Origin of the sequence: Flavobacterium denitrificans DSM 15936, assembly GCF_000425445.1 — a bacterium.
Classification (GTDB): Bacteria; Bacteroidota; Bacteroidia; order Flavobacteriales; family Flavobacteriaceae; genus Flavobacterium; species Flavobacterium denitrificans.
Genome location: NZ_AUDL01000012.1, coordinates 1 through 57,671, shown reverse-complemented (window position 1 = coordinate 57,671; position 57,671 = coordinate 1). Strand labels below are relative to the sequence as shown.

The following is a 57,671-nucleotide window of genomic DNA, read 5'->3' as shown; positions in this document are numbered from 1 at the left end:
AGAAACCAGTTTATCGATCTCACCATCAAACTCGGAACCAATTTCTTTTCCTTTGTATTCTTCTGCCTGTGCCGTTCCTGAAACATCAGATTTTGCATCATTTTTACAAGAACCAAATAATACAAAAGCCAGTGCTGCCGACAAGAATATCATTTTGTTTTTCATAGATAGTTAGTTGTTTTTTTGGATTTAAAGAATTTTCTTCCTCACATCAAAATCTTTAAATGCAGTTAATATTTATTGTTTTTGTGGTTTTATTGTTTGATTAAATTCAGCATCACAACATCATTTTCATTGATTTTGAATTCTCTCCTGAAAGTTCCTTTCCCGTCAATTGTAATTTTTTCTGTCGAAATTGGCGCTCCGTTATTTTTCTCTTTTATTGAATTGACTTGTTCACGTGTTAATTGATTTGGCTTATTCATCGCCAGATAATCTGCGTAAGCATCATTCACTTTATAGCCAACTTTGTAAATTTCCAACACATAATTTCCTTTCTGTATTCCGTCTACTTCAATTTTGACTTTTCCTTTTTCTTTAGAAGGCAAATCCTGAACATAATACGTCTGATTCCATACTTTATCGCCCGGATGTGTGTTCGTAAAATCCCACAATAAAACCTGAACATCGCCTTTAGCATTTTTAGAAGTCCAAGAAGCTTTATCTGAGTTTTGAAGTTCTGTTTCTCCCAATTTATTCAATAAATAATAAGAGAAATAAGCCGGCTTTTTAATTCCCTGCGTATTCAACAATCCGAAACCGCCGTGAAAAGGCGTAAATCTTGGGCCTGCTTCTTCAAAAATATCGGTAAAAACCCAATAGGACATTGAGTTTGCGGCGTTACCAACTTGTTTTAATTTCTGCAAAATATACGCTGCCGAATGATAACTATCATGAATTGGATCTGCTGGCGTATAGGAAGAACTCCATTCGGTGTAATGCAATTCCAGATTTGGTTTTGCAGAATTAGCAATCAATTTTCGAGAGTTTATAATCTCCCCACTGACACTCCATTCATCCTGATTTAAAACCGTACCCGAAGTTCCAAATTCATCCAGATATCCTTGTTTTACGCCATAAGTATGTGTTGAAACAAAATCGATTGGTACATTTTTTTTGGCACAAAAATCAATCGTTTCAGACACCCAAGCAGAACCTGCCGTTGCCGGACCGCCAACTCTATAATCTGGATTTACTGCTTTTACGCCGCGAGCTGCATATTCATATAATTTATAATATTCGTCTTGCGTGCTGCTCCAAAATCCAGGTGATAGATTTGGTTCGTTCCAAACTTCAAAATACCATGTTTTTACTTCTTCATCCCCGTAGCGTTCTTTAAAATGAGTCGTTAGATTTTTAACCAAATCTTCCCATTTTTTATAATCTTTTGGAGGCGTTACGTTTCCTTTCCACCAAAAAATCGTTTCTTTTCCACTTGCCAAAGCATTCGGCATAAAACCTAATTCGACGAAAGGCTTCATTTTCAGACTCACAATATAATCGAACAAAACATCAACATATTGGTAATTGTATTCGGGATTTCCTTTTGAATCTTCTCTATAAACAGCCATATCATCAGACAATAAACCATGAAAGCGGATGTATTTAAAATCGCATTCTTTTTTAACCAATGCCAATTGTTGCTGCCAATCTGCACGAAGACCTTCATTTGCTCTTCCTGCGCCGATGCATTCCTTAAACATGGTGTTTAATTTTCCAGCAGTTTTATTGAAATCTACTTTTATGGTTCGGTTTTCAGCATTATTGTTTTGTCCAATGATTTGGATGGAATGAATTAAAACCAGTACTATTAAAATTCTTTTCATCTGAAAATTGTTTTTGTTATCCTAACAGGTTTTAGAAACCTGTTAGGTATCTTTTACGATCCTAATATTTAGCAACTAATTATAAGTTCTTTTAAATTAAATACCTAACAGGTTTTGGAAACCTGTTAGGATACTTAATAATTATAATTTTTTAAATCTTATGGCACCACCGCCAGCACCTCCTAATTTCAATTGTAACTTATCTGAAGCTTTTACCGTTTTCTTAGAAATGGCTACTGATTCTGGGTTATGTGTTTGATCTGTTCCTTCAGCATCCACATAAATCTGTGCTTCGTAAGTTGCATTCGGATCTAAGAATGACAATGAAACCTCTACATTTCTTGGTTTTTCATTTGTCAAAGTTCCTAAATACCAATCAGCGCTATTTCTGTCTTTTCTTGCTGTTGTAATGTATTCACCAATTTTTCCTTCTAAGATTTTTGTGTCTTCCCAATCAGTCGGAACATCTTTTAAGAATTGTAAAGCTGGTTTTCCTTCGTAGTTTTCAGGAAGATCGGCTAACATTTGAATTGGAGAATAAATCGTAACGTACAATGCCAATTGCTGACCAACCGTTCCCTGAATTCTTTTTCCAGGGTAACCCTGTTTTACTTCAACATCAAAAATTCCAGGCGTAAAATCCATCGGACCAGAAAGCAATCTAGTAAACGGAATAATGCTCAAGTGATTTGGCGGATTTCCTTCGCTCCAAGCGTTATATTCTTGTCCGCGCGCTGCTTCTCTCGAAACCATGTTTGGGAAAGTTCTTCTTTCTCCCGTATCTTTTATCGATTCGTGGTACAAAACGGCTAAATCGTATTGTGCTGCTTTTTCTAAAATGTATCTGAAATAATTCACTCCAAATTGTCCAAAGTGCATTTGTTTCATATTCAATTTAGAACCTACGTGACCAATTTTTACGGTATGAATTCCAAGTTTTTTGTATAAAGCAAAACCTTCATCAACTTCTTTTAAGTAGTTAATTAAGTTGGAGCCTGTTTCGTGGTATCCAATTAATTCGATGTTCTTTTTCTTTCCATACTCCACTACTTTTTCTAAATCGAAATTGTCAGCACTTTTTGTGAAACTGAACATGTGCATACGGTTTTCGTACCAGCCCGGCGTCCAACCTTTATTCCATCCTTCAATCAATAAATGATTAAAACCTTCTTTTGCAGTAAAATCGATATATTCTTCTGCGTGCTTTGTCGTAGCGCCTTGTTTGTCGCTTTCCCAAAAAGTATATTTCCCTATATGCATTCCCCACCAAATTCCTAAATATTTGTAAGGTTTGAAGTAGCTGTTTGTGTTCTTTAATTTGTTTGGTTCGTTTAGGTTTAAAACCAAATAAGAAGTAATCAATTCTCCTGGATTTTCTCCAATTTGAATCGTTCTCCAAGAAGAAGTAAATGTATCTTTTACACGAACTTTTACTCCATCAGGCCAAGGCACCAAATCTGATTTCAATTCTGTTCCTTTATTATTAACCAAAGTCATACTTGCAAAATCGTACAAGTTTGCTTCGTGAAAACTCAAAGCCAATCCGCTTTTGCTTTCGATTGTTAGCGGCGTCAAAACTGTATCAAGTTTGCTTACGGCATCATCTTTAAACAAATATTCGTCGCGGTTTTCTCTGTTTGCAGGAATCCACCACGCTTTTCCATCTTCCTTTAAATTGAAAGTCGTTTTTTCATCCATGATGAAAATACTGTCTTTTACATTTTGTTTTGGATAAACATATCTAAAAGCAACTCCGTCATCAAAAGCACGAAACTGGATTTGTAATTTTCTTTTGTTTCCGGTTTTTTGTTGTAAATCAACTACCAATTGATTGTAGTTATTTCTGATGTTTTTCTTTTCTCCCCAAACTTGTTCCCAAGTTTCATCAAACGTAGATGTTTTTGCTCCTTTGATTTCGAAGTTGGTACTTAAATCTTCATTTCCTTTTAGTAAAAATCCCATATCAGATGGAGAAATTACTTCTGTCTTTCCGTGAGAAACGGCATATTTTGGAGCGTTTTTTATCAGCTCAAATTTGATTTTGTTTTTTCCGTTTGGCGATGCCAATTCGTAAGTATTCTTAGTTTTCTGGCTATATCCAATCGAAACTGAAAGTAATAAAGCAGGAAGAATCAGGTGTTTTTTCATTTTCATTTTTCTTAATTCATTTTTTAATAAATCGGGCAAAAAAGAGGCTTTCACCCGATTTAAAAACTCAACAAAAACTTATTTTTATCCTAAGCGGATTATTTTTCTCTCTCGCAGATTTGGCAGATTGTGCAGATTTAATCTTTTTAATCTGTGTTATATTTTTTCACAAATTGAAAAAATATAAAAAATCAGCTTGATCTGCTAAATCTGCGAGAGCATTAATTCTTTTAATCTATAGTTAACTTTTTTATTTTGCCCACTCCGTTTTAAAAGTGGTTTTTCCGTTTAATAGATTTGTAACTACATCAAAATTATTTCCGGTTTTTGTAACCTTTATTTCTTGAACGTTGGTGTCGTTTGGCAAAAATACTTTGGCTGTTGCTGAAGTGGTTTTATCACTCGCGTAAACTTTTAAAGTCAATTTGCTCCAATCCATATCTTTTGTTGACTGCGCTAAACCAATGTGCGGAATTGCAGTTCCGTCTTTTACCAAAACTACAATTGGCACTTCACCGGCTTTGATTTTATGCCAGCCTGATTGGTATACTTTTTTAGTTTGATAATCAATCCAAGTTCCTTCTGGAAGATAAACATCTCTTTCTGTCACTTCTTCAAAAAGCGGTGCAACCAACATACTTGACCCAAATAAATATTCATTATCAACCAGCCAAGCTCCCGGATCATTTGGATATTCTACAAATAAAGCACGCATCATTGGCAAACCTTTTTGTGAACTTTCCTTCGCCTGAGCATAGATATATGGCATTAATTCGTAACGCATATTATCTGCTTTTCTAAATCCTTCCAAGAAATCTTTGCTATACAACCACGGTTCGCGAGGCGGTTCTCCGTGACTTCTTACGTGTGAAGTAAACATTCCGAAAGGCGCCCATCTTCTGTATAAATTCTCTGGTGATTTTGTTGCGAATCCTCCAACGTCATGACTCCAGAAACTGAATCCGCTAAGACCTAATGAAAGTCCGCCACGTAATTCTGCCGACATTGCTCCGTTTGAAGTTTCAGCATCTCCGCCCCAATGGAGAGGATAGCGCTGACTTCCTGCCCAAGTACTTCTTGCCCAAATTAAAGTGTAGCCTTTCTCTTTTTGAGTGATTTCAGCAACTGCTTTATTATATCTAAGTGGATATAAATTGTGCTCATAAAATCCCGTTCTTCCCGAATGATAAATTCCGTCTGGTGGAGCCGCTTCTCCAAAATCAACTTTGAAAACCGAAACGCCTTCGTCAAATAATTTTTTCAATTTTCCTTGGTACCAAGAAATAGTTTCTGGGTTTGAAAAATCTAAAACCGCATCTTCATAAGGAAGATTTCCTTTTCTGTCTCTTACAGCCAAATTTTTGTCCATAATTTCCGGAAACAAAGTGTTCTTTGGAGTGAAATAAGGCAACTGCCAAAGACATACGTGAAAACCATCTTCTTTCAAATCAGACATCATTTTTGTGGCGTCCGGGAAACGAGATTTTGCAAACTCGTAGTTGTTTCTCCAATCTACATCAAACCAACCTGTGTCGAAGTGAATTACGTCTGTTGGGATTTTGTATTTACGCAAATCTCTGGCAACATCGCGTCCTTCTTTTTCTGAGAAATAGGTAATACGGCTCATCCAGAAACCAAATGACCAAAGTGGCGGCATAGCAGCTTTTCCTGTCAAATTCGTGTATTGATCTAAAATGTCTTTTGGTTCACCAATGAAGAAAAACAAATCGGCTTCGTCGTCTCCAATGTACATTTCGTTAGCACTCGAGAAATATTTTCCGAAGTCAACCGTAATAGGCGTTGAATGGTGCATGAAAACTCCATAACCACGGCTACTCATATAAAACGGAATTGGTTTGTACATCGTTTCATTTTGGATTCCGTTTGCATCATCTGTCCATAAAACTACTTTTGAACCGCGTTTGTTGAATTGGGTAAATGATTCACCGCAACCAAATATTTTTTCGTCTGGTTCTAAACTAAACGCCGCACCCATACTTCTTGAATAATCGCTGTTTCTTCGAACATACGAAAATGGAAGTGTCGGCGTATACGTATTTTTAAAATCAGTATCGTGAAGCGTGCTTGTCAGCAATTTTCCTTTTTCATCGTAGATTTTTACGTGCCAAGGTTTAGTCAAAATTTCAACTTTTCCATGTTTGCTTGTGTAACTATGACCGTCTTCGATTTTAGCATATTTCCATAATTCAGGATGATTTGGTGCAACACCATCAACAAGCATTAAAGATTCCTTTTGTGGATGAAACTGTGGCCCTGAAGTTGTTTTGATTCGGATAGTTCTGTCTGAAACAAACTGAATTTCGAACGGCAAAACTGGCGATTCTGCATATTCTGTCGTCGGGAATTCGTTTGCTTTTTCCACATCTGGTTTCATCATCATGTTGTTGAAAGCCTGACGTGTTTTATAATTGTATCTCAAATATTTTATAGTTCCTTTTCCCGTTGCAGGATCAAAAGATGCTAGTTCATCGGCAAAATAAAATGTATTTAGATAGTTCTGAAAATCTTTGCTGATGTCAATTGGTGCGTTCAGCACATCTGCATTTTGAATTTGTGCTGACACTTTTGGCGAAAGCAGCAAACTTGCAAATAAAGACAAGGACGCTATTTGTATTTTTTTCATTGTGTGTTTTTATTTATTAGCTCGTCCTGCAAGGTTTTTCAAACCTTGTAGGTTTAATTTTTTAACTATTGAACCTATATACCTACAAGATTTGAAAAACCTTGCAGGACGAAACTTATTATTCTGTTGTAATTACAATTGTTGCGGATTTTAATCCGTTTGCTTTTGCAGTCAATTCTAATCTTCCTGATTTCGTACTCGATTGAACAATTACTAAACATTTTCCGTTTAGCGCCGTATGTTTTGAACCTTTGTACGATTCATGACTTACTGGATCTCCACTGCAAACGCCTACAATTTTTCCATTTCCTTTTAAAGAGAAATTAATTTCGTTATTGGCATTTGGGACCAAAGTTCCGTTGGCATCCAAAATATCAACTGTAACGAATGACAAATCATTTCCGTCCGCTTTTATAGTACTTCTGTCAGCAGTTAATTTTAAGTTTTCAGGATTTCCGGCTGTTTTGATTTCTTTTTCTAAAACTACTTTTCCGTCTTTACGAGAAATGGCTTTTAATGCTCCTGCTTCAAACGGAATTCTCCACATTACGTGTAAATCGTCTCCTTTTTTGCTTCTTTTTCCAACCGATTTTCCGTTTACAAAAAGCTCAACCTCATCAGCTTTATTATAATAGGCCCAAACATCAACGGTTTGTCCCGCTTTCCAGTTCCAATGCGGAAAAATGTGTAGCACCGTTTTATCTGTCCATTCGCTTTGGTACATATAATATACGTCTTTTGGGAAACCGGCCAAATCTACAATTCCGAAATATGAACTTACCGATGGCCATTCATAAGGAGTTGGTTCTCCGATATAATCAAAACCTGTCCAAACATATATTCCGGCTAAGAAATCGTGTTTTTTGATGATTTTCCAAGTGGCTTCGTGCGTAGAACCCCAAGGTGTCTGCACCTGATCATAGGCAGAAACCGTATTTCCTGGATTTCCTTCGGTAAATTTAAGATCCCAACGTACTGGCCATTTTTTGATTTCCTCTGAATTAGTATCGTAATAACCTCTTGTCTGTAATCCTGAAGTAGTTTCCGTTGCAATGAAAGGTTTATTTGGGAAGTTTTTTTGATGATGCTCATACGTTTGATGTGCATAATTATAACCAATCAAATCCAAAACCCCTGATCCAGCAAGCGGATTTATAGAAACATTCTTTTTCTCAAATTGTAAAGTTACTTCGTCAATATTCATATTTACCGGCGGATTCATTCCTGCCGTAATTGGGCGCGTTTTGTCATTTAAACGAACAATTTCTGCTAATTCTTTTGCAATTTTAATTCCTTCGTCGTTCCATTGTTCTGGAATTTCATTTCCAATGCTCCACATAAAAATACTTGGATGATTACGGTCACGACGAAGCTGATCACTCAAATCCTGTCGATGCCATTTATCCCAATCATTTGCATAATCGTATTTGGTTTTGTTTTGTTTCCACATGTCAAAAGCTTCATCCATGACAATGAAACCCATTTTATCACATAAATCAAGAAGCTCTGGAGCGGGTGGATTGTGTGACGTTCTAATTCCGTTCACGCCCATTTCTTTCAGAATTTCTAACTGACGTTCAATAGCTCGCGTATTGATTGCAGATCCTAACGGTCCTAAATCGTGGTGCATACAAACGCCCTTGATTTTGACTTGTTTTCCATTCAGAATAAACCCCTTATTCAGATCAAATTTAAAATCTCTGATTCCAAAGTTGGTTTTGTATTGATCGACAACTTTATCGTCAACTAAAACTTCCGTAACTGCTGTATACAATTCTGGCTTTTCATCTGACCATAAAATTGGATTTTCAACCTCAACCTTATCATTGAATAATAAGCCGCTTTTTGCAGCAAGTGTTATTTTCGAAGTAAACGAAGTTACTTTTGAATCGTCTTTATAAATAGTAGTTACAATTGTTGCTTTTTTCGAATCTGAATGATCATTCTGAATTCGAGTTTCAATATTTACCAAAGCTTTTTCAGCAGTAACTTTTGGAGTTGTAACATAAGTTCCCCAATTTTCAACATGTAATTTGTCTGTGGTTTCTAACCAGACATTTCTAAAAATTCCCGAACCTGAATACCAACGAGAATTCGGTTGTTTTGAATTGTCAACTTTTACAATAATTTCATTTTCTTTTTCTCCATAATTCAAATAAGGAGAAATTTGATATTGAAAACCAATATATCCGTTTGGACGTTTCCCTAAATAATGTCCGTTTATCCAAACTTCGCTATTTTTATAAACACCATCAAAAGTGATTGAAGTAAGTTTTGTACTGTCTTCTGCAGCAACTTTGAATGTTTTTTTGTACCAACCTAAACCACCATTCAGAGAACCTCCTCCATATCCGGCCGGGCTTTTTTCATCAAATTTCCCTTCGATGCTCCAATCATGTGGCACATTTAAAGTACGCCATTTTGTTGCAACACCAATGGTATCTTTATCAATAATACTGTCATTAAGATGAAAACTCCAATCTGAATTAAAAGAAACTTTTCGGTTTTTAAAGACCTCTTCGTTTTTGCTGCAGGAACTAAACAATGAAGCTACTGCCAGTAATACAACTACCAGACTGCCAATTAAATACTTTCTTTTATTTTTCATTTTTGATATCATTTATAGTTTTGAAAAACAAATATAAACATACCGATAAGTGACTGTTTCAATCACCTACCGGTTAGTTTATCTATCTAAGTATTAAGTTTTAGAAGGTTTTACTATTAAATGATAAATTAAATAATCGTTGTCGGCTCTAATGGCAATGAAAGCCATTGTTGTTTCGGTAAGTTCTACAATTTGAATATTTGTAAAGCTGAAAGAAGAGCTAAAATAAGAAGGACTATTAGGGTGCAACATTTCTGTTCCTCCATTAAAAACTAATTTGTCTTTTGTCTGACCTGCAGTTAACGTTAAATTATACGTTCCTGTTTTAGTAGTTTGCTTAGTACTACCTGCTGTAGGATCTGTTTGTATTACTTTTACGTTGTAACCTCCATCAAGGTCAAAAGTGATTTCTCCCCAATCCTTATCCTCAAGTCCTGCCCAAGAAATATCAGAAAGATTTGGCCACCATCCCACACCATGTTCTGTAGTATTATGGTATTCGTAATCTGGTTTTCCAATAAATGAAAGCGGTTTTACCATATCTAAAACCCAAGTTTTTCCTTTTGCTCCATTGGTCAGCAAATTCCATCTTGGGTCAGCAAATTGCGCTTCGTCATTTTTAGGTACATCAACAATTACAGGTGCTGCTTCGACTGATCCTCCTCTTGCATAACCTGTGTAATAAATCGTGTATTTTCCAGCAAAAGGAAAATTAAGCACATCTTCACTTTTATTTGAATGTCCAATCTCATTTCCGTTTTTGTCCACATATTTCCAATACGGAATTACTGTTGGATCTTCACTTTTTAAAGTAACTTGGTTTTTGTTTGTTGCACCTTGTGTTACCGAAAACTTAAGTGTTGACGGTGTCAAAGTTACCGCTGGCAAAGTCTCACGATCTTCAATAGCTTCGCATGAAAACAAAAGTGAACTTACGGTTACTGCCGCTACTACTATATATAATATACGTTTCATAATCAATGTTTTTAAGTTTATTACCAACCTGGATTTTGAGTTATTGTACCATTTGAAAGTACGATCTGAGATTGTGGAAGCGGGAACCAGCCCAAAGTCTCGCTTCTAAAAGTCACTGCAAACTGAGAACCTCCCGTTGTATTGTCAATCGCTTTTTTAGTCTCAACCATTCCTTGTCTCAATAAATCGAAGTAACGTTGTCCCTCAAGTGCTAATTCTAACTGACGTTCTTCCATAATAACAGCTTTGCTTACCGTTTTACGATTTGTCGTGTTTTTAAAAGCACGATCACGCACTCTGTCTAAATTAGCTTGTGCAACTGCTGGATTTGAATCTAAATTCAATTCAGCTGCCATAAGCAATACATCTGCAAAACGGATAATTGCATAATCTTGGTAATTATCAATTTGGAAATTTCCTCCATTTGCTTCAACAATACTAGTTCCTGCAGCATTTGTAATAGGACAATATTTTTTCCAAGAATATCCTGTGTATTGACGTTGTTCCCTAGCTTCGGCATTAAAATTTAGATTTTCTCCAACAAAATCAATAAATGATGCTTTTTTTCGAGTATCTGCATTATTGTATGCTGCAACTAATTTTGGATTAACCGTCGCACCACCCCATCCTGAAGCATATCTTCCGATAGCTCCTCCACGTGGCGCAATATTTACTTGAAAACGGTTTCCTTCATGCAAATTCCAATCTCCTTTTCCTGAACCGTTAAAACGAACAGCCCAAACCATTTCGGTATTATCTTCACCTACGAAATTTTCTAAAGATGCCGCAAGCCAAAGATTAGCAAAATCAGGAACCAAATTGTGTCCACTGTTGTTTACTGCATCATTAATATAAGTTACGGCTTGTGCTTTTGTTACAACACCAGCTAAATCTGGTTTGCTGTAAACTCCTGTGTAGAATAAAAATGTTCTTGCTATGTATGCTTCAGCCGCCCATTTGGTGATACGTCCAAAGTTTGTATTTCCTTTTTGAGAATAATTTTCTGATCCAAGATTATCAGCTGCAAATTTCAAATCATTTGCAATTAAAGCATAAGTTACTTCTGGAGCTTGTCTTGGCAAAGTAAATTCACTTGACGTGATAGTGTGATCTAATGGAATAATATCCCCAAACATTTTAGCGGCTGTGAAATGAAAGTGAGCTCTTAAAAAACGAGCTTCTGCTTCGTATCTTGTTTTCAAAGCAGTATCAGTTCCCCAATTGATTTTATCTAAATTTTCTAATAAAATATTAGCTCTATATATTCCTAAATACGCATTTGACCAAACATCTTTGTTCATGTCTTTATCCGAAACGTATAAAAAGCGATCCCACTCAATATCAGCTTGACCATCGGCAATACCGTATCCTCCAAAACAGTCGTCAGAAGCTTGTTCACTAATTAACAAAGGTCCGCCATAAGCTTCGCGCTGCAATACATCATAAACTGCAACTAATCCTTGGAAAGCATCAGCTGGTGTTTTATAAAAATTCTCGGTTACTTTTTGTGTATAAGGTTCCGTTTCTAAAAATTCCTCCGAACAAGCACCTAAAACAAATAAGCTTGATAGGGCAAATAATTTTATATATGTTTTCATCGTTTTCATAAATTAAAAGTTAACATTAAGACCCATCATATATGTTCTTGGCTGTGGATAATATCCAACATCGATTCCTTTAGCCCAAGACTGGTTTACGTTTCCAAAACCAATTTCTGGATCCATTCCTTTGTATTTTGTAAAGGTGTAAATGTTGTTTCCAGCTACATATAATCTGAATTTGCTGAAGAAATGCAGTTTGTTCGTCAGTTTTGTCAAATCACATCCAATTGTTGCATTTTTAATTCTGAAGAAATCAGCATTTTGAACATATAAATCGGAGAATCTCGTGTAGTTTCCGTTTGGATCAGTTCCATAAGTCACTCTCGGAATTTTGTTTGAAGTTCCTTCAGTAGTCCATCTGTTTAATGTTTCTGTTGTATTATTTGTGTACGCACGAGTGGCATCATGAATTCCAAAGACATTTTGGCTTCCCGAAACACCATAAGTATTGATAGTGAAATCAAATGCTTTATAAGAAAGATCCATATTTACACCATAAGAAAAATCAGGATTAGGATTTCCAATTTTTGTTTTATCATTTGCATCAATTTTTCCATCACCATTCAAATCCACAAAACGAACATCTCCAGGAGAAGCATTTGGCTGAACGCCTGCAGAAACTTCAGCTACATTTTGGAAAATTCCGTCTGTTTTTAATCCGTAGAAATAACCCATCGGCTGACCAACCTCAACACGGTTCATTTCGTCTAAACCTTGGAACAATACATTTGATTCTCCGTGAATGATTCCCTCACTGTTTGCAATTCGAAGAACTTTATTCTCATTATGCGAAAGGTTTGCATTAATACCAAAGTTCCAATCTTTAGCAAAAGTCTTGCGGTAACCCATAGTAATTTCAAAACCTTTATTGCTCACATCTCCACCATTAATATAAGGTGCAGTTGCGCCCGCGTACGTTGGTATAGAAGCTAAAACCAACCAATCTTTTGTTTTCTTGTCGTAGTAATCAAAACTCAAACTGAAATTTGTAAATAATACAGCATCAAAACCTAAATCCAACTGCTCTGAAGTTTCCCATTTCAAATCGCGGTTTGCTAATTGATCTGGGCTTGAACCCACTAATAAAGTTTCGTCTCCAGTTCCAAAATGATAACTTTTATCAGTAGAATTTACTGTTGACATATAAGCAAATTTTCTAGCAAACTGATCGTTACCGTTTTGTCCCCAGCTACCTCTAATTTTTAAAGTATTCAAGACTTTATTTTCTGCTGGGAAAAAGCTTTCTTTATCCACATTCCATCCAGCGGAGAATGATGGAAAAATTGCATATTTGTTGTTTGGGCCAAATTCAGAAGATCCGTCCCGACGAACTGTCGCTGAGAACAAATATTTATTATTGTAGTCGTATAATAAACGTCCGAAGTAAGACTGAATCGCATAATCTGTACGATTTCCTCCAACTGTATTTGAAGTCTGATCTTTTGCATTATCTAAATAAGCATGCTCAAAATCATCAAAAATTAAATTTTTGCCTGTTGCAGTCATATAATCAGAAGTGTTTTTCTTTGCAGAAGTACCCACTAAAACATCAAAATTATGCGCATTGCTTAATACAAACTTATATTGTAATGTATTTTCAAAAATCCACCCTTGTGATTTTGTACCGCTTTGTGTTACACTTGAAACCGTATTATTGTCATTTGAAGAAAGCGAATAAACGGGTCTGAAAGAACGGTAGTTGCTGTCTGTCATATCGATACCAAAGCTCGTTCTGAAAGTAAAGTTTTTCAAGAATTTCAATTCAGCAAAAATATTCCCAACATAACGATTTGACTTACTTTCGTTGAAATTATTATAATACAATGATCCAAGGGGATTGCTAACGTCAGCCGAAATAATAGAATGCGCAAAATCGCCATTCTCATCATAAGCTGCATCAACCGGAGCTGCGTTTAAAAAGCTTCTGATAGCGTTGCTGTAGATGCCGTCATCAGCAACTCCACTGCTTTTGATATTTGACAAAGTGAAGTTTTCTCCAATTTTCAAATGATCTTCAATAATTTCAGAAGTTGAATTTACACTAAAAGTAACACGATTGTATTGTGATTGATTTGTTGTTCCGCCAATCATACCGTCTTGTCCGTAATAAGACAATCCCGTTGCGATTGTTGATTTTTTGTCACCTCCAGTAATTAAAAGGGAATGATTTTGTTTGATTGCACCCTCATTAAACAAATCATCTTGCCAATCATGATTTGGCAAAGTAGCCACTTGAGCCTGTGTATACAAAGGCGTGTAACCAGAATTAACGCGAGCCTCGTTAATAATAGTCGTATATTCCTGTGTATTCATCAAGTCTAACTTTTTAGCAACTTGCTGAAAACCAGTATAAGAATTTAAGGAAACATTCATTTTTCCCTCTTTTCCTTTTTTGGTTGTCACCAAAATAACACCGTTTGCTGCTCTTGCTCCATAGATAGAAGAGGCTGCAGCATCTTTCAAAACATCCACCCTTTCAATAACCGAAGGATCAAGATATCCAATTCCGTTATCAACAACAACACCATCAACAACATAAAGCGGATCACTGTTTCCTGCAGTTCCTGCTCCACGAATGTTTACCACCATGTTTGCGCCCGGCTGTCCAGAAGATGACATTACATTCACCCCAGATGCCTGACCTTGCAAAGCATTTACAACATCTAAGCTCGCCACCTGCTGAATATCTTTTCCTGATACTAATGAAGTTGCTGCTGTATTTACTTTTTTCTTCTGAGTTCCGTATCCTATAACAACAATTTCTTTAAGTTCTGCTGTTTCGGCCTGCATTGCAACATTTAAAGTTTTTTGTGTTCCTACTGTAACTTTTTGTGTTTTATATCCCATAAAGCTTACTACAAGTACATCTCCGGCTTTTGCCTCGATTTTGTAGTTTCCGTCAAAATCAGTTGCTGTACTGACTTTTGTCCCTTGTACCAAAATAGTAGCACCCGGAACTCCCATTCCATCCTCTGCCGAGGATACATTTCCACTTATTGATCTTGACTGGTCCTGAGCAAAACCAGACTGCAGTGTAAATACGCTAAGCAACAGCGCCATACAAAACGGAAGCATTGTCGTTTTAATACAATTTTTGCTTTTCATAATAATTAAGAATTGGTTAAATTAAGTTAGTTGTAATATGTAATTAAAGTGTAAGTTTTCGAATTAGAATGAATACATAAAATCTGATTTTATGAATTTTTTGGTTTATCAATTTCCTTGAGAAAGAGGTTCATTTAAAAACTTATAGTCAAATTGAACTTATCTTATGGTAAATTTGACTACAAGTGTAAAACTTTTTTTCTATATTAGCAAAATATTAAGTCTATTTTTTTTCATTTCTGATTTATATCAGCTCATTTTTGCCGATACAACAAGCAATTAGCTTAAAAACGAAATATTAAATGATAAAAAAATAGAGAAGTGCAATTTTAGTAGTCAACTATTTAAAATGTTTTTGTTTCGGTATGCACTTTAATAATAAACTCGCATTTTTTTGACTTACAGAAAATTGCGACCTAAAAAACATTCAGTAATCAACAAAGACAATTATGCATTTTATTTGTTTAATTTGTCCTAATTAATTTAGCACATGGTTAAAAAATTAGATATCGGTACCGCCACAAACAATGAGCAAAATGCAATGAACGCCATCACTATTGACTGTGTGATTTTTGGTTTTGACAAAGGAAGCCTCGAAGTGCTTTTAGTACAGCACGGGGAAGGCATCAGTAAAGGAAAATGGGGACTTCCAGGAGGTTGGATTTACAAAAAAGAAAGCACCGACAATGCTGCGCACCGTTTATTAAATGAACTTACAGGATTGGACAATATCTACCTTGAGCAACTAAAAGCTTTTGGTGATCCTGATCGTTTTCCGCTTCGACGCGTTATTACTATTGGTTATTATGCATTAGTAAAAAGAGAAGATTACAATATTAAGGCAGGTTTTACAGCTTCTGACGCAAAATGGTATCGAATCAATAGTATTCCGGATCTTATTTATGATCATAACGAAATTCTTTCTTATAGTTTAAAACATCTTCAAAACAGAGTACGCCAAGCGCCCATTGGATTTAATTTATTGCCAGAAAAATTTACATTGCTACAGCTTATGCATTTATATGAAGAGATCTTGGGCATCGAAATGGACAAATCGAATTTCAGGCGAAAAATTCTGCATATGAAATTATTAGTTGCTTTAGACGAAAAACAGCAAGATGTTTCGCATCGAGCAGCAAAATTGTATAAATTTGACCCCGAGATTTATAATAAGCTCACTCAAAAAGGATTTAATTTTGAATTTTAATCCACTTTGTATAAACGATTTATGCTAAAAAATTACAACAATGAATAACAGCACAGCTGTAGATGGCATCACAATTGACTGCGCAATTTTCGGATTCAACAAAGCAAGCCTAGAAGTGCTTTTGGTGCAACATGCCGAAGGAGAAAGTATTGGAAAATGGGGTTTGTTAGGTGGTTATCTTAGAAAAGACGAAAGCGCCGATGAAGCCGCCCAGCGAATCGTTTATGAACTTACTACGCTAGACAACATTTATTTGGAACAGCTGAAAGCCTTTACTGACCCAAAGCGTGTCAGCGAAAGACGTGTTGTGACCATTGGTTATTATACTTTGGTAAATCGGGAAGATTATAATATCAAAGCCAGTCAAACCGTTATCGAAGCAAAATGGTACAAAATCAATGAAATTCCAGATTTGATTTTTGATCATAACGAAATTTTTGATTTCAGTTTGATGCAATTGCAAAACAGAGTGCGTCAGGCTCCAATTGGCTTCAATCTTTTGCCTGAAAAATTCACTTTGTTGCAGTTGATGCATCTTTATGAAGAAATTCTCGGAATTGAATTGGACAAATCAAATTTCAGACGAAAAATTCTACATATGAAACTCCTTGTTGCGCTCGATGAAAAACAACAAGATGTCTCGCATCGAGCAGCAAAACTCTATAAATTTGACCCAGATATTTACAAAAAACTGACTGAAAAAGGATTTAATTTTGAATTTTAGCGTTTCTTTTGAATCTCAGTTGCCAACTATCGGTCAACTCCATTTCAGAATCCAAAACTTTGCGCTATCTTTGCGCCTTAATAACATGCTCTAAAGCAATTGCTGCAGTGCAATTTATACCCAAAAAAAAGACTTAAACTCGATTAGAGAACTGATATATACAAATGAAGAAGATACGTAATTTTTGCATTATTGCACACATTGACCACGGTAAAAGTACATTAGCAGACCGATTACTAAGTGCTACACAAACCGTTACAGCCCGTGAAGAAAAAGCACAATTGCTTGACAACATGGACTTGGAACGCGAGCGTGGAATTACCATTAAGAGTCATGCCATTCAGATGGAATACAAATACAAAGGCGAAGAATATATCTTAAACTTAATTGACACTCCTGGTCACGTTGACTTTTCATATGAAGTTTCACGATCTATTGCTGCCTGCGAAGGTGCGCTTTTGATTGTTGATGCTGCACAAAGTATTCAAGCACAAACGATTTCAAACTTATATTTAGCTCTTGAAAACGACTTGGAAATTATTCCGGTTTTAAACAAAGTCGATTTGCCAAGTGCTAATCCAGAAGAAGTTAGTGATGATATTATCGATTTACTGGGATGTAAATTAGAAGATATTATTCATGCTTCTGGAAAAACTGGTTTTGGTGTTGAGAACATTCTTGCTGCCATTATCGAAAAAATTCCAGCTCCAAAAGGAGATCCAGAAGAGCCATTGCAAGCTTTAATTTTTGACTCAGTTTACAATCCGTTCCGCGGAATTGAAGTAATCTTCAGAGTTGTAAATGGAGAAATCAAAAAAGGTCAGAAAATCAAATTCATGGCTACGGACAATGAATATTTTGCAGATGAAATTGGAACTTTAAAACTAAATCAAGTTCCTAAAAATGTAGTTTCGGCGGGAGATGTTGGATATTTGATTTCTGGAATTAAAGAAGCTCGTGAAGTAAAAGTTGGTGATACCATTACAGATGCAAAAGTTCCGACAACGAATATGGTTGCTGGTTTTGAGGATGTAAAACCAATGGTATTTGCCGGAATCTATCCTGTTGACACTGAAGATTACGAAGATTTACGTTCTTCAATGGAAAAATTACAATTGAATGACGCTTCATTAGTTTTTACTCCTGAAAGTTCTGCTGCATTAGGATTTGGTTTCCGTTGCGGATTCTTGGGAATGCTTCACATGGAAATCATTCAGGAACGTTTAGAGCGTGAGTTCGATATGACGGTAATCACAACAGTTCCTAACGTTTCGTATTTGGCTTACACCAAGAAACATCCAGAAACACCAATCGTTGTAAACAACCCATCAGATTTACCAGAGCCTTCAAAATTAGACAGAGTTGAAGAGCCATTTATTAAAGCTACTATCATCACAAAAGCTGATTTCGTTGGAAACGTAATGAGTTTATGTATTGAAAAACGTGGTTTGATTACTAATCAAACTTATTTGACGACTGAAAGAGTTGAATTAAATTTTGACATGCCTTTAGCGGAAATTGTATTCGATTTTTACGATCGTTTAAAAACAGTTTCTAAAGGTTATGCTTCTTTCGATTATTCTCCAATTGGAATGAGAACTTCGAAATTAGTTAAACTTGACGTTCTTTTGAATGCTCAAACAGTTGATGCACTTTCTGCCTTGATCCACGAAGACAATGCATACAACATCGGTAAAAAAATGACCGAGAAATTACGCGAACTAATCCCAAGACAGCAATTTGACATTCCGATTCAGGCGGCAATTGGAGCTAAAATTATTGCTCGTGAAACGATTAAAGCACTTCGTAAAGACGTTACCGCAAAATGTTATGGTGGAGATATTTCGCGTAAGCGTAAATTGCTTGAAAAACAGAAAAAAGGTAAAAAACGTATGCGTCAAGTAGGAAATGTTGAAATCCCGCAAGAAGCATTTATGGCTGTTTTGAAATTGAACGACTAGATTTTTTATTTAGAAAAAAGAATAAAGAAACCAGATTATAGATTAATCCCGATGACGAAAGTTGTCGGGTTTTTTGTTTTATATTAGCAATCAATTGACTATTAAATAGTTAAAAATAAGGCAATTTTAAGTAATCCTAATCTTACTTAATGAGCCAAAAAACAATAAATATCTGATTTTTAACGCAGTTCATCGAACTTAAAGTTAATTTCATACTAAAAAATTGTATTTTTAATCCTACAACTTTAAACTGTAAGATTATGAAAACCAAATTTTCAATTATTTTAGGCTTATTTACATTTTGCTTTGCCAATGCACAACAAGAAGATCAAGTTAATTCTGAAATGAATAGTGCAAAAGGAATTACCTTTGCGCATGGCGATATGTTTGTCGAAGGCGCATTGCAAATTGCTACTGGCGGTGATCGCGATTATTATGCTTTTAATCCCAAATTTGGATATTTCCTTAATGACAAATTTGCCGTTGGTGGACAAATTAGTTTTTCAAGTGACAAATATGAATCTACTGACACAAAAACCAACATCTTTGGTATTGGAGGATTTGCAAGATATTATGTATTAGAATTAGACAAAAAACGTTTCAAAGCCTATGGCGAAGCAGGATTAGGTTATGGCCGAAACAAAATAGAAGACAATACTGGCTCCGATGACAGCAATAGTCTTACCGCCAATATTAATGTTGGTTTAAACTATTTTGTAACCAAAAATATCGCAGTAACTTTTGTTTTGGCAAACTTACTATCTTATAATAGCGTTTCTCCAGAAAATGGCCCATCTTCAAATACATTCGAATTAAACATAAATTTGTTCAACAATATCTTTGATCAGCCTAAGTTTGGGCTATTGTACAAATTTTAATTCATTCGAGAATTTATTTACAAAGCTGTTCTAATTTGGGACAGCTTTTTTATTTCTTAAAACCTTTAACCTTTGTAACTTTGAATCTCTGAACCTTTGAACCTTTGAACCAAAAAAAAAAATGGACGAAACCCCAAAACGATTTGACCGAATTGTAGCTATTCTTATTCAATTACAATCTAAGAAAATTGTAAAAGCGCAAGAATTAGCGGATCGTTTTGACTGCAGTTTACGAACCATTTACAGAGACATTCGAACACTTGAAGCTTCGGGAGTTCCTATTTATAGTGAAGCCGGTGTTGGTTATGCTTTGATGGAAGGTTACAGATTGCCACCGGTAATGTTCACCCGCGAAGAAGTAAGCAGTTTTATTGCCGCCGAAAAATTGATGCAGAAATTTACTGATCCATCGCTTGGGAGTCATTATGCTTCAGCAATGTACAAACTGAAATCAGTTTTAAGAAGTACAGATAAAGATTATCTTTCTAATATTGAATCGCGCGTTGTGATGCAAACCGCAGAACCAATGTTCAACAATAATTCTCCAAATACTTTAGAAGTTCTTTTTGAAGGCATTGCAGAGAAAAAACAAATTCTGCTCACTTATAAAACTTATGAAAGAGACGAAACAACACAGCGAAATCTAGAACCTGTTGGTGTTTTTCATGATAACAATAATTGGTATTTCCTAGGATATTGCCATTTGCGAAAAGATTATCGCCAATTTCGAACGGACCGAATCGAGGGAATTAAAAAAACAGATCTTGATTTTACAATCGAACACAATTCACTGGAAACTTATTTGACCAAAACAGATACTTGCCCTACGACAAAAGTCCGTATCCTTATTGATAAAAAAATTGCGAGATACTTGGCAACCGAAAGAAAATACCACGGTTTCATTTCTGAAAAAGAGATCGACGGAAAAATTGAGATGACTTTTATGTGCCGAGATATTGAAAGTGGTTTCCCAAGATGGTTTTTAATGTTTGGTGATTACGCCACAATTTTAGAACCCGAAAGACTCAAAACAAGAGCTTTAGAATTGCTTGAAATCAACAGACAAAGACTTTTATAGAAAAAAAAACTCCTAATGCAACATAGTTACATTAGGAGTTTTTTTTTTATTTCTGATTTTTCACCACATTATAAAAATTATAATCGGTATTTGAAGCATCGGTTATTCCGATATTTCGACCAATGGTTACAATTTGTCCGCGATGGTAAGTTCCGTGATTTATCACTTGAAGCAAGTAATCTGAAATTGGCAATTCGCATTCAAACCAAGGATTAGTAATTTTAACTTCTTTAATTAAATCTTCTTCAGACATAGAGTGAATAAGATCTCTCAATTTTGCAGATGAACTTAGAAGCCCAGCAAAAATTTGATCTTCTGATAATTCACCTATTTCTTTCTTTTGTATCATCGGAGTTTCAGAAATAACCGAAAACCAATATTCTTCGGTAGCCCAAATATGATCCAATGTTTTTATAATACTAGGATAACTTGAAGCCACTTCGGCATAAAGCAATTCTTCTGATTTCGGCGAAAGCCAATTCACAAATTGTTGATTTACCCATAGATTATAATCGGCAAAATTGGACATTATTCTTTTCAAACTCATAGTCATTAATTTTAGGTTTTAAATAAATCAAGATATACCTGAAGTCTGTCGGTTTAATCAGCAGACTCAATCCTGAGACTTCGGAAGCACAATCCTAAAGCTTAATTTAACCACAAATTACACAAATTTTCGCAAATTAATTTGTGTAATTTGTGCAATTTGCGGTTAAAAAACTTTTTAGAAGGTGAAAGCCAAATGCACTAAAGCACATCGTTTTAAAATTTTTCTGAGACCAATAAAGTTTCAAAGAATTGCTGATTATCTTTCCCAGAAAAAGGGTGGTTCAATGTTCAAGGCTCTCAAATATACGTAAGCTTGCCCACGGTGATGCACTTCATTATCAATAAAATACAATATATTTTGAATAATTGGAAATTCATATTGCCCAAAAAGATTAAAGTTTTCGCTAAAATCTTCAATTGATAATTGTTCCCAATATTTATTGATTTCTTCAGTTGCTTGATCCCATTTTTCAAGATATTGCGCTTTAAAAATCAGTTTTTCTCCACCTTCTTCATTATAAGGCTCACTGGTTCTGTTTACGATTCCTTTTAATGCAGGAACTGCAATTGCCAAAAGTTCATCAACTAATTTTGAAAAAGGACGCATGCCACCAATTGAAAATTCGAAGAAATCTTTCTCTGGAAAAAGTTCAATCAAACGACGAGTCAATGCTCTGTGTCCTTGCCAATGTTTCAATAAATCTTCTGATGTAATAACTTGTGCTTCTAAAGTTTTCATGGTTTTAAAGTTTTAAAATTTTAATACTTCAAAATTAAAATGGGCCGGTGACAACAGTTTGTCAGCAGGAAAAAAAACTTTCTGTTTTTTTCTTTTAAATTTTAATTAAAAACAAAAAAATATTTTAAAATGTTGATTTTCACTAAATTAAACAAAAATCATTCGTACCTTTACTCCCCCCTCAGCTAATAAAATCAGAACTATGAGAACATCTCTACTTCTATTTTTATTATTCTATTCGACTATATCTTTGTCACAGGGGATCATAGTGGACACAACCTCTTTGTCCATACCTCAACTTGTTCGGGAAGAATTAATGCAAAATGCCTGTGCAAATGAAAGCAACTTCAAATTTTCGTCCCATCAAGGAATTGGCAAATTCACTAATACAAACCCAAATTTTCCCATTTCTGAAGGTATTATTATTCGAAATGGAATTGCAAAATATACCGAAGGAACGTATACTGGAAATAATGAAAGCAGTCAGTTGAATAATGCTGGCGATAGCGATTTGCAAACTATCAGCGACGGTAATGGACAAATAGTTCCAATTACAGATGTAAGCTACCTTCAGTTTGAATTTACTCCATTGTCAAGCAATTTTAGTTTTGATTTTCTTTTTGCTTCGAATGAATATGGCGAATTTCAATGCGGTTTCAGCGATGTTTTTGCTTTTATTTTAACCGATTTAACGACCGGAATTTCCACAAATCTGGCAGTACTTCCGGGCACATCAACACCCGTTTCGGTCAAAAATATAAGGGACGGACAATATAATTCTTCTTGCTTATCAGCCAATGCTAATTTATTTGACCATTATAACGTAAACAGCCCTACAGAATCGGCCATAAATATGAGAGGAGAAACCAAAGTATTGACGGCATCTTCAACTGTAATTCCAAACCGAACGTATAGCATAAAATTGGCCATTGGCGATTATAATGACAGTAGTTACGATTCGGCTGTTTTTATAAAAGGAGGAAGTTTCATGACATCAATGGATTTAGGTCCAGATCGAACGATCTGTGAAGGCGAAAAAATCACACTTCAATCTGGACTAGTGGGAAATTATAATTATGTCTGGACTTTAGATGGAAACCCAATTTCTGGTCAAACAAGCAATTCATTGACCGTTGATCAATCAGGAATTTATGGCGTAACGGCAACACTTTCCGGCTGTGTGATAAAAGATGAAGTCGTGATTAGCAATTTGATTGTTAAACCGGCCAAAAATTTAATCGCCTGTTATACCACGAATGGCATTTATAATTATGATTTAACCCAAAACAATGCTGCTACATTAGGCATCAATACAGCAGAATATTCACTTTTGTATTTTCGCTCTTTGGCTGATGCCAATGCAAACGGACCTGTCATACCACAAAATCAATTGAATTCTTTTACAAGTGTCGGCAATCAAACCATATACATAAAAGCCGTATCAATCAATAACAACAATACATATTGCAATAATCTCATTTCGTTTCAATTGCAAGTAACCGCTCCAATCAATATTGTAAAACCTCCCGATATGAGTTTTTGCGATACCAATTCAGGAAGAGTACGAGTTGATTTGACTGTACAGGAAAGCATTATTCTGAACGGGTTAAATCCCTCAGAATACAAAATTAGCTATCATACGAGCCAGACAGAAGCAAACAATGGTTCAAATCCCATTTCAAATCCCGATGTTTTTATTACTTCTTTGTCACAGTCACCGCAAACAATCTGGGTTAGAGTCGAAAGTCTTCAAAACTCTTTTTGCTATCGTACCGTAAATTTTAATATCATTATTTATTCCCTTCCAGCAGTAAATGATATCCCTGATGTCATCGCCTGCAATAGCTATACTTTGCCTCCTATAACTTTTGGTTTTTATTATACTGGCCCAAATGGCACAGGAACAAGGCTGAATGCAGGAGACGTCATTACAAAATCGGGAGCTTATTATATTTACAGCGGGCCAACTGCCAACAATTGCACCAATGAAAATACTTTTAGTGTAACTCTCATTTATGAAATAGAATTTCCAAAAGAAGCCTGTGGAAAATACATAGTTCCAAATGTAATTGCTGGCGGATTCTTTACTGAAGCAGGAGGAAAAGGAAATCTTATTCCGCAAGGAACATCATTCACAACAAGCCAAACTATATATTATTATGCAATAATCGACGGCGCAGTTTGCAGCGACATTGCCGTGCCTTTTATTGTTCATCCCTTACCATTGGTAGATCAACCCAGCAATGTGGTTACTTGCAATTCTTATACATTGCCCCCTTTGATAAATGGAAATTACTTTTCGTTGTCCGGCGGTCTAGGAAATCGTCTTAATGCAGGAGCACAAATAACTTCCAGTCAAATGGTGTATATCTTTGCTGATGATGGAACATGTACAAATGAGCATTCTTTCAAAATCGACATTATTGATTCGCAACGCTATATTCCGATATCACAATGTGGAAGTTATACGTTGCCCCCAATTGAAATAGGTGGTTATTTTGATAGTCCGCGAGGCCAAGGCAAAAGTATTCCGGCCGGCACAATCATTACCACATCCCAAACAATATATTACTATGCTACAACAACTAGTTCTCCAAATTGTACTGATGATCTAAAATACCAGATCACCATAAAACCTTTGCCTTTGGTCGACACCCCAATCAATAGATTAGAATGTGATCGTTATATATTGCCTCCATTGCTAAACGGCAATTATTATACAGAAACAAATGGTGGCGGAACTCCATTAAAAGCTGGAGATATCATTACTGCAACACAAACAATTTATGTTTTTTCGGTGGGGACGGAATGCAACAACGAATCGAGTTTTGTAGTTGAAATTAGAGCATTACCACCTGTAGATAATTTTACAGATGTTGTTACTTGCACAAACTTTAAACTTCCCAAATTAAAGGACGGAAAATATTACACGGCGACTGGCGGCCCTAGTGGTTCTGGAAATCAACTTGCTGAAGGCACTGTAATAAGCACATCGCAAACCGTTTACATTTATAATGTATGGCCAGATTTTGCAAAATGCAGCAATGAAACTTTTTTTAAAATCAATGTCAACGGAATCGATGTGGGAAATTTTGATAATATCAATGTTTGTGACAACTATACTTTACCTCCATTAAAACTAGGCAATTATTATTCACAGTCCGGAGGAAAGGGCTCTGTTATTCCTGCTGGAACAGTATTAACAGCCTCACAAACCATTTATGTTTATGCCATAGTTGGAACTAGACTAACTTGTTCCAGCGAAAAGAGCTTCACCGTTACTATTTCTTCAGCACCAGTATTGACTCCATTTCCAGATATTGCAGTCTGCAAAAGTTACTCATTACCTGCCCTCGCTTCTGGAACTTATTACAGCGGACCAAATGCAACTGGAGTGCATTATTCACCTGGAGACTTGATTACAAGCACGCAACGAATGTATATTTATGCCACTACACCAACAAATTTCAGCTGTATTTCGCAAGATGATTTCAATATTACGATTTATCCTCTGAAAGATTTTATTATAAAAAATGCTGTAATCTGTGTCGATTATCAAACAGGGACATTACTTCGGTCAGCTCAACTAAATTCGGGACTTAACGCAAATGAATATACGGTTGACTGGTTTTTAGACGGTAATAAAATAAGCACAGGGACATCTTATACCGCAACTCAAGAAGGAATTTATACCGCAGTCCCTACAAAAAAAGGCAATATTGTTGGTTCTGATTGTGGTTATAATCCCACCACTGTTACTGTCGACAAATCTAGTCCAGCAATTGCGACCGTAACTGTAACTGATGCTTTTGAAGACAACATAGACATTATTGTAACGATAACTAATGGTTTCGGAATTTATGAATATCAATTAAATGACGGCGATTTTCAGACAAATACTGTTTTTTCCAATGTAGATTCAGGTGAACACGCTATTACGATAAGAGACACCAAAGGCAACTGCGACAATTTAATTCTATTTGCCAAAGTACTTAAATACCCTAAATTTTTTACTCCAAACAACGACGGCTACAATGACACTTGGAACATCAAAGATCTTGCTGTCCAACCAGATGCCGTTATCAATATTTTTGACCGTTATGGTAAGTTCTTAAAACAGCTTTCTCCAGCAGGTCCAGGATGGGATGGCAATTACAATGGAAGTCCGCTGCCTTCTTCAGATTATTGGTTTCAAGTTTTTTACAAGCAAGACCAACTGACTCAAGTCTTCAAATCCCATTTTAGCTTAAAACGATAATAGACAACTTTGCCTCTTTGAACCTTTGTGCCTTTGTACCTCAAAAAGAAAAAACCTTTGTACCTTTGCACCTAAATAACTTTGGAACTTTAAAAAAATGATTGAAGATAAAAATCCGCAACGTACCAGTATAGCGCAATTAGGAGAATTTGGGCTAATTGACCATTTAACGCGAAATTTTGATGTTACTCAAGAATCGACTTTAAAAAGTATTGGCGACGATGCAGCAGTTTTAGATTTTAAGGATAAAAAAACAGTTGTTTCTACAGATTTATTGATCGAAGGCGTACATTTTGATTTGGCTTATATGCCTTTAAAGCATTTAGGCTATAAGTCAGTGGTTGTAAATCTTTCTGATATTTGCGCTATGAATGCGAAGCCAACACAAATTACGGTTTCTGTTGCTGTTTCGAATCGTTTTCCGCTAGAAGCTTTAGAAGAATTATTTAAAGGAATTACGCGTGCTGCGAAAGAATATAAAGTAGATGTTATTGGCGGCGATACTACCTCATCTCAAAAAGGATTAATTATCAGTATTACTGCAATTGGTCAAGCCGATGAAAATGAAATCGCTTATAGAAATGGAGCCAAACAAACCGATTTATTAGTTGTAACCGGAGATATTGGCGCAGCATACATGGGATTGCAGGTTTTGGAACGTGAAAAACAGGTTTTTCAGGTAAACCCAAACAGCCAACCCGATTTAGATCCTTATACTTATTTGGTCGAAAGACAATTGAAGCCTGAGGCGCGCACAGATGTCCGCACACTTTTGCATGCTTTAGAAATAAAACCTACTTCAATGATTGATATTTCAGACGGATTATCATCTGAAATTATTCATATCTGCAAACAATCAAAAGTGGGCTGTAATTTATACGAAGACAAACTGCCTTTGGATCCGCAATTTATTTCGACTTGTGAAGAATTCAATATTGACAGCACAACTGTAGCCATTAACGGTGGAGAAGATTATGAACTTTTGTTTACAATTGACATTAATGACTTTGACAAAATAAAAGGTAATCCGAATTTCTCTGTTATCGGACATATGACAGAAGAGAACGAAGGAATTCATCTTGTAACCCGTGCTAACACAAAAATTGCTTTAAAAGCACGCGGATGGGATGCTTTAAGTGAATAATTTTTAGAAATCTCAATAAAAAAATTCCAAATTCCAACAACTGAGCAACAGTTTGGAATTTGGAATTTCTTTTTTGCATTTTTTTTTAGAAGAGCCCTTTGCTTTTGGCTTCTCTAACAAGCTCTTCATCAGAGCCGCTTCTTATTTTAAGTAACTCTTTTAGATTGAGTTTTCGTTTTTCAATTGCGGCAAAAGAAATTGGTATATAATGCGATATTTCTTCTGTTCGTGTACCTTTTGACAAATGAAATAAAATCTGCTTATCAAATTCATCAATTTCAATTGAATTATGAGGCGATTGATTCAGCATTTTAACTACTGATTGACTGTAGTATTTTTCATTTTTCATTACTTTATCAAACGCAAAAAGAAGTTCATCAAAAGTCAAATCATTTTTGATAATAAGTCCATTTGGGTTGATTGTTCTGATAATCGTCTTGATTTTCAAAAGCTCGGTGTACATAGTAAGCAAAATTACTTTACAATGTGGCATCTTTCTCAAAATCAGCATCGCCAAATCTTCGCCAGAATAAAGCTCTTTCTCTTCATAAGCTGGCATGCTAATATCTAGAAAAGCGATATCAAAGTTTGGAGTTGCTTCATGTTCCAACAAATCATAAGCCGATCTGCAGTCATAAGCCTGGGCAATATGAAAATCATATTCTTTTGGATTATAACGCGTAATAGCATTTTTATACCCCTCAATAATAAAGGGATGATCGTCGACAATTAAAATGTTTCGCGTGATTAAGTGCGAAATTGGAGCAGTTAAATCAAATGTCATTATTGTGCAGGTTAATTTTTTGATCGATTGGGACTTTCACAATGAGAAGCGTTCCTTCTCCTTTGGCAGATTTTATAGTAACTGTACCCTTACATTCTGTGGCTCTATATTGAATATTATGTAATCCTATGCCGTTTTTCGTTCGCTTTGCATTTAAACCAATTCCATCGTCGGCGATGGACAAAACTAAATAATTTATTTCACTTTTAAATTCAACTGTAATATTATCAGCATCTGCATATTTATTACAATTTTGAAGTGCTTCTTGAATAATGCGGTATAAATTAATTTTTACAGCATTGCTTACAAGATCCCATTTTATATGAGAATCAAATGTCGTACTTAATTTTGACTCATACGTGTTCCTCTGATTTTCAAATAGTTTCATCAAAATTGCGACAAAATTATTAATTAATTCTGATTTTTCTCGATTTAAGTCATGCGAAATTTCGCGTATATCTTCTTCAATATGCTTAAGCTCAGTAAGATATTTTTTTCGTTTTGGTGCTGCTTGCGCTTCATCTACTTTATCCAGACTGTCTAAACTGATTCGAACACCAAACATTCGACCCAAAACACCATCATGCAATTCTTGTGCAACCTTTTTCTTTTCCCTGATTCGCGTTGACTCAATCTCATTTTGCTGCGAAATCATCAAGTTGTAAATATCTTCATTTGCAATTTGTTGCTGTTGTTTAAAAAGCAATTCTCTGTTTTTAGCTTGTTGCGTTTTATACACATAAAAAAACAATCCCATTAAGGTACAAATACTGAAAACATAAATTAAAGTTCTGTTCTTTTCCTGAAGATTTGAATTTTGATCTTTTATTTCATTGGTTTCATATTCAATTCGGGAGAATTTTTCACCCATTTTTCGCTCCGCCTTGAGCATTTTATCATTCAATTGAATATACTCGACAGAATATATCGCCGCATTTTTTGGATCAATAGTAGCTATTTGTTTCAATGCCTCCAAAGTATTAACCAATTTACTTGATGTACGTGACAATGCTAAGGCTTGCTTTGAAAACTGAACCGCCTTGAAAGTATCTTTTTTAAATGCAAAATATTCAGACAGATGTATTTTACACGAAACTACGCCAGAAGAAAGGCCGAGACTATCCCTAATCTTTAATGATTCGTAAAACAAATCAGGCAATTTGTCTGATTCTCTAAGCTTAAATTTCGCATAACCTAAATTATCCAACAGAATGGCATATAAACCGGCCCTATCTTCAAAAAGATCTTTTTCTTTTAACCCACGTTCAAAAAAGACTTTGGCCTTGCTATAATTCTTCATATTCATATAAATGAAGCCAATATTATTCAATGAAGCTGCTCTATATTGAAAAACTGACAATATTGATTTATCGTCTAAAATTTTTAGCGCCTTATTTTGAAACTCTAATGCTTTTGCAAACTCTTCTCTTTCATTATATAAAATTCCTAAAAGATTATAGCTTTCATAATAAAGGTCATTTACTTTTTTCTGTTTTTTCAAGCTGCTCAACGCCTTAAAAACTGCAATTTCACTTTCAAAAAAATCACCTTCATTGTATTGCAGACTAGCTTTGTTTAAAAATGTCTTTGCCAAATTGAATTGATCATTCATTTTTAGATAAAACTTTTCGGCTTTAAAATAATTCAAAAAGGCACTGTCAGACACAGATTGAGCATCATAATAATCTCCCAAATAGGTGTAGGCTTTTGCCATGTGTACAGAATCTTTAGACTTTCTCGCTCTTTCTAAAATTAAGTTAGTCGTTTCTAGATATCCTTTCCAATCGCTCATATTATAGTAACGATTCGCGATTTTAAAAAGATTCACTTTATTAAGAGAGTCATCTTCCTGATCCAAAATTACACGAAGTGCTTTTTGATTGTAATTCTGTTTTACATTCAAAGGAAGATTATTTTCATTAGCCAACGAAAGATAAATAGGAAGACTATCCTTGGGAGAACTTAAATCTTGTTCTGATTTTGCATTTTTGTTGCATGCAAATAAGGCAAAAAATAAAAGTAATAGTATTTTACACTTTTTTTTCAATTGTTCTTTTTGAGTTTTACCAAAAATACTAAAACTAAAGACACAAAAAAAGGCTGTCAAAAAATTGACAGCCTTTCTGTATATTCAAAACTATGTTTAGTCTATTTTTTTATCTGAACCAAAAGCTTGATTCACATTAGAAAAGTTTGATTGGTTATTGCTTAATTGATCGTTTGAGCCATGAAAATCAACCTTTTTTGTTCTTCCTGTCGCACCACCATCAATTGGCAAAACTTTTATTGTATCTGAAGCTGCTAAATAAGTTGTATTTTCTGGCGCTGCAAAAGAAGTTGCTACTACTACTAAAGAAAATAATCCGAATGTTAAAGCTGTTTTTTTCATGACCTGAGGTATTAAGTGTTTTTGATTTTTTTGTTTTTGGGGCTGACCGCTCTCTGCGAATCGATGGTGTAAAATTATACCCAAGCACAAAAAAAAATTGCATGAAAAAGGGAGTTTATGGTAAATCATGCCCAAATGATAGTCATTGGGCGTCAAATTCGTGTAAATATCTAATATTTAGACTTCTATATAATTTCCTGCAGTGAAATTAGCGATAATTAAATCGACATTTCCTTTGTAAGTTTTGGAAAAAGGAATCTTTTTAGGAGAGTTTTTGATGTAACAAACTGAGTTTCCGTTATGAATGCGCGAAATGTAATTTTGATTGATAATGTAACTATTATGAATCCTTACAAACGGATGTACTAAAATACTTTCAAAATGTTTTAAGGTTTTAAAAGCCGTTACCATTTCGCCCGAACTTAAATAAATATCAGTCGAATTATTATCAGCTTGGAAATAACAAATATCTGCCGCATTCATATAGCGATAATCGCCATATGATTTGATGCAAATTACAAGTGGCTTTTCGACAATTTGTGGCACTTGTACTTCCTTTACAACAACCGAAGCTTCTTCATTTTCAACAATTTGATTTTGATCTTCATTTAAGGGCTCTATTTCGACAGCTGTGGCACTTTCTTTTACAATGCCGACTTGTGGAGCAGTTTCGATAAATTTTTGCTCTCTTGAGCCTAAAAACGTTTTTTCGAGCTTCAAAAGTGTTTTTACAAGATCCACATGCGTCAACGGTTTAATGATATAATCAAAAACGCCATACTGAATCGCGTCAAAAGCAAAATCTTTTTTTGTTGTGGTGATAATGATTTTTGGAATAACCGTTAAATAACGATACAACTCGCCAATAAAAGCAAGTGATAAATTACCCTGTGAGTTCTCAGAATCAATTTCTAAAAAAACGAAATACGGTTTGTGCTCTAAAACCAAATTCAGCCCGTGCTGATAATTCGTAGCCGATGCTATAAAAGTTAATTCTGAAAAACCTTCTGCAACAATTCTGGTTTTCAAAACACTCTCTGCGTCATTGTCAATTATAATGTACGAATATTTTTTCAATTTGGTTTTAATCAATTTTTAAAAGGAATCAACGCAGCGATTAGCAATCAGTTCATTTTCAATTTTGTGTATGATGCGCAATTAAATTTACGCAATTCATTTATGCAAACATTTCATTGTTAACACATTAAGTCAAAATGTTAATACATAAAGACAAAATGCATAAATATTCGACGAAATGCACTTTTCAAAAGTAAAAAAATCCCAAACTCCAGCTAGGAATTTGGGATTTATATAGTGTTAATTAACAAAAATTACATTTTCATCAACCAGTTTTTCATTGAAACTTCGTTTTCAATAATATCTCTTAATTCAGATATTTTTACACGATCTTGTTTCATTGTATCTCGATGACGAATTGTTACCGTTTCGTCTTCAAGAGTTTGGTGATCCACTGTGATACAGAAAGGCGTTCCTAATGCATCTTGTCTTCTGTAACGACGACCTACAGCATCTTTTTCATCATACGCCACATTGAAATCCCATTTCAAATCTTCAATGATTTTTCTTGAAACTTCTGGCAATCCATCTTTTTTAACTAATGGAAGTACAGCTGCTTTTGTTGGTGCTAAAACTGATGGCAACTTCAATACCGTTCTAGTCGAACCATCTTCTAAAGCTTCTTCTTGCAACGATGTTGCAAAAACCGCCAAAAACATACGATCAAGACCTACAGACGTTTCAACTACGTATGGCACATAGTTTTCATTCAATTCAGGATCAAAATATTGAAGCTTTCTTCCTGAATATTCTTCGTGAGCTTTTAAGTCGAAATCGGTACGAGAGTGAATTCCTTCTAATTCTTTGAAACCGAAAGGAAAATTGAACTCAATATCTGCAGCCGCATTAGCGTAGTGTGCTAATTTTTCGTGATCGTGAAAACGGTAATTTTCTTTTCCTAACCCTAAAGATAAATGCCATTTCAAACGAGTTTCTTTCCAGTATTCGTATGATTTCATTTCTTCTCCAGGGCGAACGAAAAATTGCATTTCCATTTGTTCGAATTCACGCATACGGAAAATGAATTGCCTTGCAACAATTTCATTTCTGAACGCTTTTCCGGTTTGAGCAATTCCAAAAGGAACTTTCATACGACCCGATTTCTGAACATTTAGAAAGTTCACAAAAATACCTTGAGCCGTTTCCGGACGCAAATAAAGATCCATTGCATTTTCTGCAGAAGCACCCAATTTTGTTCCAAACATCAAGTTAAATTGTTTTACTTCTGTCCAGTTTTTAGAACCAGTTTCAGGATCAGCAATTTCAAGTTCTTCTATTAATGCTTTAACATCAGATAAGTCTCCAGCGCCTAACGAACGTCCTAAACGCTCTCTGATTTCTTTTTCTTTAGCCAAATATTCAATCACACGAGCATTTGTAGTAACAAATTCTTGTTCGTTGAATGCATCTCCAAAACGAGCTTTTGCCTTATCAATCTCTTTTTGCGCTTTTTGATGAATTTTCTCAGCGTGATCTTCAACTAAAACATCTGCTCTATATCTTTTTTTAGAATCCTTGTTGTCAATCAAAGGGTCGTTGAAGGCATCAACGTGGCCTGAAGCTTTCCAGGTTGTTGGGTGCATCAATATTGCCGCATCAAGGCCGACAATATTTTCATTCATTTGGACCATTGATTTCCACCAATATTCACGAATATTCTTTTTTAACTCGACACCATTTTGTGCATAATCATATACTGCACTCAATCCATCGTATACTTCGCTTGACGGAAAAATAAATCCGTACTCTTTTGCGTGCGAAACCACATTCTTAAATAAATCTTCTTGTTTTGCCATAGTGATGCAAAAATATAAAAAGTACTTTTAAAAAAAAGAAAAATAATAAAGATTGACGAGCGATTTTAGCTATTTTTGTAACTAAATTCTTTCTATTTGTGTTTAAATCTGTAATAAATCTGTTTTTCCCAAAAGTTTGCACCGGATGCCGTCAAATTTTACAGACTAATGAAGTTGTTTTTTGTTCCAAATGCCGTCACGAAATGCCTCTGACACAATATCATCTGGATTCTGAAAACGAAGCGGTCAAAAAGTTTTATGGAAAAGTTGAAATACAGCATGTATCGGCATTATTGTATTTTATAAAAAAAGGAATTGTTCAGGAGATCATTCACAATTTGAAATACAAAGGCCACGAAGAAATTGGAACTGTTCTGGGTTTCTGGTATGTCGAAGATTTAAAAAAATTGAAACTGAATCATCCTTTTGAAATTATAATTCCTGTCCCGCTTCATCCTAAAAAATTCAAAGAACGTGGTTATAACCAAGTCACAACATTTGCAAAAGCAATTTCAGAAGGATTAAATCTCACTTTTGATGATAGCATTTTATTCCGAAAAAAATATTCGAAAACACAATCCAAAAAGAATCTTTTAGGCAGAACCGAAAATATTGAAAACATTTTTGATGTAAAATTTTCAGAAGAAAACCACAACAAACATTTTCTAATTGTTGATGATGTTTTGACAACGGGATCAACTCTTGAAGCGTGTTCAAAAGCAGTGTTGAAAATTCCAGGAGCGAAAATCAGTATTGTTTGTATGGCGATGGCGAACTCGTAAATCGTAAATTTCAAATTCCAAAATTCACAAACTTAACTTCAAAAAAAATCCAAATTTCAATCGAACAGCTTTTCAATTGGAATTTGGATTTTTTTTATTGGAATTTTAAGCCTTTAGTTCACAATTATTTTTTTGACTGTTCTTCTATTTCCATCAATAACAGTAACTAGATAAAGTCCAGCTGAAGTATTGCTTGGGAGCTGAATATTTTGATCAAAATTTGTTGTTGCATCAAAGATTTTTGAATAAATCGTTTTCCCTAAAATATCATGAACAAATACTTTAACTCCAATTTCAGATTGGCTTTCAAACTGAATCGTAAAGTTTCCTTTGTTTGGATTTGGGTAAAGACTGAAATCAACAGTATCAAAATCTGGTGTTGACAAAGTATAGATTTGACCACAAATATTTATTGAAGCCGAATTGATAGTTCCTGAATTGTCAACCACGGCATCTCTGACTCTAAAAGTCCAAGTTCCTTGCGTGTTTTCACCATTAAAGGCACTCAACAAATCAACTGGCAAAACAATTTGTTCTGTTGTTCTGGCACAATCCAATGCGGCACCTGAATCATCAAACTGAAGCGCTAAGGTTGATTTTGTCGATCCGCAATTTTTATTAAACAGTCGAACTATCGTTCCAGCAGGACTTACAATCTGAAGTTCTAAATCAGAGAACTTATCGTGCGTCACATTTACAGAAACGTTTACATCTTGAACAGTCGCTGTAGATGCTGGAACTGTAACTGTTCTGGTTACAAAAGTTGTAGTATTTGGAATGGCAAACGAGTTTCCAAAACTATACGAATCACAAGTTTGAGTCGAAGTATATCCTACTGCAAATGCTTTACTGTTTACGGCATAAAAGATATTTCCTGTTGGCTCAATCAAAATTCTGCAATTTTTAGATGACGGAACACTTGTTGGCAATACAATAGTTTCAGAACCATCATTTGCCGTATTTGATATTAATGTTATCGGAAATGTCAATCCTCCGTCAGTAGATAGTTTAATATTTACAGTTGATGAACCTGGAAGTGTATTGGTGTTTTTTACATCCCAAGTTACGGTTTCTGGCAATCCTTGCCACCAACTTACATTGTCATTTGTATGGGAAGTCACAGTAAATGGCCCAGCAGTTGAAACCACATTAACAGCCATGTTATCAGTAAAGGTTTGTGCCGTACCTTGCGCAGCATTATCACGTCCTGTCAAAGTAAAATGCAACGTTCTTGCAATTGAAGAAACAGATTCCCATGTCGTGGTAAGCCTATTTTGAAGAACATATTCAAGCTTTGGCATATAGCGAACGGCACTTGTGGTTGGAATTACAGAACGAAACAAAGGCCCGTCAGGTTTTGTTGGATAAGCTATACTAGTACTTCCTGAAGTTGTAATCGCATTATCGTTTTCTTCCCAAGTATAAGTAACCAAATCACCTTCGGGATCTGAACCTGTTCCTGTCAAAACAAAGGCTGTGCCAATTGGAATTGTATAATCATTTCCTGCTTCAATCGACGGCGGATTATTTGTTAATGGAGTATTTACCGGACAACTTTTTGAGGCCAATGTATTTTGAATTTGTCTGATACTAGCATAAGCAAAATAATCATCGGAAGTGTCTTGAACGTCATAATCTCGCGTAACTCCTGCATAAGCCATAATAGTAGAACCACTTCCCGGCTCAACATTTACGTTAGTTCTTTCTTCTGAATCATATGAAAATGTATGATTTGCACCTAATTGATGTCCCATTTCGTGAGCAACAAAATCAACATCAAAAGTATCGCCTTGTGGTCTACTATCTGACGGAGATGTAAATGCACTTCCTTTTCCTAAAGGCACGTTAGTTGTTGGGTCTGTACACACACAGCCAATACAGCCTGCATTTCCTCCACCGCCCGAAGCGCCAAACAAATGCCCCAAATCATAATTACCATTTCCAATTACCGCAGTTATATTTGTTTGTACCTCCTGATTCCATGCTCCATCAGCTCCAGCTGAAGCGTCAGAATATGGGTCGGTTTTTGGATCAGTATAAATTAAAGCATCATTATTATCGATTAGAACTACTTTTACGGCCAGATCTTTATTGAAAACACCATTTACACGTGTCAAAGTTGCATTCATTCCGGCAAGTGCCAATGCTTTTGTTCCTCCAAAATAAACGGTATATTCTCCTGTACAAGACAAAGCCAAACGCATCGTTTTGAAAATTTTAGCACTTGATGCTTCTTTGGCTGTTTTTCCAGCAATATCCTTATTTACAAGCGAATCATCAGTTTTGCAAACCAGTCTTTTTGAAGTCGAAGATTTTTTTGAATACAAAACGTATTCGGCCTTATCATCAGGGTTTGCTTCAATAAATTCAGTTGATTTGTCCGAACGAAAAACCATAGTTTGTAATCCCAAAGGCGAAACACTAAAGTGAATTTTAGCTGATTTATCATCTAAACCGCTTCCTTCATAAGATCTAATTTCTGGATATTTGGCTTGAAGTCCTGATTCAAAATTTGAAGATTCCCAAACTGTAAAACGTTCTAAAATACCCGAAGAATTTGGAATTGTAATTTCAGCCGTATTACTTTTTGATCCTTTTCCGGTTGCTGAAGCCAGTTTTGCTTGAAGAAGATCTGAATTCAGCTTATAGTATTTATCAGAATCTGAAATGTTTATTTTTTTGCTCAACCCAGCATTTGCACTAACTTTTTGCCACAAATCGTTATTTTGGGCAATTAAAATTGTACAGTTAAAAATAAAAAATATAATAAGTAATTGTTTTTTCATATCTGGAGGCGTTGATAAATCAAAATTAAAGCAATTAAATCAAATTCTTACATATAAACGACATTTAACGTTTTTTAATCGACGAGTTGGCCTATTTTCACAAAAAGAAACCTCAGCAACTCAAAAAAATCAATTCGGCTTAGTATCAAATTTAAAATAGATAGTATAAATTTGCAGCATCTTAAATAATTTGTTTTGAAGCTCTTTCATTCTATAAACGATTTCCATTCGACCAAGAAAACAATTTTAACACTTGGCACCTTTGATGGCGTGCATATTGGTCATAAAAAAATTCTTGAAAGAATTACACAGAATACTGAAAATGGGAAATATGAAAGTTTAGTACTTACATTTTTTCCGCATCCAAGAATGGTTTTGCAAGAGAAATCAGAAATAAAGCTTTTAAACACAATTGCCGAAAAAACAAAACTTCTTGAAGCAACCGGAATTGAAAATCTGGTAATTCATCCATTCAATGAAAGTTTTTCAAGGTTAACTGCCGAAGAATTTGTGAAATCAATTTTGGTAGATCAATTTCAGATTCAAAAAATAATTATCGGGCATGATCATCGTTTTGGAAGAAACAGAACTGCAAATATTGACAATTTAATTGCTTTTGGTTTGGAATATGGTTTTGAAGTTGAGCAAATTTCGGCTCAAGAAATTCAAGATGTTTCTGTAAGTTCGACAAAAATCAGAAAAGCGCTAGATGAAGGAAATATGGCCCTTGCCAATGATTATCTGGGCTACGACTATTTTTTAACTGGAGAAGTTGTTAAAGGAAAACAATTAGGAAGAACAATTGGTTTTCCAACTGCAAATATTCAAATTGAAGAAGATTACAAATTGATTCCAAAAATCGGAGTTTACGCTGTAAAAGCAATTGTAAACGAAAAAGAAGTTTTTGGAATGATGAATATTGGATTTAATCCTACGGTAAATGGGCAAAAACAAACCATTGAAGTAAATCTTTTTGATTTTGACTCTGACATTTATGGTGAAAAAATCGAAGTTTCTTTGCTTCAATATCTTCGTGAAGAACAAAAATTTGGATCTGTTGATTTATTGAAAGAACAATTAAATCAGGATAAATTGAATGCTTTGACATTTGTAAATCAACGTTAAAAAACATCCGATAAAATACTTTTCGGCCAATTTAAATCATCGTAGTTATTTTTTTAGTAAATTTGATATAGAACTCTGTTTTCCAAATATTTACTATTAACTTCTTTAAAAATAACCACTATGAAATTACCTAAAGAAATTACCAACGGGTTTTTGATTTTCATCGGAATAGGCATTTATTTTTTATTGATGAATCTATTGGGTCTAGCAGATTTGTTTTATTTACGTACCCTAAATGTCTTTTTTATCTTTTATGGCGTAAACAGAACGATGCAAATGAACCTGCATGAAGGAGAAACCAATTTTGTGTCGAATGCCGTTTCTGCCATGGCAACTTCAGTAGTTGGCGTGTCAATGAGCGTTTTCGGACTACTTGTTTACAGCTATGCACGAGGCGGAGATGCCTATGTACAAACCTTATCTGAGACTTTTATGTTTGGCGGAAATCCTTCTGTTCCAACTTATTGCATTTGCTTGCTTTTTGAAGGAATTGCCTCTTCGGTCATTGTAACTTTTTTGATGATGCTTTATTGGGGTAATAAATATATTGCCGATTAACATTTCAAAATAAAAAATAACATTTAGCACTCTAAAATCATAGAATGATACATTTTTATGATTTTAGAGTGTTTCTTTTTTGAAAATAGCTGTCAAATATTCATTTACAAAACACTTCATTGGTTGATTAGAACAATTTAACTACTTTTGAGACTTCAAAAACAATGTATCAATGAGCATTACAAAACACAATTGGACTAAAGACGAGATAATCGCCATATATAATAAGCCTATAATGGATCTTCTGTATGAAGCTGCAACCATTCACAGGAAAAACCACGATCCGAATGTAGTTCAGGTATCGACTTTATTATCTATCAAAACTGGAGGATGTCCAGAAGACTGTGGTTACTGCCCTCAAGCAGCACGTTACAACACAGGCGTTGAAGGAAATGACTTAATGAGCGTAAGCCAAGTTAAAGCTCAAGCTTTGCGTGCAAAATCAAGCGGATCATCTCGTGTTTGCATGGGAGCTGCATGGAGAAACGTAAAAGATGGTGAAGAATTTGATCAGGTTTTAGAAATGGTTCGTACCATCAATAAACTTGATATGGAAGTTTGCTGTACGCTAGGTATGATAACTGAAAACCAAGCACAGCGTTTAGCAGAAGCAGGTTTATATGCTTACAACCATAATTTAGATACTTCTGAAGATTATTATAAAGATGTTATTTCAACACGTGCTTTTGAAGACCGTTTAGAAACCATCGAAAATGTTCGTAAAACAAATGTTACCGTATGTAGCGGTGGAATTATTGGAATGGGCGAAAGCATCGAAGACAGAGCAGGAATGCTTGTAGCGCTTTCTACTTTAAATCCGCAACCAGAATCAGTGCCAATTAATGCATTGGTTGCCGTTGAAGGTACTCCGATGGAAGATGAAAAACCAGTTGAAATTTGGGAAATGATCCGAATGGTTGCTACTACAAGAATTGTAATGCCAGATACTCAAGTTCGTTTATCAGCAGGAAGAACAAACATGAGTCGTGAAGGACAAGCAATGTGCTTTTTTGCTGGAGCAAACTCAATTTTTGCTGGAGATAAATTGCTTACAACTCCAAACCCTGATGTTCACGAAGACATGAAAATGTTTGAACTTTTAGGATTGAATCCACAAAAACCTTTTACAAAAGTTTCACAACCAAAAACAGTTGAAGCTGCTGATTCACAATTTGCACCATTAGGCGAAAAACCTAAATGGTCAAGACCAGGACATACAATTGAAAGAAATGTTGAACATTCGATTAAATCAAAAATTTAAGCAATAGAGTTCATCTTTTTCGACAAATATTTTTAAATTGCTTATAACACAGAGTTATAAGCAATTTTTTTATTTAATAAGATGAAGTTAAAACAAATCGAAAGGGTAAAAAAAATCTCAAAAGCTGATTTTATTTCCCAATATGTCAAAAAACAAATTCCTGTTGTTATTGAGGAATTGACTGAAGATTGGCCCGCTTATCATAAATGGAAATTATCCTATATAAGAGAAATCGCAGGCGACATTACAGTACCATTGTATGATGACAGACCAGTAAATCATAAAGACGGCTTTAATGAAGCACATTTGAAAATGAAAATGAGCGACTATATAGCGCTTTTAGAATCAGAACCTACTAATTATCGCATCTTTCTTTACAATTTTATGAAAGAGGTTCCCGTTTTGAATAATGACTTTAAATGGCCTGAAATTGGCTTGCGATTAGTCAAACAAATGCCAATGCTGTTTTTTGGGGGAGAAAACTCAAAAGTCTTCATGCATTTTGATATCGATTATTCGAACATTTTGCATTTTCATTTTCATGGTGAAAAACAATGTATGATTTTTCCACCAAATCAATCAAAATTCATGTACAAAGTGCCTCACGCATTGATTTCAAGAGAAGACATTGATTTTGATAATCCAGATTATGAAAAATTTCCAGCTCTAAAAAATGCTGAAGGCTACATTACCAATCTCAAACATGGAGAGATGCTTTATATGCCTGAAGGATATTGGCATTATATGAAATACCTAACTCCCGGATTTTCGATGAGTCTTCGTTCTTTTCCTCAAAGCATCGGCAATTTATCAAAAGCGGCATACAATGTTTTTATCATGCGGCATTTTGATATTTTGATGCGAAAGCTAAAAGGCCAAAAATGGATTGATTACAAGAATAAAAAAGCAATCACCAATACGCATGAAAATCTTCGGAAGAGTGCCTAGACTATATTTAGAAATCAAAGAAAAGCAGTTAAAATGAAAATCTTTAACTGCTTTTTTTATTTCTCTTGTTTTTAAAATGCTACCTTTTTTGTTGTAGTGCTTCCATTCTCCAAAGTCACTTTTACCAGTAAAACCTGGTTTGCAGAGCGGAAATTCAGTATTTGCAATTCAGTTGCGTTAATATTTTTCTTCTCAAAAAGCAATCTACCAGAAAGATCAAAAACAGCGACCTGACTAATTGCTTCTTTAGTAGATATTACTTTCATCTCATTTAGTTTTGATGCAACTAGAACGATATTATCAGCATCTTTAACCTCATCAATGCCTAAAGATTTGTCTGTATAACGAAGCACGAAGCGATCAGTAAAAGTTCCAATTTCAGTTGTAAATGTGTAATTCCCTGTTCGAAGATTGTGAATCTTATTCAGTTTCTTATCTTCTAAATAAATTGATTGCAATACCAGTGAGCCATCTACTTGATGTATAGAAATAGTAAATTCACCTGCTATTGTAGTACGATATCCTAAAGGCACTGCATCTGAAGTATTAAAAGGCAAAGCACGCCCTTGTATTGCTAGTTTATGCTCATTGTTTATGCTATAAAAATCAAGAAATTTATTTCCGTCAAAAGTAGTCCCATCATATCTTCTGTCATATTCATCAGTTGCACCTTGAATATATCCTACTAACAACTGTTTATAAGCACCTTCGGTATTCGTCATATTTAACCAGATTCGGTTTTTTTCAATTTCTGATTCCTTCTCCCCTTTACTTAACTTAAAAAATTGGGAATTTGTATTGCCTCCTCTTCTCATTAAATTATTAAAAACAATCGTTCCTGATGCAGCAGTTTTTACAAAAAAGGATTGTCCAGCTGCGATATCTCCACTTGGCGCACTGTTATTGTTTCCTGGATTAATTCCTGATGGCGCCATTGTTCCAGTACCAGTTCCTCCCGTTAAGTTATAGGTTGCATAATCGTCTGTTGAATATTCATACGCGCCGCCCAAAACTACGGGCGTGTTGTGTGTCCAGAAATAAAGGGTTCCTTCAATAAACGAATTTCCATTTATAAAATCATCTGCATGTAAAGCCGAGGGGTAAGGATTACCTATTAAGTAAGGCTTCTCAGCACCAAGAGTTTCACCAATAATATCTCCATTATTTGGAACGCCTATAAAAGCAGTTGCAAATGGAAATCTATTAATATTAGAAAAAGTTTCTGGCCCACGTATGATATAGCCTTTGCCAATATTCATCACATTATTTTTAGATTCCATCACCCATTTTGTGCCATTATAACTAAAATACTTATCCTCAGCTGTTAAAGGAGAAACATTTACCAACTTTTGACCTTTTACTGGAGAAGACCAATAAACGTAGTCTGCTTGCCGAATAGGTTGGCTATTTCGTTTATAAATAATTGTTCCGGTATTTAAATTATTATCAGGATTCGTTTGCAACAAACTTGCTCCATCGGCAAAAGTTAAAGTTCCATTATTAACATGAACTCCGTTTATAACATTTAACGTTTTTCCGTGCTGGATTGTGACAGCTGCACCATTGCTAATCGTACAAGAACAAGCATTTATATCGGTGCCTAAATTATAGTCTTCTTGAAAATCTACTAGATTATCAATTGTTGGCGAAGTTCCGTACGACCAACTTGTTCCGTTCCATATATTTGCTTGTATCGTAATTTCAGCAGAATAAGTTATTAAACAGTTATTATCAACTGCAAATTTGTACTTTCCGGGAATTAATCCTGAAATGGTTATTGAATTTCCTGAATACGGATGATGTGTAATCGCAGTTCCGTCTGATTGTAAAATATCTCCTGTTCCAGATAATCCATCTAACACGATACTTCCTGTTGGTATAGTACATGTTGGTTGCGTAAAACTCAAAATATTTGGTGCCGGGGGATTAGAATCCACATCGATTCTTGTCTCTATTGCCAATTCTTCAGAACAAATTCCATTTTTCACAACTGCCCTATAGCTTGTGCTCGTTAATAATACGCCAGGTTGATAAGTACTTCCCGTATGAGCAATTGGTTGCCAAACATAAGGAATCGCTTCTGCATATTCCCATCTAATAATTGTACCGACATAATTATTTAAAGTCAGTAGCGGACTTGGACTTCCTTGACAAATATGCAAACCTCCATTTACAACACCGCGTTCTGTTTGTATTACGGTCGTTGAATTACTAGCATTTGTGATTGCTGGACATCCATTTGAAGAATATTTTACTAAAACCGTTTTATCTCCACTAGTCAACCATTGCAATGTTACTGAATTACTGGCAGATGAAATAGCTCCTGAAACAATATTGTAATCTGTTCCTGCAACTCCAGGAACGGTCCAAACATAATCAGTTTGGGATGGCTGAGTCGTGTAGGTAACATCAGTATTAATACAAACTGTTGAAGCAGGTTGAGCGGAAAAAGTTGGGGAAGGAATTGCATTAACCGTTACAGTCGCGGCAACAGAATTTGCCGAGACACAACCACCATTTTGGACAACTGCTCTAAATTGAGTCGTTTGCGTCAGCACCCCGGAAGTGTATGTTGTGCTAGCTGAATTTCCGATTGGAGTCCACACAGAAAATGGACTAACGGATGATTCCCAATTCAAAACTGTCCCCGTATTGCCTGTCAAGGTCAATACGCCACTTGTTGAACCACTACAAATTGTAGTTCCTCCGTTAACTGTTCCACCACTCGATGGTGGAGAAATCACAATATTCGAAGTATTATTTGAAGTTATATCTGCAAAACAAGCTCCAGATGTTAATTTAGTAATTGTAATACCTCTAGTCACCGCAGTGCTAAAACCTGACAACACAAAACTTCCTGAACCAGCATTAGTTACGCTCATTGTCGTTGTTAGTCCGTTACTTACTGGATTTGTGAGATTATACGTTACGGTATAAACCCCAACCGGCAAGGATGTTTCAGAAGAAGTAAGTAAAATCGTTGAATTTCCTACTGTAGTACATCCAGCAGAAGCCGATACTCCCGTAATATTATAGGATGGGCATGTATAACTCACAATCATCTGACCAGAACCGCCTGTTCCTCCAGCTTGCGGTCCGCCCAATATCAAACCTAGTAAGGAGTTCATAGCGCCGCCTCCACCTCCGCCTGGAGCTGATCCGTTTTTACCCGGTTCATTTCCTAAAACCACACTTTGAATACCTGCACCACCAGCACCGCCACCAGCACCACCTCCTGTACCTCCTGCGCCAGAATTTTGCAATAATGCTATGACACCCGTATTTCCAGGCCCTCCATCTGTGCCTGAAATTTTAGTTATAGAACCATATGAGTTAGTATCTAATCCTCCTTTACCTCCTGCAGGAGTTCCTCCAGCATTATTTTCAGTACCGGCCTTTCCTCCAGCAGCAAAAAGAATGGTTTCATACCCTGTGATAGTAGCGTTTCCGCCAGAGGCTCCAATAGCGGTAGTACCTGCAACTTTTATTGCTAATGTTGCTCCTGGTACCGTTGTAATTTTTCCCTTTACATAAGCACCGCCGCCGCCGCCGCCGCCGCTTCGTCCATCCAATATTGATCCTCTTGCTCCTCCGCCCGAACCACCTGCACCCCATGCCTCAACATCCATTGATGTAATTCCAGCGGGCACAAATAAAGTACCATCTGATAAATAAGTATGCGGTGGCTGTGCCCACAATGAGCTATAAAAGAAAAACAATAGGCAACATAATTGCATTTCTTTTACCCAAACAGGTCTTTTTTGCCATTTTAAATAAATCAAAAATTGAAAAAAAAGCGGTGTGTTAAGTATTTTTTTTTCCATACTGTGGTATTTTAGAAATTAAAAATTCAAGAACAAGAATCATCTCCAATTTTTAAACACCTCGCGGTTGAATATGTGTATAATATTGAATACTAACAGATACATCAAATTCAAAAACAATAAGCTGCGTGCTTATGTTTTTAAACGAAGCGTTTAGGTAATATCAAATTTTGGCAAATAAAAAACTTGATTCGTTTTCTGTAGAGTCAATCAAAAAATGTAATATAACGGGCTTTTATGTTGTTTGTCGAATAAAAACAACAACAAGGTACGATTTTATTTACAATATGTAAAAAATTTTAACTTAGAAATCAACACTTTAACATTTCAAGATTCTTATTTATTAAAATATTTAAAAAAGAAAAAAAATGTTAATAGGAAAATTTCCTTCAGAACATTCTTCGTAAAACATAAAAAAACCATTCCAATAACGGAATGGTTTTTAAGGAATAATTAAGGTCTTTTAAAATCTTAAAAAATCACTTTTGAATTTATTAGACTTTTATTTTCCAGGCCAATTTTTATGAGCAAAACTTGATTTGATGACTGAAGATTTGTGATCTGTAATTCTTTTTCGCTAATATTGAATTTCTCAAAAAGCAATTTTCCTGAAACATCAAAAATGTAAACTTTTTCAAGCATTTCAGTTGTTGAAGTGATTTTTATTATTTTATCTTTTACAGTAATTAAAACTTTGCTTTCTGTATTTACAATATCTGCAGTACTTAAAGATTTATTTGTATAACGCAGTACGAAACGATTTGTAAAAGTTCCTACTTCAGTATTGAATTTATAATCGCTTTCGCGTAAATCATGAATTTTTCCAGTTAACTTATCTTCCAAATAAATTGCTTGTTTGCTCATATTCCCATCAGCCTGACCTATTGAAATAATAAATTCGCCCGCGATGGTAGTTCTATATCCTAATGGAACAAAATCAATATCTGAAAAAGGAAGTCCGCGGCCTTGAATTACAAGATGTTTTTCATTATTTACACTATAAAAATCGAGATATTTATTTCCGTCAAGACTCTCCCCATCATATTTTTTTTCGAAATCATTGCTCGCTCCTTGAATATAACCGACCATCAATTGTTTGAAAGCTCCATTTTCGTTAGTCATGTTTAGCCAAATACGATGCTTTTCAAGACCATTTGTTTTTGAAGCTTTTTTAGGTTTAAAAAACTGACTGTTATTATTTCCTCCATTTCGCATTAAATTATTGAATATGATCGTTCCCGAACCAACAGTTTTTGAAAAAAATGATTGTCCAGCGGCAATTTGACCACTCGGAATACTGGCATTATTACCTGGCGCTTTATTACCGGAAGCGGCGGCTGTTCCAACACCGCCACTCAAATTGTAAGTAGCATAGTCATCCGTTGAATATTCGTATGCACCACCTAAAACAACAGGGGTATTATGTGTCCAGAAATAAAGAGTTCCTTCTAAAACATTATTAGCGTTTATAAAATCATCTGCATCTAAAGCAGAAGGATATGGATTCCCTATTAGATAACTTTTACCTGAACTTACTACTTCACCAATAATATCACCATTATTAGGTACACCAATAAATGTAGCTGTAAATGCACCTCGCACAGTATTTGAAAAAGTTTCAGGTCCGCGAATAATATAACCTTTCCCAACAATCATTACTGTTGATGGTGTCATGCGAACCCACTGTGAACCGTTGTAACTAAAAAACATATCACTTTTTGTTAATGGTGACACATCAATTAATTTTTGAGGTTTTACAGGTGTTGACCAATATACATAATCAGCTTGACGAATAGGAACACTATTGCGTTTGTAAATTATATTACCTGTATTAACCACATTACTTGATTGTATTAGACTAGCGCTATCTTCAAATGTCAATGATGCACCAGTAGCAGATTCAACAACAACCTGATTTTCAATTACCAAAGTATGCCCTGAATTTATGACTACTTTTTTTCCTGCATCGACTTTACAGGAACATCCACTTAAATCACCTGTTGATTGATAATCAGCCGCAAATTCAAGTATATCTGTAGCAACAGGACTTCCATTTGACCAACTACTACCACTCCAGATATTCGTTACTGGCGTTTTAATTTCAATATTTATAGTTGCTGATGATGGACAATTTGGACCTTCATTAATAATAAAACTATATGTTCCCGGAATTAAATCCGGAATTGTAAAACTTGTTCCTGACGAATTATAAACTTGAGAAATCGTTCCTGTTTGTGTAATAGTCCAATTTACTGCCGAAAGCAAGCCATTTAGTTCTATGCTTCCTTTTGGATTAACACAAGTAGGCTGAATAATAGTTCCCACAGTTGGGGTAGCAGGCAAAGGATTAACAGTAATCGTTCCAGTTGCATTTACTGTTCCACAGCCTCCAGTCAACGGTATAGAATAGTTAAAAGTTCCCGTACTCGTTGGAGTTCCGCTGATAGTAATTGTGTTCGAAGCCCAACTAGCTGTTATGCCTGCAGGCAAACCCGAAGTTGCACCAATTCCAGTCGCTCCAGTTGTTGCATGAGTAATGTTTGGCATTAGAGTATGGTTACAAACTGTTGGAGACTCAGATGCCACTCCTACAGTATTTAAATTTACTACAATAGTTCCGGTTGCATTATAGGTTCCGCAACCACCAGTAATAGGTATAGTATAATTAAATGTTCCGGAATTGGTTGGAGTACCACTAATCGTAATTGTATTTGAAGCCCAAGTTGCAGTTACTCCCAAAGGCAAACCAGAAGGAGTTCCGATACCTGTCGCACCAGTTGTTGTATGCGTAATATCAGTCATTAAAGTATTAATACATAAAACTGGCGATGAAGCAGCAGCAGTTACAGTATTTTCAGGCCGAACAGCAATAGCATAAATATCCGATACACTATACGGTGTTGCACATCCTGAAGCAGTTACCGTCATTGTCAAGGTAACCTGTTTTCCAGCGTCACCGGCCACTGCAGTATAGGTTGGCGTCAAAGTAGTATTATTTGAAAGAGTTCCCAATCCATCATGTGTCCATAAGACCGTTCCATTTGCTGCATTAGCTTCTCCAGCTCCAACCGTTGCAGAACCATTGGAACAAATAATTTTAGATCCTGTAATTGTTGCCGTAGGAGCAGCTTGAATATTAATAGTATATTTAGCAGTAGCAATTTGTGGTGCACAAGTATTATTACTGGTTACCGTCATCGTTAATATAATAGTTCGCGCAGCACCTCCTACTGTTGGTGTATATGTTGGTGTAGGAGTTGTATCCCCTGTCAAAGTTCCTGATCCTCCACTAAAAGTCCACTTTATAGTTCCATTTGAAGCCGATGCTCCGCTCACTGTTACACTTCCATTTGAACAAATTGTTGTAGAATTATTTGGTATTATTGCTGTTGGCAAATCCTGAATTGTAATTACTTTTGCCGCCGATACTGCACTATTACAACCACCTGCCTTTGTAAATTGAACCGTGTAACTTCCTGCGGCTGAGACAAAAATAGTTTGGCTTGTTGCTCCTGTAGACCAAAGATAAGAATAGCCAGGTGGTGCGGTACTAGAAGAAAGATTTATTCCATCTGTCTCACAAAATGTTAGTGACGCCCCAAAATCATCAATTGTTGGTGCAGTTGCCGGATTATCAGTAGCTCTTGTAACTGTAGCAGAAACCGTTCCGTCACCCACTGAACATCCATTTTTTGCATAAACTCTAAAATAATACGTTTGACCAGAAGTCAAGCCTGTAAAAGTATAATTGTTAGTCGTTAACCCGGATACTGTTTGAGTTGCTGTCGTTGCTGGAAATGCACTAGATGTCGACATTTGTACAGTATAGCTTAATGTCCCACTAGGAGCAGTCCATGCAACGCTAATTTGGCTACATAAGGCAGACGAAATTGACAATGTAGGAGCTGTAGGAGGTGTGCTTAAAGTCGTTACCGTTTGAGTTGCTGAATAATTAATACTTATACCGCAACCATTCATTGCTTTCAATCTGTAATAATATTGTGTACCACCACTTAATCCTGTAACGACATAACCATTAACTGTACCTACATCCAAAGATTGATATCCTGGCAAATAACTAGTAAAAGTCGATGAAGTTGAAACATCCAACAAATAACTTGTTGCTTGTGTTGTAGAATTCCATCTGGCATTAAATGAGTTACAATATATATTATTTGCTAACATTGATGTTACATCCCCTGGAACAGCATTTGATGTTGTAATATTCTGAACGTCTGAATAAGTAGCACTTACCCCACAACCATTTTTCGCTTTAACCCTGTAATAATATGTAGTGTTTCGAGTTAAACCTACCACATCATATGATGTCACATTACCTACATCTACGGCATTATAGCCTGAAACAAAAGTTCCTGCGTTAAATGTAGATGTTGTAGATACGTCTAACAAATAGCTAGTTGCTCCTGTCAATGTAGCCCAGCGTGCGATAAACTCTGTACAAATTCCAGCTGCACCAGTCGATGAGGTTACTTTACCTGGAACTACTGCAGTTGCGTAAGTAATCGTATTGGAGTTTGCACTAACACAATTTCCATTAAAGGCTCTAACACGATAATAATAAGTAATACCGCTTGTTAACCCAGTAATATTATAAGTTAATACATTGCCAACATTCAAAGCATTATAGCCTGTCAGAAAAGTTGAAAAATTACTGACTGTAGAAACATCAAGCTCATAATAAAGTGTTCCTGCAACTGCCTGCCAATTTGCTGTAATTTGATTACATGTAGCACCAGTTCCTGCTGTAGCGACTGGCGCAGTACCAGAAGAATTTACTCTAACGGTAGCTAAATTATATTGATTAATAGGTGATACACAATTTTCTGAAGCCACAGAACTTGAACCAGATGATAAAGAAGTTATTTTAATCGTTCTATTTCCAACCGTAGTAAAGCCTGTTGCAATAAAACTTCCTGTTCCTGCTGTTGTTACCTGCATAGTAGCTGGAGTTTGTGCTACACCCTGAATCTCATAAGAAACCGAATAAAGACCAATAGGCAAACTTCCTGTCAAAGTTATTTCAGAAGCATCTCCAGAACAAACATTTACAGCACTAGCCGTTGTACTTGCCAAACTATAAGTTGGACAGTTGTAAGTGATTGTTACTTTTCCATCACCTCCATCACCTCCTCTTCTTGCACCTGTCAAAAAAGACGATCTTCCACCGCTTCCGCCACCACCTGGCGCTGTTCCAACATTTCCAACACTAGAGGTAAAAGCAGTTCCAATACCTGCTCCTCCTAGGCCTCCTCCATTTGCACCGTTTCCTCCAGCACCAGAACTGGTAATTGAGCCTGTATCATCAGTAAAACCAAATTCTCCTCTTCCTCCATCAGTTCCAGAAGTTCTTGTAGTACCTATTGAATTTACATCTAAACCTGCAGTACCACCTAGAACTAAACTACCATTGTTTAGTAAACCACCTCTTCCTCCTTCTGCCAAAATAGAATACCCTGATATTCCTGATGATCCTCCAAAACCACCATTTTGACTTGCAGCACCTTTACCTCCAACGCCCACATTAATGGTTAGTGTTTCTCCTGAAGTTATTGTTAAACCGTTAGCACTAGCAAAAGCACCACCACCGCCACCAGAGCCACCTCTAGCACCGCCAAAGCCTGGATTTGATGAGCTTCCTCCAGCACCTCCGGCACCCCAAGCCTGTACGTTTATACTAGTAACACCGGCCGGGCTAACAAATGTTTGTGTACCTCCTAAAGTAAATGTTGCTGTAGTTTGTGCCAAAAGAAAAACAGGAAGACAAACTAATACTGAAATAAGTAATGTTTTTTTCATACTGTAGCATTTTAAATGACAAAAATTAAATTCAGATCTAACTGAAAAATTATTCTGCAATTTTTTAAATACCACAATTAGGCAGGAACTTGATAAGGCCCGAATAGTGATTAAAGAAGAAGTAATATAAAGTAATTCTGTTCCCTTAAATTTGGTATTTATGTTTTAACACTCAATATTTTAGTTTGGCAGTAAGGGGCTGAAAATAAATTTAGTTTAGGTTCAGTTTTCAAATTTGAAAGGCACAAAATGAAGTGTAAAATAGAAGCGTAAATTATTTGAAAACAACCTTAAACAATTTACAATTTTTTATTAAATATTTAAAAAACAGTCACTTATAATTTAAATTTTTTAATAAAAAATAATTTTTAAGTAAATTCTCATAAATATTCATTTTTAATGTACTTGGTCTTTTAAATTTTACAAATCGTCTGAATTAATAAAAAGGACCTTTTTTTCTTAATAGGCAACTTTTAAAAAATTTACATTAGCGAAGAAAAATTGTGCAAAAAAAACGTCAGGCAAGAGGTTATTACGTAAAAAAAAATGAAAAAAAAATATCCGTTTAAAAGCATTAAACGGATGAATCTTAAAGAACAAAAAATGTTTTTAAAAAATTACTTTTCTGGTTATTTCAAAATCATTTTCTAAAACCACTTTTACGAATAAAACTTGGCTTCCAGAATTTAAATTCTGAATAAAAAAACTAGAGGAATTAATTTTATTTTTTTTGTAGAGCATTTTCCCTGTCAGGTCAAAAACTTCAGTTTCTTTTATGAATTCTTTAGAAGCGTCAATCTGAATTTGTTTGTCTTTTACCGAAACAAAAACAACATTTGAAATAGTATTGTAATCATCGACCTTTAACTCTTTGTCAAGATATCTTAATTCAAATCTATTATCAAAAGTACCTTTCTCAGTTTTGAAAGTATAAGGCGAAGCTTTTAGGTTATGAATTAGTTTCAACTCTTTGTCTTCAATATAAATGTTCATTTCAGAAAATTCAGCATCACTGTGATCAATACTAAAACTAAAATTGCCGCCAATTGTTGACATATAACCAAGTGGTACAGAATCCGCTTTTTCAAATGGCCAAGCTCTTCCTTGAATAACCAAATTTTTATTTGCTGTTATGCTGTAAAAATCAGCATACTTATTACCATTAAAAGATTCGGCATCATAACTTATATCATATTCATTTGTTGCTCCTTCAATATAGCCGACCATAATTTGTTTAAAAAGACCTTCGCTATTCTCAAAATTTAACCAGATTCTTTGTTTTTCGATCTCATTTGCTTTAATTTCTTTACTACTTGCTGGTTTAAAAAATGAAGTATTTTGTTCCTTAATTCGCATTTTGTCATTAAATACAATTGTACCGGTATTTTGGCTTGCTACAAAAAATGCCTGTCCAGACCCAATAGTTTTATCTGGAATTACTTCGTTTACTCCATTTGTCAAAGCACCACGAGTTCCTACTCCTCCAAGCAAATTATAAACAGCATAATCATCTGTATTATACTTATTATTTGTAATGGGAGTATTGTGCGTCCACAAATAAATTGTGCCTTTGATTTTTGATGCGTTTTCTTTCAAAAAGGTATCTGCATTCAAGGTAGACGGATACGGATTTCCAATCAAATTAAAACTATTTGCCGGACCCAAATTCACCTCTATTTTTCCATTATGAGGTATACCTTTAAAAGTTGCATGATAAGATGTGCGAGTTATTGACGAAAAATCCCTTGGACCTTGAATAATATATCCAATTCCTCTCGACATGGTACTATTTTCAACTTTCCAATTTTTGACTACCGGATCATAAGATAAAAATCGATCCCATATGGTATTTGGCGAAAGATCAATTATTTTTTGATTCTCTACTGGAGACGACCAATAAACATAATCAGATTTTAAAATAGGTGATGAATTTCGCTTCAAGTGAATAATTCCTGTATTAATCATATCATCATCTGATTGGTATAAATTTGCCGAATCTTCTAAAATCAAAGTTCCCGAACCCGAATAGGAGAATTCAATACCTAAAGTGTTTCCGCTTAGCAATGTAACCTTCTTCCCCTCATCAATAGTGCAACTACAGACATTCGCTGTTATCAAATCAGGATAATCTTCTTTAAAAAACAATTCTTTTCCTCCCGACGGAAAACCATTTGACCATGAAGTACCATTCCAAATTGTTGATTCTAAACAGAGCTTCAATCTGGCAATTCTATGTTTAGAAATCCCAGCAACTGAGTTGAAATCTCCACCAACCAAAAGTTTATAATCTGATGAAAAACTCATCGAAAATACTTTATTATTCAGAGTAGCATCGAAAGAGGCATCTAAACTTCCAGACTTTAATAATCGTATTAATCTTAAAGCTGTTACATTTTTATATGTCCCTGAAAAAGTCCCACCAACTAAAATTCGATCATCAGGTTGAATCAAAACACTTCTTACATCACCTTTGCTGAATCCTGGACCTGATTCAAATGTATTATCTAAACTTCCATTGGTATTTAATCTCAAAAGCCTCTTTTGTCCCACTCTATTAAAATTCAAAAAATTACCTCCGACAACTATTTTTTGATCAGACTGTAATGCCATCGCATATACGTTTTTATCAAATCCTTCACCTATTGCAAAAGTGGGGTCAATACTTCCATTACTGTTTAAACGCACTAAATGTGGACAGGAAATTTCGTTAAAAGTAATAAATCGGCCACCTACCAAAATTTTTCCATCTGGTTGAACTAAAACAACTTCAATAATAGCATCTGCGCCTAATCCAGGATTAAAACTAGAATCCCGTGAGCCATCAGGCAAAAGTCGCACGATTCGGCCAACATTCGCATCATTATATTTGCTGAAGCCTCCAGCTACTATAATTTTTTCATCGGGTTGTATTGCCATTGCATAAATTTGACTGTTGCATCCAGAAATTACATTGAAAGTGGGATCAACGGCTCCGTTTGGTAAAATCCGAACAATCCGATTAATTACCGTTTCATTATATTTTGTAAAATTACCTCCAAGAATTATTTTGCCATCAGACTGCAAAACTGCACTTTTGATTAAATTATTAGCTCCTGCTTGTCCCGAATTAAAATCAGGATCAGAAGATCCATCTTCTAAAAGTTTAGCAATTCTTGAAGCACTTGTGCCATTAAATTTTTTAAAATTGCCAAAAACCATTGTTTTCGCATTTTCTAGCGACAGTATCTTATAAACCGAATTATCAAAACCTATTCCTGATGCTAGATAACCCGTATCATATTCACCCTCTGAATTAATTTTTGCCAGCCTTCCTTGATTCAAACCGTCAAAAACTAAAAATGAACCACCAATGTACCAAGCTCCTTCTGTATCATTTTCTAAAGCAAGAACTGAAGCTGTTGCGGGACCAGACCCAAAATCAATATCACTTTTGAGAAAACCAGAATGGTCTATACAACAAACTCGATTAACGCTTACACCATTATAATTTCCTGTAAAAGAACCTCCAATCATTATATTTCCAGAATTGTCAACTTTGAAGACTTGTACGGCTCCAGAACTAAATCCAGATCCCATAAAAAAGGTTGCATCTATACTGCCATCTTGATTTATTCTGATTATTCTATTTGCACTTCTTCCGTCAAAAGTGGTAAATTTTCCTCCAAGAATAATTTTATCATCAGGCTGAATTGTCATTGCATTTACATCATCGTCAAAACCAGTTCCGACATTAAATCCTGAATCAACAATTCCGTTTTCTGCTAAGCGCACTATTCTATTCGCTTGAGTACCATTAAAGGCAGTGAAATTTCCTGAAATTAATATTTTCCCGTCGATAAGAACCTTTACGTTATTAATATTGGAAGTAGTGCCTGAACCTGATAAAAATGAAGTATCTAAAGCGCCGCTTGGCAAAATTCTTGCAATACGATTTGTAGTTGAATTATTGTACTTTGTAAAACTTCCAACGATGAGGATTTTTCCATCTGGTTGTCTTGCAATATCATATATTATTCCCGTTGTTGCACCAATAGAGGTATCGAATGATGCATCATAACTTCCGTCCGGATTTAAACGAATAAGTCTTCCGGCACTAATACCATTATAAGAAGTAAAACTTCCGGCTACAATTATTTTTCCGTCTGGCTGAATATAAGTCGCATAAACTTTTCCATTAAAACCGCTTCCGGTATGAAAACTTTCATCGATAGTACCATCGGGCTTTAAACGAGTAAAGTAAGGAGAAGAAATTCCGTTAAGATGTAAATATTCACCACCAACGATAAGATTCTGATTTGATTGTAAAGATAAAGTCTGAACGGTGCCATCAAATCCATCTCCAATTAAACCATCATCTAGTGTATTAAAAGTAACATCAACTTTTCCTTGTTGCCCATAGATAAAGGCGTTTCCAAAAAGTACAATTAAAGCAACTGCATAAAGTAATTTTCTAATCAAAATAAAGACAATAAAAATTAATTATAAGATTTTTCTTAAAATTAAAAAAATACTTTAATTATTTGCAATACCCACTTTTAGTGATTTTTAGGCTAAATAAAAGAGCCATTTCTCAAGTTGAGAAATGGCTCTTTTATGTTAGAATTATTTTATAATTATTGAAAAATTATCTTTCTAGTTGTTTTGTATCCGTTGTCAAGAGTTATATCAACTAGTAAAACCTGATTACTGGATTGTAAATTTGAAATCTGCAATTCATTCGAACCAACTTTACTTTTACTATAAAGCAGTTTTCCAGCAACATCAAAAATAGTCACGTCTTGAATTGTTTCGTTAGAAGATAATACTTTGACTGATTTGTCTTTTATCGAAACCGTAATACCTTTTTCAACATTCTCAAAATCTCCAGTTCCTAAAGATTTATTGCTATAACGAAGAACAAGACGATCTGTAAAAGTTCCTATTTCTGTTGTGAAAGTATATTTGCCGGCTTTTAAATCATGGATTTTTCCAGTCTTTTTATCCTCAATATACATTGCCTGAGTCTTCATATCCCCATCAGCATGATCGATTGAAATGGTGAAATCCCCAGCAATTGTGCTGCGGTAGCCCAATGGAACTTGATCAGCGTCTGTAAATGGCAAGCCACGTCCTTGAATAACTAATTTGTGATTGTCATTAATACTGTAGAAATCAATGAATTTATTTCCGTCAAAAGTCTTTCCGTCATACAATCTATCGTAGCTGTTTGTTGCGCCTTCAACATAAGCAACCAGCAATTGCTTGAAAGCGCCCCCAGCATTTGTCATGTTCAGCCAAACTCGGTGTTTTTCGATCGCCGCAGTTTTTGAGGCCTTTCCAGGCTTGAAGAACTGGCCGTTTGTATTGTTGCCATGAATGTCTTTGCTGCTTCGCATTGAATTGGTAAAAGTGGCGCTTCCTTGAGCATAAGCCTTCACGAAGAAAGCCTGGCCTGAAGCAACCTGACCATTTGGAAAACTATTATTTGGTAATTGATCCGCAGGAAGATTTGGATCATTAAGTTTTGGATCATCTTCTGATGGAGCTGCCTGTGTGCCGACACCACCGCCCAAATTGTAAGTCGCATAATCATCAGTCTCGTATTCATAGGCACCGCCTAGAACTACTGGAGTATTGTGCGTCCAGAAATACAATGATCCCTCTATTATTGCACTGTTGGCCGTGATAAAGGCATCGGCATCCAATGCAGATGGATAAGGGTTCCCCAATAAGTAAGGTTGTCCGGCAGTCATTGGTTCACCCGCAAAAGTTCCATTTTGGGGAGTTCCAATAAAAATTCCTGTAAAGTCACTTTTTGAAGTATTTGAAAACGTTTCAGGTCCGCGGACAATGTAGCCTTTCGCGGGATCCATAATCGTAGTTCTTGGAGTGAATACCCATTTCATGCCATCATAAGCATATAATTTTGAAGGGCTTGTAGATGAAGAAAGAGCAGCCAAGGTCTGATTTTTAACCGGTGTTGACCAATATACATAATCGGCTTGGCGGATTTTCCCAGCATAGCGCTCATAATTAATATTTCCTGTATTTAAAGTATTACTTGTATTTCCTTGGATTAAGTTTGAACTATTTTTAAAAGTTAAATAACTTCCCGAAACAACATGAACTCCATTTGTAACTGTAAGTGTTACTCCCGAATTTACTGTTACAGACGCGCCATTACTAACCCTTACTGAGCAATAAGTTTCATCTCCTGATACTATATAATTTGCTGCGAAATCTACATAATCATCAGATGTTGGAGCACCGTACGTCCATGAAGTACCTCCAGTGAATGTATTAGCTAGTATAACTACCTCAGCTGAATAAATTGCCGTACAACCATTATCTAAAGCAAAGTAATAGGTTCCCGGCGCTAATTGATCTATTGTTGGGGTACTCGAAGTGAAGGCTCTGCTAACAATAGTAGTTCCATTATCGATAAATAAATTTCCGGAAGCTGGCAAACCGCTTAATGTTACGCTACCACCTAACGCTGAACAAGTTGGTCGTGTTATCGTTCCAACTATTGGTGCTGGATGATTTGGCTTAATGGTTAAAGTAGCTGTTGCAGTATTTTGACAGCTTCCACTTGTCACTGTATAGACAACTGTAACGTCTCCAGCATTGCCCGCTGTTACAATTCCTGTTGCATCATCAATAGTTGCTGATCCTGTACCAGGTGTTATTGACCATGTTCCTCCACTTGTTGCATTTGTGAAAGCTGGTGTTGTTAATGTTGTACAGACTGTTGTTGCACCGCCTGTTATTGGGGATACTGTTGGGAGTGGGGTTATTGTAACTGTAACATCAAGTCTTGATGTACTCTCACAGCCATTTGCTGTCTGTGTTGCATAATAATGCGTGCCATTTGTCAGCGCTGTTGTAGTTGCCAATGCACTTCCGCCGCTTGAAGTCGCATACCATTGGATCGCTGTTCCTGTAGCAGTCAGATTTCCAACTGTAGGAGAAGCTCCCGAACAGAAAGACTGCCCTGATGTCCCCGTTGGGGCTGATGGCGTTGTATTGATCGTAGCGGTTACATCAAATCTCGAGGTGCTCTCGCATCCGTTTACCGTCTGCGTCGCATAATAATGAGT

At 35.5% G+C, this 57,671-nt stretch carries 32 protein-coding genes (1 of these 32 running past the window's edge); 12 read left to right on the top strand and 20 right to left on the bottom strand.

The genetic code is table 11. The features are described from left to right. From H600_RS0107650 to H600_RS0107615, 8 genes are all read right to left on the bottom strand, one after another. Positions 1–165, bottom strand: partial view of a glycoside hydrolase family 3 C-terminal domain-containing protein gene (locus H600_RS0107650; RefSeq protein WP_026728226.1) — the beginning only. The gene continues 2,073 nt to the left of window position 1, outside the view; only the first 165 of its 2,238 coding nucleotides appear in the window; the start codon lies at positions 163–165; its stop codon lies off the left edge, out of view. An 89-nt stretch (positions 166–254) separates the two neighbouring features. Then, a complete protein-coding gene (locus H600_RS0107645) occupies positions 255–1,826 on the bottom strand; it encodes a GH39 family glycosyl hydrolase (RefSeq protein WP_026728225.1) in 1,572 nt (523 codons plus the stop codon). 141 nt (positions 1,827–1,967) lie between these two features. Continuing rightward, entirely contained in the window at positions 1,968–3,974 is a 2,007-nt protein-coding gene (locus tag H600_RS0107640) for a glycoside hydrolase family 97 protein (protein ID WP_026728224.1), read from the bottom strand. A gap of 250 nt (positions 3,975–4,224) precedes the next feature. After that, on the bottom strand, positions 4,225–6,618 hold the full coding sequence (locus H600_RS0107635) for a glycoside hydrolase family 31 protein (RefSeq protein ID WP_026728223.1): 2,394 nt from the start codon (positions 6,616–6,618) through the stop codon (positions 4,225–4,227). Positions 6,619–6,736: 118 nt separating this feature from the next. Beyond that, positions 6,737–9,226, bottom strand: coding sequence for a beta-galactosidase GalB (gene galB, locus H600_RS0107630; RefSeq protein WP_035108488.1), 2,490 nt, complete (start codon positions 9,224–9,226; stop codon positions 6,737–6,739). 93 nt (positions 9,227–9,319) lie between these two features. Beyond that, positions 9,320–10,201: a hypothetical protein gene (locus H600_RS0107625; protein ID WP_035108515.1), complete on the bottom strand. Its 882-nt coding sequence runs from the start codon at positions 10,199–10,201 to the stop codon at positions 9,320–9,322. A gap of 20 nt (positions 10,202–10,221) precedes the next feature. Continuing rightward, a complete protein-coding gene (locus tag H600_RS0107620) occupies positions 10,222–11,799 on the bottom strand; it encodes a RagB/SusD family nutrient uptake outer membrane protein (protein WP_026728220.1) in 1,578 nt (525 codons plus the stop codon). 12 nt (positions 11,800–11,811) lie between these two features. Next, on the bottom strand, positions 11,812–14,907 hold the full coding sequence (locus H600_RS0107615) for a SusC/RagA family TonB-linked outer membrane protein (protein WP_026728219.1): 3,096 nt from the start codon (positions 14,905–14,907) through the stop codon (positions 11,812–11,814). A 490-nt stretch (positions 14,908–15,397) separates the two neighbouring features. Here H600_RS0107615 and H600_RS0107610 point away from each other — a divergent pair, with 490 nt between their 5' ends. The 5 genes from H600_RS0107610 (at position 15,398) to H600_RS0107590 (ending at position 20,755) form a co-directional block, all read left to right on the top strand. Beyond that, positions 15,398–16,114, top strand: a complete 717-nt coding sequence (locus tag H600_RS0107610) for an NUDIX hydrolase (RefSeq protein WP_026728218.1) — start codon at positions 15,398–15,400, stop codon at positions 16,112–16,114. A 40-nt stretch (positions 16,115–16,154) separates the two neighbouring features. Next, the gene (locus tag H600_RS0107605; RefSeq protein WP_035108486.1) at positions 16,155–16,838 is read left to right on the top strand and encodes an NUDIX hydrolase; all 684 of its coding nucleotides are present in this window, start codon (positions 16,155–16,157) and stop codon (positions 16,836–16,838) included. A gap of 164 nt (positions 16,839–17,002) precedes the next feature. Further along, on the top strand, positions 17,003–18,799 hold the full coding sequence (gene lepA / locus H600_RS0107600) for a translation elongation factor 4 (RefSeq protein WP_026728216.1): 1,797 nt from the start codon (positions 17,003–17,005) through the stop codon (positions 18,797–18,799). Between the two features lie 260 nt (positions 18,800–19,059). Continuing rightward, a complete protein-coding gene (locus tag H600_RS0107595; protein WP_026728215.1) occupies positions 19,060–19,677 on the top strand; it encodes an outer membrane beta-barrel protein in 618 nt (205 codons plus the stop codon). A gap of 121 nt (positions 19,678–19,798) precedes the next feature. Continuing rightward, positions 19,799–20,755: a helix-turn-helix transcriptional regulator gene (locus H600_RS0107590; protein WP_026728214.1), complete on the top strand. Its 957-nt coding sequence runs from the start codon at positions 19,799–19,801 to the stop codon at positions 20,753–20,755. A 46-nt stretch (positions 20,756–20,801) separates the two neighbouring features. Here H600_RS0107590 and H600_RS0107585 read toward each other — a convergent pair whose 3' ends face one another. Both H600_RS0107585 and H600_RS0107580 read right to left on the bottom strand, forming a co-directional pair. Then, positions 20,802–21,302 (bottom strand): DinB family protein, encoded by a 501-nt coding sequence (locus tag H600_RS0107585; RefSeq protein ID WP_026728213.1) that lies wholly within the window; start codon positions 21,300–21,302, stop codon positions 20,802–20,804. A 258-nt stretch (positions 21,303–21,560) separates the two neighbouring features. After that, positions 21,561–22,043, bottom strand: a complete 483-nt coding sequence (locus H600_RS0107580) for a DinB family protein (protein WP_026728212.1) — start codon at positions 22,041–22,043, stop codon at positions 21,561–21,563. A gap of 202 nt (positions 22,044–22,245) precedes the next feature. On the opposite strand from H600_RS0107580, the gene H600_RS0107575 reads away from it, so the two are divergent. Both H600_RS0107575 and thiL read left to right on the top strand, forming a co-directional pair. Further along, positions 22,246–26,301, top strand: a complete 4,056-nt coding sequence (locus H600_RS0107575) for a T9SS type B sorting domain-containing protein (RefSeq protein WP_084157365.1) — start codon at positions 22,246–22,248, stop codon at positions 26,299–26,301. Between the two features lie 97 nt (positions 26,302–26,398). Beyond that, on the top strand, positions 26,399–27,445 hold the full coding sequence (thiL, locus tag H600_RS0107570) for a thiamine-phosphate kinase (RefSeq protein ID WP_026728210.1): 1,047 nt from the start codon (positions 26,399–26,401) through the stop codon (positions 27,443–27,445). A gap of 85 nt (positions 27,446–27,530) precedes the next feature. Here thiL and H600_RS0107565 read toward each other — a convergent pair whose 3' ends face one another. The 5 genes from H600_RS0107565 to H600_RS0107545 form a co-directional block, all read right to left on the bottom strand. Beyond that, positions 27,531–28,229, bottom strand: coding sequence for a response regulator (locus H600_RS0107565; protein WP_026728209.1), 699 nt, complete (start codon positions 28,227–28,229; stop codon positions 27,531–27,533). Then, complete coding sequence (locus H600_RS0107560) at positions 28,219–30,276, bottom strand: tetratricopeptide repeat-containing sensor histidine kinase (protein WP_084157369.1); 2,058 nt, start codon at positions 30,274–30,276, stop codon at positions 28,219–28,221. Before H600_RS0107560 ends, H600_RS0107565 begins: the two co-directional genes overlap by 11 nt. Before the next feature lie 96 nt (positions 30,277–30,372). Then, on the bottom strand, positions 30,373–30,618 hold the full coding sequence (locus tag H600_RS21965) for a hypothetical protein (RefSeq protein ID WP_157509887.1): 246 nt from the start codon (positions 30,616–30,618) through the stop codon (positions 30,373–30,375). A gap of 177 nt (positions 30,619–30,795) precedes the next feature. Then, positions 30,796–31,695 (bottom strand): LytR/AlgR family response regulator transcription factor, encoded by a 900-nt coding sequence (locus H600_RS0107550; RefSeq protein WP_026728207.1) that lies wholly within the window; start codon positions 31,693–31,695, stop codon positions 30,796–30,798. Positions 31,696–31,949: 254 nt separating this feature from the next. Beyond that, positions 31,950–33,491 (bottom strand): glycine--tRNA ligase, encoded by a 1,542-nt coding sequence (locus H600_RS0107545; RefSeq protein WP_026728206.1) that lies wholly within the window; start codon positions 33,489–33,491, stop codon positions 31,950–31,952. A 203-nt stretch (positions 33,492–33,694) separates the two neighbouring features. On the opposite strand from H600_RS0107545, the gene H600_RS0107540 reads away from it, so the two are divergent. Next, positions 33,695–34,273, top strand: coding sequence for a ComF family protein (locus H600_RS0107540; RefSeq protein WP_084157364.1), 579 nt, complete (start codon positions 33,695–33,697; stop codon positions 34,271–34,273). 113 nt (positions 34,274–34,386) lie between these two features. Here the strand turns inward: H600_RS0107540 and H600_RS0107535 are convergent, their stop codons facing one another. Continuing rightward, positions 34,387–37,059 (bottom strand): zinc-dependent metalloprotease, encoded by a 2,673-nt coding sequence (locus H600_RS0107535; protein ID WP_026728204.1) that lies wholly within the window; start codon positions 37,057–37,059, stop codon positions 34,387–34,389. A 195-nt stretch (positions 37,060–37,254) separates the two neighbouring features. Here H600_RS0107535 and H600_RS0107530 point away from each other — a divergent pair, with 195 nt between their 5' ends. The 4 genes from H600_RS0107530 (at position 37,255) to H600_RS0107515 (ending at position 40,951) form a co-directional block, all read left to right on the top strand. Then, the gene (locus H600_RS0107530) at positions 37,255–38,184 is read left to right on the top strand and encodes a bifunctional riboflavin kinase/FAD synthetase (RefSeq protein WP_026728203.1); all 930 of its coding nucleotides are present in this window, start codon (positions 37,255–37,257) and stop codon (positions 38,182–38,184) included. Positions 38,185–38,304: 120 nt separating this feature from the next. Further along, positions 38,305–38,742 (top strand): hypothetical protein, encoded by a 438-nt coding sequence (locus H600_RS0107525; RefSeq protein ID WP_026728202.1) that lies wholly within the window; start codon positions 38,305–38,307, stop codon positions 38,740–38,742. Between the two features lie 172 nt (positions 38,743–38,914). After that, a complete protein-coding gene (bioB, locus tag H600_RS0107520) occupies positions 38,915–40,003 on the top strand; it encodes a biotin synthase BioB (protein ID WP_026728201.1) in 1,089 nt (362 codons plus the stop codon). A gap of 81 nt (positions 40,004–40,084) precedes the next feature. Next, positions 40,085–40,951 carry a cupin-like domain-containing protein gene (locus H600_RS0107515; protein WP_026728200.1) on the top strand — a complete coding sequence of 289 codons (867 nt, stop codon included), beginning with the start codon at positions 40,085–40,087 and terminating at the stop codon, positions 40,949–40,951. A gap of 71 nt (positions 40,952–41,022) precedes the next feature. On the opposite strand, the gene H600_RS22520 is transcribed toward H600_RS0107515, so the two are convergent. The 4 genes from H600_RS22520 to H600_RS0107495 form a co-directional block, all read right to left on the bottom strand. Then, positions 41,023–44,775: a T9SS sorting signal type C domain-containing protein gene (locus tag H600_RS22520; protein WP_051234394.1), complete on the bottom strand. Its 3,753-nt coding sequence runs from the start codon at positions 44,773–44,775 to the stop codon at positions 41,023–41,025. A 471-nt stretch (positions 44,776–45,246) separates the two neighbouring features. Further along, the gene (locus H600_RS22515) at positions 45,247–50,592 is read right to left on the bottom strand and encodes a fibronectin type III domain-containing protein (RefSeq protein ID WP_051234393.1); all 5,346 of its coding nucleotides are present in this window, start codon (positions 50,590–50,592) and stop codon (positions 45,247–45,249) included. A 609-nt stretch (positions 50,593–51,201) separates the two neighbouring features. Continuing rightward, entirely contained in the window at positions 51,202–55,050 is a 3,849-nt protein-coding gene (locus H600_RS0107500) for a T9SS sorting signal type C domain-containing protein (protein WP_026728198.1), read from the bottom strand. 155 nt (positions 55,051–55,205) lie between these two features. After that, positions 55,206–57,671, bottom strand: a 2,466-nt coding sequence (locus tag H600_RS0107495) for a T9SS sorting signal type C domain-containing protein (protein WP_051234392.1), incomplete at its 5' end; no start/stop codon positions are given.

Coding starts and splice junctions, on each gene's coding strand:
- H600_RS0107645 (WP_026728225.1), bottom strand. CDS start 1,826: ATGAAAAGAATTTTAATAGTACTGGTTTTAATTCATTCCATCCAAATC.
- H600_RS0107640 (WP_026728224.1), bottom strand. CDS start 3,974: ATGAAAAAACACCTGATTCTTCCTGCTTTATTACTTTCAGTTTCGATT.
- H600_RS0107635 (WP_026728223.1), bottom strand. CDS start 6,618: ATGAAAAAAATACAAATAGCGTCCTTGTCTTTATTTGCAAGTTTGCTG.
- galB (WP_035108488.1), bottom strand. CDS start 9,226: ATGAAAAATAAAAGAAAGTATTTAATTGGCAGTCTGGTAGTTGTATTA.
- H600_RS0107625 (WP_035108515.1), bottom strand. CDS start 10,201: ATGAAACGTATATTATATATAGTAGTAGCGGCAGTAACCGTAAGTTCA.
- H600_RS0107620 (WP_026728220.1), bottom strand. CDS start 11,799: ATGAAAACATATATAAAATTATTTGCCCTATCAAGCTTATTTGTTTTA.
- H600_RS0107615 (WP_026728219.1), bottom strand. CDS start 14,907: ATGAAAAGCAAAAATTGTATTAAAACGACAATGCTTCCGTTTTGTATG.
- H600_RS0107610 (WP_026728218.1), top strand. CDS start 15,398: ATGGTTAAAAAATTAGATATCGGTACCGCCACAAACAATGAGCAAAAT.
- H600_RS0107605 (WP_035108486.1), top strand. CDS start 16,155: ATGAATAACAGCACAGCTGTAGATGGCATCACAATTGACTGCGCAATT.
- lepA (WP_026728216.1), top strand. CDS start 17,003: ATGAAGAAGATACGTAATTTTTGCATTATTGCACACATTGACCACGGT.
- H600_RS0107595 (WP_026728215.1), top strand. CDS start 19,060: ATGAAAACCAAATTTTCAATTATTTTAGGCTTATTTACATTTTGCTTT.
- H600_RS0107590 (WP_026728214.1), top strand. CDS start 19,799: ATGGACGAAACCCCAAAACGATTTGACCGAATTGTAGCTATTCTTATT.
- H600_RS0107585 (WP_026728213.1), bottom strand. CDS start 21,302: ATGAGTTTGAAAAGAATAATGTCCAATTTTGCCGATTATAATCTATGG.
- H600_RS0107580 (WP_026728212.1), bottom strand. CDS start 22,043: ATGAAAACTTTAGAAGCACAAGTTATTACATCAGAAGATTTATTGAAA.
- H600_RS0107575 (WP_084157365.1), top strand. CDS start 22,246: ATGAGAACATCTCTACTTCTATTTTTATTATTCTATTCGACTATATCT.
- thiL (WP_026728210.1), top strand. CDS start 26,399: ATGATTGAAGATAAAAATCCGCAACGTACCAGTATAGCGCAATTAGGA.
- H600_RS0107565 (WP_026728209.1), bottom strand. CDS start 28,229: ATGACATTTGATTTAACTGCTCCAATTTCGCACTTAATCACGCGAAAC.
- H600_RS21965 (WP_157509887.1), bottom strand. CDS start 30,618: ATGAAAAAAACAGCTTTAACATTCGGATTATTTTCTTTAGTAGTAGTA.
- H600_RS0107545 (WP_026728206.1), bottom strand. CDS start 33,491: ATGGCAAAACAAGAAGATTTATTTAAGAATGTGGTTTCGCACGCAAAA.
- H600_RS0107540 (WP_084157364.1), top strand. CDS start 33,695: ATGCCTCTGACACAATATCATCTGGATTCTGAAAACGAAGCGGTCAAA.
- H600_RS0107535 (WP_026728204.1), bottom strand. CDS start 37,059: ATGAAAAAACAATTACTTATTATATTTTTTATTTTTAACTGTACAATT.
- H600_RS0107525 (WP_026728202.1), top strand. CDS start 38,305: ATGAAATTACCTAAAGAAATTACCAACGGGTTTTTGATTTTCATCGGA.
- bioB (WP_026728201.1), top strand. CDS start 38,915: ATGAGCATTACAAAACACAATTGGACTAAAGACGAGATAATCGCCATA.
- H600_RS0107515 (WP_026728200.1), top strand. CDS start 40,085: ATGAAGTTAAAACAAATCGAAAGGGTAAAAAAAATCTCAAAAGCTGAT.
- H600_RS22520 (WP_051234394.1), bottom strand. CDS start 44,775: ATGGAAAAAAAAATACTTAACACACCGCTTTTTTTTCAATTTTTGATT.
- H600_RS22515 (WP_051234393.1), bottom strand. CDS start 50,592: ATGAAAAAAACATTACTTATTTCAGTATTAGTTTGTCTTCCTGTTTTT.